47 protein-coding genes (1 of these 47 running past the window's edge) are annotated in these 57,671 nt (G+C 67.3%); 21 read left to right on the top strand and 26 right to left on the bottom strand.

All coding sequences use genetic code 11. The annotated features are described in order from the left end of the window. The 5 genes from ASG51_RS07975 to coxB form a co-directional block, all read right to left on the bottom strand. Positions 1-485: the 5' portion of a cytochrome c oxidase assembly protein gene (locus ASG51_RS07975; RefSeq protein ID WP_056380089.1), read on the bottom strand. It extends 130 nt beyond the left edge of the window; the window shows 485 of its 615 coding nt (coding positions 1-485); the start codon lies at positions 483-485; its stop codon lies off the left edge, out of view. Positions 486-513: 28 nt separating this feature from the next. Further along, on the bottom strand, positions 514-687 hold the full coding sequence (locus tag ASG51_RS24585; protein WP_056217313.1) for a hypothetical protein: 174 nt from the start codon (positions 685-687) through the stop codon (positions 514-516). Next, positions 684-1,634, bottom strand: a complete 951-nt coding sequence (locus tag ASG51_RS07965; protein WP_056217316.1) for a heme o synthase — start codon at positions 1,632-1,634, stop codon at positions 684-686. The genes ASG51_RS24585 and ASG51_RS07965 overlap by 4 nt, the downstream gene beginning before the upstream one ends. Positions 1,635-1,811: 177 nt before the next feature. Beyond that, positions 1,812-3,443: a cytochrome c oxidase subunit I gene (gene ctaD, locus ASG51_RS07960; protein WP_056350335.1), complete on the bottom strand. Its 1,632-nt coding sequence runs from the start codon at positions 3,441-3,443 to the stop codon at positions 1,812-1,814. 89 nt (positions 3,444-3,532) lie between these two features. Further along, a complete protein-coding gene (coxB, locus tag ASG51_RS07955; RefSeq protein WP_055954876.1) occupies positions 3,533-4,372 on the bottom strand; it encodes a cytochrome c oxidase subunit II in 840 nt (279 codons plus the stop codon). Positions 4,373-4,686: 314 nt separating this feature from the next. Here coxB and ASG51_RS07950 point away from each other — a divergent pair, with 314 nt between their 5' ends. The 6 genes from ASG51_RS07950 to ASG51_RS07925 all read left to right on the top strand — a co-directional run bounded on the left by ASG51_RS07950 (position 4,687) and on the right by ASG51_RS07925 (position 11,855). Continuing rightward, positions 4,687-5,595 carry a LysR family transcriptional regulator gene (locus ASG51_RS07950; protein ID WP_056380118.1) on the top strand — a complete coding sequence of 303 codons (909 nt, stop codon included), beginning with the start codon at positions 4,687-4,689 and terminating at the stop codon, positions 5,593-5,595. A 167-nt stretch (positions 5,596-5,762) separates the two neighbouring features. Beyond that, the gene (locus tag ASG51_RS07945) at positions 5,763-6,236 is read left to right on the top strand and encodes a formate dehydrogenase subunit gamma (RefSeq protein WP_056380087.1); all 474 of its coding nucleotides are present in this window, start codon (positions 5,763-5,765) and stop codon (positions 6,234-6,236) included. Beyond that, positions 6,233-7,792, top strand: coding sequence for a formate dehydrogenase beta subunit (locus tag ASG51_RS07940; RefSeq protein WP_056350331.1), 1,560 nt, complete (start codon positions 6,233-6,235; stop codon positions 7,790-7,792). Before ASG51_RS07945 ends, ASG51_RS07940 begins: the two co-directional genes overlap by 4 nt. Positions 7,793-7,805: 13 nt before the next feature. Continuing rightward, positions 7,806-10,667: a formate dehydrogenase subunit alpha gene (fdhF, locus tag ASG51_RS07935; RefSeq protein WP_056380085.1), complete on the top strand. Its 2,862-nt coding sequence runs from the start codon at positions 7,806-7,808 to the stop codon at positions 10,665-10,667. Then, positions 10,654-11,523, top strand: a complete 870-nt coding sequence (gene fdhD / locus ASG51_RS07930; protein ID WP_056380083.1) for a formate dehydrogenase accessory sulfurtransferase FdhD — start codon at positions 10,654-10,656, stop codon at positions 11,521-11,523. Before fdhF ends, fdhD begins: the two co-directional genes overlap by 14 nt. A 41-nt stretch (positions 11,524-11,564) precedes the next feature. After that, positions 11,565-11,855 (top strand): formate dehydrogenase subunit delta, encoded by a 291-nt coding sequence (locus ASG51_RS07925; RefSeq protein ID WP_056380080.1) that lies wholly within the window; start codon positions 11,565-11,567, stop codon positions 11,853-11,855. Between the two features lie 70 nt (positions 11,856-11,925). On the opposite strand, the gene ASG51_RS07920 is transcribed toward ASG51_RS07925, so the two are convergent. Next, positions 11,926-12,840 (bottom strand): hypothetical protein, encoded by a 915-nt coding sequence (locus ASG51_RS07920; protein WP_056380079.1) that lies wholly within the window; start codon positions 12,838-12,840, stop codon positions 11,926-11,928. 700 nt (positions 12,841-13,540) lie between these two features. Between ASG51_RS07920 and gltB the strand changes: the two genes are divergently transcribed. The 5 genes from gltB (at position 13,541) to ASG51_RS07895 (ending at position 24,161) form a co-directional block, all read left to right on the top strand. Further along, positions 13,541-18,178, top strand: a complete 4,638-nt coding sequence (gene gltB, locus ASG51_RS07915) for a glutamate synthase large subunit (RefSeq protein ID WP_244480091.1) — start codon at positions 13,541-13,543, stop codon at positions 18,176-18,178. A 197-nt stretch (positions 18,179-18,375) separates the two neighbouring features. Then, positions 18,376-19,806: a glutamate synthase subunit beta gene (locus ASG51_RS07910; RefSeq protein WP_056380075.1), complete on the top strand. Its 1,431-nt coding sequence runs from the start codon at positions 18,376-18,378 to the stop codon at positions 19,804-19,806. A 115-nt stretch (positions 19,807-19,921) separates the two neighbouring features. Continuing rightward, positions 19,922-22,225: an FdhF/YdeP family oxidoreductase gene (locus ASG51_RS07905; RefSeq protein WP_056380115.1), complete on the top strand. Its 2,304-nt coding sequence runs from the start codon at positions 19,922-19,924 to the stop codon at positions 22,223-22,225. Positions 22,226-22,290: 65 nt separating this feature from the next. Beyond that, positions 22,291-22,596 (top strand): RNA polymerase sigma factor region1.1 domain-containing protein, encoded by a 306-nt coding sequence (locus ASG51_RS07900; RefSeq protein ID WP_056380073.1) that lies wholly within the window; start codon positions 22,291-22,293, stop codon positions 22,594-22,596. 182 nt (positions 22,597-22,778) lie between these two features. After that, on the top strand, positions 22,779-24,161 hold the full coding sequence (locus ASG51_RS07895) for a 3-deoxy-7-phosphoheptulonate synthase class II (protein WP_056380071.1): 1,383 nt from the start codon (positions 22,779-22,781) through the stop codon (positions 24,159-24,161). Positions 24,162-24,219: 58 nt separating this feature from the next. Here ASG51_RS07895 and ASG51_RS07890 read toward each other — a convergent pair whose 3' ends face one another. Continuing rightward, entirely contained in the window at positions 24,220-25,287 is a 1,068-nt protein-coding gene (locus tag ASG51_RS07890; protein ID WP_056380069.1) for an HD domain-containing phosphohydrolase, read from the bottom strand. Between the two features lie 993 nt (positions 25,288-26,280). Between ASG51_RS07890 and ASG51_RS07885 the strand changes: the two genes are divergently transcribed. Genes ASG51_RS07885 through ASG51_RS07875 form a run of 3 tightly spaced genes read left to right on the top strand, consistent with a single transcriptional unit; the run spans position 26,281 to position 29,526 of the window. After that, complete coding sequence (locus tag ASG51_RS07885) at positions 26,281-27,363, top strand: glycosyltransferase family 4 protein (protein WP_056380067.1); 1,083 nt, start codon at positions 26,281-26,283, stop codon at positions 27,361-27,363. After that, a complete protein-coding gene (locus ASG51_RS07880) occupies positions 27,356-28,468 on the top strand; it encodes a glycosyltransferase (RefSeq protein WP_056380065.1) in 1,113 nt (370 codons plus the stop codon). The genes ASG51_RS07885 and ASG51_RS07880 overlap by 8 nt, the downstream gene beginning before the upstream one ends. Continuing rightward, positions 28,465-29,526, top strand: a complete 1,062-nt coding sequence (locus tag ASG51_RS07875; protein ID WP_056380063.1) for a glycosyl transferase — start codon at positions 28,465-28,467, stop codon at positions 29,524-29,526. The genes ASG51_RS07880 and ASG51_RS07875 overlap by 4 nt, the downstream gene beginning before the upstream one ends. A 12-nt stretch (positions 29,527-29,538) precedes the next feature. Here the strand turns inward: ASG51_RS07875 and ASG51_RS07870 are convergent, their stop codons facing one another. From ASG51_RS07870 to ASG51_RS07830, 9 genes are all read right to left on the bottom strand, one after another. After that, positions 29,539-30,390 (bottom strand): galactosyltransferase-related protein, encoded by an 852-nt coding sequence (locus tag ASG51_RS07870; protein WP_056380113.1) that lies wholly within the window; start codon positions 30,388-30,390, stop codon positions 29,539-29,541. After that, positions 30,390-31,136 (bottom strand): PIG-L deacetylase family protein, encoded by a 747-nt coding sequence (locus ASG51_RS07865; RefSeq protein ID WP_056380061.1) that lies wholly within the window; start codon positions 31,134-31,136, stop codon positions 30,390-30,392. The genes ASG51_RS07870 and ASG51_RS07865 overlap by 1 nt, the downstream gene beginning before the upstream one ends. A gap of 92 nt (positions 31,137-31,228) precedes the next feature. After that, positions 31,229-32,122 carry a polysaccharide deacetylase family protein gene (locus ASG51_RS07860; protein ID WP_056269517.1) on the bottom strand — a complete coding sequence of 298 codons (894 nt, stop codon included), beginning with the start codon at positions 32,120-32,122 and terminating at the stop codon, positions 31,229-31,231. 31 nt (positions 32,123-32,153) lie between these two features. Then, positions 32,154-33,647, bottom strand: a complete 1,494-nt coding sequence (locus ASG51_RS07855) for an amidase (RefSeq protein WP_056269970.1) — start codon at positions 33,645-33,647, stop codon at positions 32,154-32,156. 39 nt (positions 33,648-33,686) lie between these two features. Further along, entirely contained in the window at positions 33,687-34,706 is a 1,020-nt protein-coding gene (locus ASG51_RS07850; RefSeq protein ID WP_056380111.1) for an oligopeptide/dipeptide ABC transporter ATP-binding protein, read from the bottom strand. Positions 34,707-34,717: 11 nt separating this feature from the next. After that, positions 34,718-35,701, bottom strand: coding sequence for an ABC transporter ATP-binding protein (locus ASG51_RS07845; protein WP_056217362.1), 984 nt, complete (start codon positions 35,699-35,701; stop codon positions 34,718-34,720). Between the two features lie 24 nt (positions 35,702-35,725). Then, a complete protein-coding gene (locus ASG51_RS07840) occupies positions 35,726-36,688 on the bottom strand; it encodes an ABC transporter permease (RefSeq protein WP_056217367.1) in 963 nt (320 codons plus the stop codon). Beyond that, positions 36,685-37,665, bottom strand: a complete 981-nt coding sequence (locus ASG51_RS07835) for an ABC transporter permease (protein ID WP_056217371.1) — start codon at positions 37,663-37,665, stop codon at positions 36,685-36,687. The genes ASG51_RS07840 and ASG51_RS07835 overlap by 4 nt, the downstream gene beginning before the upstream one ends. A gap of 292 nt (positions 37,666-37,957) precedes the next feature. Beyond that, on the bottom strand, positions 37,958-39,514 hold the full coding sequence (locus tag ASG51_RS07830) for an ABC transporter substrate-binding protein (protein WP_244480090.1): 1,557 nt from the start codon (positions 39,512-39,514) through the stop codon (positions 37,958-37,960). Between the two features lie 454 nt (positions 39,515-39,968). Here ASG51_RS07830 and ASG51_RS07825 point away from each other — a divergent pair, with 454 nt between their 5' ends. Both ASG51_RS07825 and ASG51_RS07820 read left to right on the top strand, forming a co-directional pair. Next, the gene (locus ASG51_RS07825) at positions 39,969-40,220 is read left to right on the top strand and encodes a hypothetical protein (RefSeq protein WP_056350306.1); all 252 of its coding nucleotides are present in this window, start codon (positions 39,969-39,971) and stop codon (positions 40,218-40,220) included. A 17-nt stretch (positions 40,221-40,237) separates the two neighbouring features. Further along, complete coding sequence (locus ASG51_RS07820) at positions 40,238-41,023, top strand: endonuclease/exonuclease/phosphatase family protein (RefSeq protein WP_056380057.1); 786 nt, start codon at positions 40,238-40,240, stop codon at positions 41,021-41,023. Here the strand turns inward: ASG51_RS07820 and ASG51_RS07815 are convergent. Beyond that, positions 40,990-43,221 carry a VTT domain-containing protein gene (locus ASG51_RS07815; protein WP_156389619.1) on the bottom strand — a complete coding sequence of 744 codons (2,232 nt, stop codon included), beginning with the start codon at positions 43,219-43,221 and terminating at the stop codon, positions 40,990-40,992. The two genes, ASG51_RS07820 and ASG51_RS07815, sit on opposite strands and share 34 nt — an antisense overlap. Before the next feature lie 837 nt (positions 43,222-44,058). Here ASG51_RS07815 and ASG51_RS07805 point away from each other — a divergent pair. The 3 genes from ASG51_RS07805 (at position 44,059) to ASG51_RS07795 (ending at position 47,387) form a co-directional block, all read left to right on the top strand. Next, positions 44,059-44,313 carry a hypothetical protein gene (locus ASG51_RS07805; RefSeq protein ID WP_056217382.1) on the top strand — a complete coding sequence of 85 codons (255 nt, stop codon included), beginning with the start codon at positions 44,059-44,061 and terminating at the stop codon, positions 44,311-44,313. A 466-nt stretch (positions 44,314-44,779) separates the two neighbouring features. Further along, the gene (locus ASG51_RS07800) at positions 44,780-46,504 is read left to right on the top strand and encodes an EAL domain-containing protein (protein ID WP_056217384.1); all 1,725 of its coding nucleotides are present in this window, start codon (positions 44,780-44,782) and stop codon (positions 46,502-46,504) included. 43 nt (positions 46,505-46,547) lie between these two features. After that, entirely contained in the window at positions 46,548-47,387 is an 840-nt protein-coding gene (locus ASG51_RS07795) for a BLUF domain-containing protein (protein WP_056380054.1), read from the top strand. Between the two features lie 268 nt (positions 47,388-47,655). Here the strand turns inward: ASG51_RS07795 and ASG51_RS25330 are convergent, their stop codons facing one another. Further along, positions 47,656-47,787: a hypothetical protein gene (locus ASG51_RS25330; protein WP_274534738.1), complete on the bottom strand. Its 132-nt coding sequence runs from the start codon at positions 47,785-47,787 to the stop codon at positions 47,656-47,658. Further along, positions 47,787-48,077: a hypothetical protein gene (locus ASG51_RS07790; protein ID WP_056380052.1), complete on the bottom strand. Its 291-nt coding sequence runs from the start codon at positions 48,075-48,077 to the stop codon at positions 47,787-47,789. The genes ASG51_RS25330 and ASG51_RS07790 overlap by 1 nt, the downstream gene beginning before the upstream one ends. A gap of 137 nt (positions 48,078-48,214) precedes the next feature. On the opposite strand from ASG51_RS07790, the gene ASG51_RS07785 reads away from it, so the two are divergent. Both ASG51_RS07785 and ASG51_RS07780 read left to right on the top strand, forming a co-directional pair. Beyond that, positions 48,215-49,048: a DUF6502 family protein gene (locus ASG51_RS07785; protein ID WP_056269487.1), complete on the top strand. Its 834-nt coding sequence runs from the start codon at positions 48,215-48,217 to the stop codon at positions 49,046-49,048. 11 nt (positions 49,049-49,059) lie between these two features. Further along, positions 49,060-50,346 carry a DUF5666 domain-containing protein gene (locus tag ASG51_RS07780; protein WP_056380051.1) on the top strand — a complete coding sequence of 429 codons (1,287 nt, stop codon included), beginning with the start codon at positions 49,060-49,062 and terminating at the stop codon, positions 50,344-50,346. 39 nt (positions 50,347-50,385) lie between these two features. Here the strand turns inward: ASG51_RS07780 and ASG51_RS07775 are convergent, their stop codons facing one another. The 7 genes from ASG51_RS07775 to ASG51_RS07745 form a co-directional block, all read right to left on the bottom strand. Beyond that, positions 50,386-51,090: a phosphorylase gene (locus tag ASG51_RS07775; protein WP_056380050.1), complete on the bottom strand. Its 705-nt coding sequence runs from the start codon at positions 51,088-51,090 to the stop codon at positions 50,386-50,388. Between the two features lie 52 nt (positions 51,091-51,142). Next, positions 51,143-53,140 carry a squalene--hopene cyclase gene (gene shc, locus ASG51_RS07770; RefSeq protein WP_056217401.1) on the bottom strand — a complete coding sequence of 666 codons (1,998 nt, stop codon included), beginning with the start codon at positions 53,138-53,140 and terminating at the stop codon, positions 51,143-51,145. A 39-nt stretch (positions 53,141-53,179) separates the two neighbouring features. After that, positions 53,180-54,484 carry a hydroxysqualene dehydroxylase HpnE gene (gene hpnE, locus ASG51_RS07765; protein ID WP_056217404.1) on the bottom strand — a complete coding sequence of 435 codons (1,305 nt, stop codon included), beginning with the start codon at positions 54,482-54,484 and terminating at the stop codon, positions 53,180-53,182. After that, on the bottom strand, positions 54,484-55,338 hold the full coding sequence (hpnD, locus tag ASG51_RS07760; protein ID WP_056380048.1) for a presqualene diphosphate synthase HpnD: 855 nt from the start codon (positions 55,336-55,338) through the stop codon (positions 54,484-54,486). Before hpnD ends, hpnE begins: the two co-directional genes overlap by 1 nt. Next, positions 55,335-56,246, bottom strand: a complete 912-nt coding sequence (gene hpnC, locus ASG51_RS07755; RefSeq protein ID WP_056380045.1) for a squalene synthase HpnC — start codon at positions 56,244-56,246, stop codon at positions 55,335-55,337. The genes hpnD and hpnC overlap by 4 nt, the downstream gene beginning before the upstream one ends. After that, positions 56,246-57,268 carry a hopanoid-associated sugar epimerase gene (gene hpnA, locus ASG51_RS07750; protein WP_056217413.1) on the bottom strand — a complete coding sequence of 341 codons (1,023 nt, stop codon included), beginning with the start codon at positions 57,266-57,268 and terminating at the stop codon, positions 56,246-56,248. Before hpnA ends, hpnC begins: the two co-directional genes overlap by 1 nt. Positions 57,269-57,430: 162 nt before the next feature. Next, positions 57,431-57,671, bottom strand: a 241-nt coding sequence (locus tag ASG51_RS07745; protein ID WP_277996200.1) for a transketolase C-terminal domain-containing protein, incomplete at its 5' end; no start/stop codon positions are given.

The raw sequence follows: 57,671 nt of genomic DNA, 5'->3' as shown, positions 1-57,671 counted from the left end.
ACCTCGGGGTCGATGTAGAACACCACCGGGAAATCCATCGTCTCGCCTGGCTGCAGGGTCTGCTCGTTGAAGCAGAAGCACTGCACCTTGACGAAGAAGCTGCCCATCAGACCCGGCTGAACGTTGAAGGTCGCTATGCCGGTGGAAGGCGTGCTGCCGGTGTTCTTCACGCGGAAAAAGACGGTCTTGGTCTCGCCGAGCCGGGCCTCAACCTTCGGCGACTCGGCCTGGAAGCGCCAGGGCAGGGCCGACGACACATTGGTGTCGAAGTGGACCACCATGCTGTCGTCGATCGCCGCAGCGGTCGGGGCCCGGCCCGTACGCGGCGTCCCGTCGTAGCCGGTCGCCTTGCAGAACATGTCGTAGAGCGGCACCGACGCGAAGGCGAGGCCGATCATCCCGAAGGCGAGGCCTGCGCAGGCCAAGGCCGTCACGCCGGCCTTGCGGCCGGTTTCACGCGGTGGCGCATGTCTGGGGTCGGCCATCAGAAGCGTACTCCGTTGTCCGGCGCGATCAGATCGGACGGTTAAGGACCTGCGGCCCGAGCTTCGCGATCGTGAGCACATAAAAGATGGTCACCAGGGCGAACAGGACCGCCGCGATGGCGATGGAGCGCTTGCGCCGGCGCTGCGACTCCTCGGGCGTCAGCGGGCGGGGCGTCCCCGGCGGGCCGGGGCGATCGCTCACAGGTTCACCGCGCGGAAAAGGCCGAGGCTCTGCTCGGCGAGCAAGGCCGCAAACATCAGGAAGAGGTGCAGAATCGAGAACCCGAACATGCCCATCGCCGCCTTGCGCTCCGGCTCGCCCTCACGATTGCGAAACACGTGGACGCTGAAGGCCAGCATCCCGAGACCGCCCAGCAACGCAGTGACCGCGTAGAGCCACCCACCGAAACCAAGGGCGACGGGCGCGAGGCCCAGGGGGAAGAGCAGGATCGAGTAGGCGATGATCTGGCGACGAGTTGAATCCGGCCCGGCAACGTTCGGCATCATCGGGATGCCCGCTTTGGCATAGTCGGCGGACTTGATGAGGGCCAGGGCCCAGAAATGCGGGGGCGTCCAGATGAAAATGATCATGAACAACACCAACGACTCGACGCCGACGGTTCCGGTGACGGCCGCTTGGCCGACCATCGGGGGGAGGGCGCCGGCGGCGCCGCCGATGACGATGTTCTGCGGCGTCGCGCGCTTGAGCCACATCGAATAGACGACGGCGTAGAAGACGATCGTGAAGGCGAGGAGTCCGGCGGCCAGCCAGTTGGAGGCAAGGCCAAGGACGAGCACCGAGCCCACCGACAGGACGATGCCGAAGGCCAGCGCCTCATCCGGGCGGATACGACCATCCGGGATCGGACGCTTGGCGGTCCGGGTCATCACGGCGTCGATGTCGGCATCCCACCACATGTTCAGGCAGCCTGAGGCGCCTGCGCCTACGGCGATCATCAGTAGCGAGATGGAGCCGACGACCGGTTGAATATGGACGTTCGAGACCAGCATGCCGACGAGGGCGGTGAAGATGACCAGTACCATCACCCGCGGCTTCAGCAGGGCGAAGAAGTCCGACACCTCGCCGCCGACCGGCGACAGAACTTGCGGCTCGGCGCCAGCGGATAGGCTGTTCGACAGGCTCGTCATGGGGTCCCGATACGGTTTTGTGTTTGGTGGGGCTTCGGATCGCGCCGCTTGGCGCCGCCCTTTGCGGGAGGCCTCGGGCAAACACGCAGAGCGAACTCCGAGAGCTTGACCGGGGCCTCCTGGAAAGAGCGAGGACCGCTCGCGCGGTCCTCGCAATCCTCGAAGCTTAAAGCAGCTTCAGTGGTGGCCCGGCTCGTCGATGATCCGGGGCAGGGTCTCGAACTGATGGAAGGGCGGGGGAGAGGACAGGGTCCACTCCAGTGTCGTCGCACCCTCACCCCACGGATTATCTGCGGCGCGCCGGCTGGAGCGGAAGGCCAGGACGACGCCGATGAAGAACACCACCATGCCGAGAGCGAAGATGTGTCCACCCCAGGTGGAGACCTTGTGCCAGCCTGCGAAGGCCTCCGGGTAGTCGGCGTAGCGGCGCGGCATGCCGGCGAGGCCGAGGAAGTGCATCGGGAAGAACAGGACGTTCGCCCCGATGAAGGCGAGCCAGAAGTGCAGCTTGCCGGCCCATTCGGGGATGATGTGACCGGTCATCTTCGGGAACCAGTAGTAGACGCCGGCGAAGATGATGAACACCGCACCGAGCGAGAGCACGTAGTGGAAGTGCGCCACGACGTAGTAGGTGTCGTGCAGGTACTTATCGACCGCTGAGTTCGCGAGGACCACGCCGGTGACGCCGCCGACCGTGAACAGGAAGATGAAGCCGACCGCCCAGTGCATGGCAGCGGTGAAGCGGATCGAACCACCCCACATCGTCGCGATCCAGGAGAAGATTTTCACCCCCGTGGGCACCGCGATGACCATCGTAGCGAAGACGAAGTAGGACTGCGTCTGAAGCGACAGGCCGACGGTGTACATGTGGTGCGCCCACACGACGAAGCCGACGACGCCGATGGCAACCATGGCGTAGGCCATGGCAAGGTAGCCGAAGACGGGCTTGCGCGAGAAGGTCGAGATGATGTGCGAGACGATGCCGAAGGCCGGCAGGATCATGATGTAGACTTCGGGGTGACCGAAGAACCAGAACAGGTGCTGGTAGAGCACCGGATCGCCGCCGCCGGCCGGGTCGAAGAAGGTCGTGCCGAAGTTGCGGTCGGTAAGGAGCATCGTGATCGCACCGGCGAGCACCGGCAGCGACAGGAGGAGTAGGAACGCGGTCACGAGCATCGACCAGGCGAACAGTGGCATCTTGTGCAGGGTCATGCCCGGCGCGCGCATGTTCAGGATGGTGGTGATGAAGTTGATTGCGCCGAGGATCGAGCCGGCGCCGGAAAGGTGAAGGGCGAAGATCGCGAAATCCACGGCCGGTCCCGGGTGGCCGGAGCTCGACAGGGGCGGGTAGACGGTCCAGCCGGTGCCGGCGCCGGAGGAGCCGGGGGCGCCTTCCACGAACAGCGAACAGACGAGGCTGAAGAAGCCCGCGACCGTGAGCCAGAACGAGACATTGTTCATGCGCGGGAACGCCATGTCGGGCGCGCCGATCATGAGGGGTACGAACCAGTTGCCGAAGCCGCCGATCAGGGCGGGCATCACCATGAAGAACACCATGATGAGGCCGTGGCCGGTCACGAACACGTTGTAGGTGCCGGGATTGGCGAAGTACTGGAGGCCGGGCTCTTCCATCTCCATGCGGATGCCGAAGGAGAGGAACGCACCCATGATGCCCGCGCAGAATGCGAACAACAGGTAGAGGGTGCCGATGTCCTTATGGTTCGTCGACAGGAACCAGCGGGAGAAGAAAGAGGGCATGTGGTGGTCGTGGGCGTCGTGATGCCCCGTATGTGCAGCGGCGTTCGCCATGGATGCAGACCTTAGTCCAGGTTTCTCGTGATCATCTCGATGGGTGGATCCGGGCGCCGCTCGAGGGCCCGGGTCCGGGATCCGCGCCCCTACCGGGCGTCGGCGAACTTCGACGGGTCGTCGATGCGGGCGAACTTGGTCTTACCCTCGGCGAGCCATTTGGCGTAGGCTTCCTCGCTCACGACCTGAACCGTGATCGGCATATAGGCATGTCGGGCGCCGCAGAGCTCGGAGCACTGGCCGTGGTAGGTGCCCTCACGCTCCGCCTTGAACCAGAACTGGTTCAGGCGGCCCGGAACGGCGTCGATCTTGAAGCCGAAGGACGGCATCGCCCAGGAGTGCATCACGTCGGCGGCGGTGACCTGGATCTTCACGATCTTGTTCACCGGTACGACCATGTCGTTGTCGGTGCCCAGCAGCTTGGGCTGCTTGTCCTCGTCGAGGTTGGCATCAAAGGTGAAGCCGCCCCCGTTTTCCACAGCCGGGTACTCGTAGGACCAGTACCACGCATGGCCGATGACCTTCACGAGGACGTCGGCCTTGGGATCGGAGAGCTGCGTGCGCAGCAGGCGGAACGACGGGATCGCGACGGCGACCAGGATCAGCACAGGGACGATGGTCCAGGCCACCTCGATCATGGTGTTGTGCGTGGTCTTCGAAGGCGTCGGGTTCGCCTTCTCGCTGAAGCGGAAGACGCAATAGAGGATCAGGCCGAGCACGAACAGCGAGATGCCGAACGACAGCCAATGCATGCCGTGCTCGAACGAGTGGATATCCCGGGCGTTCTCGGTGACGGCGACCTGACGGTCCATCTGCCACGGCACGGGCTGGCCGATGCCGGCCGCGAGAGCCGATGACGAAGAAACGAGGAACGCGCCGAGCGCGGCAAGCCCCCATGATGACCGGTGTTGCGCCTGCGTCGTCCGCATGTGCCTCTCGTGGCTCCCCGTGATTGTGATCGTCGATGCCGCGCGTCTTGCTGGCTTTGTTCTAAATCGCAAGTGCATTTCGCGGATCGCGGGCCGTTTGCGGGTAAGAACCCACGTCGGGCCGATTGGCGTGTCAGACCACAAGGGCGTGAGGCGCGCAACCGCAACAGCGTCGCATCAGACCGCTCGAAGGTCTCGACTCAAGCTGTTCACCGTCTATCGAAATGTCGCAGCCTCGGTAACGTGTCCTCCGGTATTCATCATGCCAGGTGAGGAAGCGTCGCCCGGCTTCGAGGCCGGCTGTGGGGTCGCGCGTGATTGAACGACTGGAATTCATCCTGGCTCTCGCCCGCGAGCGTCACTTCGGCCGGGCTGCCCAGGTCTGCAACGTCTCTCAGCAGACCCTCTCGGCCGGCGTGAAGCAGTTGGAAGAACGGCTCGGTGTGCTTCTCGTGCAACGGGGCTCGCGTTTCCAGGGGTTCACTCCGGAAGGCGAGCGCGTTCTCGAATGGGCGCGCCGCATCGTCGGGGATGCGCGGGCGATGCGAGAGGAGGTTGCGAGTCTGCGGCGCGGTCTTTCGGGAACGCTTCGACTCGCGACAATCCCGACGGCGACTCCGATCGTCGCTGCGCTCACGACGCCGTTCCGGGCGCGCCACCCGAACGTCCGCTTTTCTGTTCAATCGACGACCTCCGGGGAAATCGGGCGCCTGATCGCCGATCTCGAGATCGATGCCGGCATCACCTATCTCGAGAACGAGCCCCTCGGCCGATTGACCGCCGTGCCGCTCTATCGGGAGCGCTACCGCCTGCTGACCGCGATCGACGGGGTGTTCGGCGAACGGGAATCGGTGACGTGGGACGAGGTGGCGAGCCTGCCTCTGTGTCTGTTGACCCCGGATATGCAGAACCGGCGGATCATCGACCGGCAGCTTCTCAACGCGGGAACGGAATCCGCACCGCTTCTCGAGTCCAACTCGATGATCGTTCTCCTGACCCACGTTCGCACAGCCAAATGGGCGAGCATCATGCCGGCGGTTCTCGCCGACACGTTCCGTCTGAATGACCGCGTCAGAGCCGTGCCGATCATCGATCCGGATCTCAGCCACGTCGTCGGTCTCGTGGTGCCGGAACGCGAACCGATGACGCCCCTCTGCGCGGGGCTGATCGTGGAAGCGCGGGCCGTTGCTTCGTCCATTACCCAAATGATCGACGCGCTGTGAGAAAAGCTTGACGACGCGGCAAGAGGGACCAAGGTTGCGATGCCTTTTCGCGTCGCAGCATTCGTTTTCGACAAAAATCCGTTGTCGATCCACCGATCAGTGCGATTGATCGGGGGTTGGCGATATACCACCTTGGAACGAGAACAATCTCAGTCCGGGTAGGAATAATGGTGCCGAACGAACCCTGGAACGAGCCGCGGGCCGCCAGGATCATCGCCGAACATATTAACCTGGAGGGGGCGACGCTCCCGATCCTCCATGCGCTGCAGGAGACCTTCGGCTACGTCGACGAAGGTGCTGTGCCGCTGATCGCCGACGCGCTGAACCTGTCGCGTGCCGAGGTGCATGGATGCATCACCTTCTATCACGATTTCCGTCGCGCGCCGGCGGGGCGCCACCAGGTGAAACTCTGCCGCGCCGAGGCCTGTCAGGCCATGGGCTCGGACGCGCTGCACGCCCAGATCCTGTCGCGTTTCGGGGTCGACTGGCACGGGACGACCGCCGACGGCCAGGTCACGGTCGAGCCTGTCTACTGCCTCGGTCTCTGCGCAAACGGTCCCGGAGCCCTCGTGGACGACGAGCCTCTGGCCCGGCTCACCGCCGATTCCCTCGAAGCCGCCCTGACGGAGATGACATCGTGAGCATCACGATCACCGTTCCGCGCGATGCCGTGGCCCTCGGGCTCGGCGCCAATCGCGTGGCCCGCGCGCTGTTCGCCGGCGCCGAGCGCCGTGGCCTGGACATCACGATCGTCCGCACCGGGTCCCGGGGCCTCCTGTGGCTCGAGCCGATGATCGAGGTCGCAACGCCGGGGGGCCGTATCGCTTATGGACCGGTGACACCCGCCGACATCGACAGCCTCCTCGATGCGGGCCTCGTCGAGGGCGGTGCCCATCCCCTCCGCCTCGGGCGACCGGAGGAGATCCCCTATCTCGCGCGTCAGCATCGGCTCACCTTTCAACGCTGCGGCGTGGTCGATCCGGTCTCGGTCGAGGATTACCGAGCGCATGGCGGCTACCGGGGCCTCGAAGCCGCTTTGAGGCTCGACGCGGCCGGCATCGTCGCGGAAGTGCGTGAATCCGGTCTTCGTGGCCGCGGCGGCGCCGGGTTCCCTGCCGGGATCAAGTGGAACACGGTGATGCTCGCTCAGGCAGAGCAGAAATACGTGGTCTGCAATGCGGATGAGGGGGATTCTGGAACCTTCGCCGATCGCATGATGATGGAGGGCGACCCCTTCAACCTCATCGAGGGTATGACCATCGCGGGTCTGGCCACGGATGCCACCCGCGGCTACATTTACCTGCGCTCCGAGTATCCTCAGGCCTTCGCGACCCTTAAGGAGGCGATCGCCAACGGCATCAGGGCCGGCGTCCTCGGCGAGAACGTACTGAACTCCGGCAAGGCCTTTCATCTGGAAGTTCGCCTCGGCGCCGGCGCCTACATCTGCGGCGAGGAAACGTCCCTGCTTGAGAGCCTTGAGGGCCGCCGCGGCATCGTGCGCGCCAAGCCGCCGATTCCGGCCCTGAAGGGATTTCTCGGCCAGCCGACGCTCGTCAACAACGTGATGACCTTCACGGCCGTGCCCTACATCCTACAGCATGGCGCCAAGGCCTATGCCGAGTACGGCATGGGTCGCTCGCTCGGTACCCTCGCGATCCAGCTCGCCGGCAACATCAAGCACGGCGGACTGATCGAGTACGGCTTCGGCATCACATTGCGCGAGATCATCGAGGATTTTGGCGGCGGCACGCAGAGCGGGCGTCCGGTTCGCGCTGTCCAGGTGGGTGGCCCTCTGGGCGCCTACTTCCCCGACCACCTCCTCGACACGCCGCTCGATTACGAAGCGATGGCGGCCAACAAGGGTCTCGTCGGCCACGGCGGTATCGTCGTCTTCGACGACACCGTCGACATGGCCAAGCAGGCGCGCTTCGCGTTCGAGTTCTGCGCCGTGGAATCCTGTGGCAAGTGCACACCTTGTCGCATTGGCGCAACCCGCGGCGTCGAGACCATGGACAAGGTCATCGCCGGGATCCGGCCGACCGAAAATCTCGCCGTGGTCGCCGACCTCTGCGACGTGATGACCGACGGTTCGCTGTGCGCCATGGGCGGTCTGACGCCGATGCCCGTCATGAGCGCCATCACCCACTTCCCCGAAGATTTCCAGCAGCGCGGACCGATGTCCGTCGCAGCTGAATAAGGAGGCGCGATCGATGGCCCTCATCAAAGAGATCGACTACGGCACCCCGATCCGCGTGAGCGAGCAGACCGTCACGCTCACCATCGACGGCATGAACGTGACGGTGCCCGCGGGCACGTCGGTGATGGCCGCCGCCATGCATGCCGGCACGCAGATCCCCAAGCTCTGCGCCACAGACTCGCTGGAGGCTTTCGGTTCCTGCCGTCTCTGCCTCGTTGAGATCGAGGGACGTCGCGGCACGCCCGCTTCCTGCACGACGCCTGCCGAGAACGGCATGGTCGTCTCGACCCAGACGGACAAGCTCGCGAAGCTCCGCAAGGGCGTGATGGAGCTCTACATCTCCGATCACCCCCTCGACTGCCTGACCTGCGCCGCCAACGGCGACTGCGAGTTGCAGGACATGGCGGGCGCGGTGGGCCTGCGCGACGTACGCTACGGCTATGACGGCGCCAATCACGTCAAGCCGACCTCCGAGCAGTACCTACCGAAGGACGCGTCGAACCCGTACTTCACCTACGATCCGTCGAAGTGCATCGTCTGCAATCGCTGCGTCCGCGCCTGCGAGGAGACGCAGGGGACCTTCGCGCTGACCATCTCCGGTCGAGGCTTCGAGAGCCGCGTCGCTGCCGGCCCGACCGACTTCTTCAACTCCGAATGCGTGTCGTGCGGCGCCTGCGTCCAGGCCTGCCCGACCGCGACCCTGCAGGAAAAGTCGATCATCGAGTACGGTCAGCCGGACCATTCGGAGATCACCACCTGTGCCTATTGTGGCGTCGGCTGCTCGTTCAAGGCCGAGATGCAAGGCACCCGGATCGTCCGCATGGTGCCCTACAAGGGTGGCAAGGCTAATGAGGGCCATTCCTGCGTGAAGGGCCGGTTCGCTTACGGCTACGCCACCCACAAGGACCGCATCACCAAACCGATGATCCGCGACAAGATCACGGACCCCTGGCAGGAAGTCTCCTGGGAGGTCGCGATCGACCGAGCAGCGTCCGAGTTCAAGCGCATCCAGGCCAAGTATGGCAAGGATTCGGTCGGCGGCATCACGTCGTCCCGGTGCACCAACGAGGAGGCTTACCTCGTCCAGAAGCTCGTGCGCGCTGCCTTCGGCAACAACAACGTCGACACCTGCGCCCGCGTCTGCCACTCGCCGACCGGCTACGGGCTGATGTCGACGCTCGGCACCTCGGCCGGCACGCAGGACTTCGCGTCCGTGGCACATTCCGACGTGATCCTGGTCATCGGCGCGAACCCAACGGATGGCCACCCCGTCTTCGCGTCCCGCATGAAGAAGCGCCTGCGCGAAGGCGCGAAGCTCATCGTCGCCGATCCGCGCAAGATCGACCTCGTGAAGTCGCCCCACATCCAGGCCGACCATCATCTGCCGTTGAAGCCGGGTTCGAACGTCGCCTTCATCAATTCGATGGCGCATGTCATCGTCACGGAAGGCCTCGTCGACGAAGCTTATGTCCGCGAGCGTTGTGACCTCGGCGACTTCGAAGCCTGGGCGCGCTTCGTTGCCGACGAGCGCCATTCACCCGAGGCGCAGGCGACCTACACGGGCATCGATCCGACCGAGCTGCGTGCCGCTGCGCGGCTCTACGCCAAGGGCGGTGCCGCCGGCATCTATTACGGCCTCGGTGTTACCGAGCACAGCCAGGGCTCGACCATGGTCATGGGCATGGCCAACCTCGCTATGGCCACCGGCAACATTGGCATGCTGGGTGCCGGCGTGAACCCGCTGCGCGGCCAGAACAACGTCCAGGGCTCCTGCGACATGGGCTCCTTCCCGCACGAGCTGCCTGGCTACCGCCACGTCTCCGACGACGCCACCCGCGAGACCTTCGAGTCGCTCTGGGGCGTGTCGTTGGACCAGAACCCGGGCCTACGCATCACCAATATGCTCGACGAGGCCGTCGATGGTGCTTTCAAGGGCATGTACATTCAGGGCGAGGACATCGCCCAATCGGATCCTGATACGCACCACGTGACCGCCGGGCTGATGGCGATGGAATGCATCGTCATCCAGGACATCTTCCTCAACGAGACAGCGAAGTACGCCCACGTCTTCCTACCCGGCGCTTCTTTCCTCGAGAAAGACGGCACCTTCACCAATGCCGAGCGCCGCATCTCCCGCGTGCGCAAGGTGATGCCGCCTCTCTCCGGCGTCGGCGACTGGGAGGGCACGATGCTGCTGTCCAACGCCCTCGGCTATCCCATGAACTACAGCCATCCAAGCGAGATCATGGATGAGATCGCATCCCTGACGCCAAGTTTCTCCGGCGTGAGCTTCGCCAAGCTCGACGAACTCGGCTCGATCCAGTGGCCGTGCAACGAGGCCGCCCCGAAGGGCACGCCGATGATGCACGTGGACCGCTTCGTGCGCGGTCTCGGAAAGTTCATGATCACCGAGTACGTGCCCACCGAGGAGCGTACGGGCCCGCGCTTCCCGCTCATCCTGACCACGGGCCGCATCCTCTCGCAGTACAATGTCGGCGCGCAGACCCGTCGTACGGAGAACTCGCGCTGGCACGAGGAAGACGTGCTCGAGATCCACCCCTTCGACGCGGAGGTGCGCGGGATCGTCGACGGAGACCTCGTTGCGCTGGAAAGTCGCTCCGGCGACATTGCCCTGAAGGCCATCGTGTCCGAGCGCATGCAGCCCGGCGTGGTGTATACGACCTTCCACCACGCCAAGACCGGCGCCAACGTGATCACCACCGACTACTCGGACTGGGCCACCAACTGCCCCGAGTACAAGGTCACGGCGGTGCAGATCCGGCGGACGAACCGCCCCTCCGACTGGCAGGCGCGGTTCTTCGAGGAGGATTTCTCGTTGACCCGGATTGCGACACAGTTGAATGCGGCCGAGTGACCAGACCAGCCTGACGGCGAACGAGGATCATCCGGCGGTCGAGACCGCTCGGCGCGTCCCGACCCTGGTCGTCGCCTACGATGACCAGGAGCCACGGAGCGGCACCCGGCCCCTTGCGGTCGAGATGCCGGTCAACCTGATCTACGGCGCGGTGCCTTACGCCGTGATGATGACAACGCCGGCGGATCTCGTGGACTTCGCCTACGGGTTCAGCTTGACGGAGGGCATCATCGCCACCGCCGACGAGATCCGGTCGGTTCAGGTCGAGGCGGATACGACGGCGGGCGGCATGCGCCTTCTCGTCGATCTCGTGCCGGGGCGCCTGCGGGAACACCTCGCGCGTAAGCGCGCCATGTCGGGGCGTACCGGCTGCGGCGTCTGCGGAATCGACGATCTCGCGTCACTGCCGAAGACCGACGCGCCTCTGCACGGCGCCAGCCGGGTCACCATCGCGGCGATCCAGCGGGCCCTGATGGCCATGGGCGACGCGCAAGTGTTGAACGCCGAGACGCGGGCGGTCCATGCCGCGGCCTGGGCGAATCTCGATGGAAGCTTAGGGGCGCTGCGCGAGGATGTCGGGCGGCACAACGGCCTCGACAAGCTGATCGGCGCCTTGATCCGGCGCAAGACCAACCCGGCCGATGGATTCGTCGTCATCACCAGCCGCTGCTCCTTCGAGATGGTCGAGAAGTCGGCGAGCCTCGGCGCGACGGTGCTGGTGGCAATCTCTGCCCCGACTTCGCTGGCGATCGACCGGGCGCGTCTTCACGGCATGACGCTCTGCGCCATCGCCCGCTCAGATACCCTGACGGTCTTCACTGGACGCGAACGTCTCGACTTGCCCGCGCAGCCCTGACGCCACGCGATTCCCGCTCCCTCAACAGAGTTTTCGTACCGATGAGCGCCCTGACGTCCGACGAAAAACTTGTCCGCATGGCCAATCAGATCGCCACCTTCTTCCGGTCCTATCCGGACGAGGAGGCCGTGGCCGGCATTCACAAACACATCGTGGCGTTCTGGACGCCGAAGATGCGCAGAGCCCTCGAGGTTTGTGGACTCGATCCGGAGAGTGGCCTCGATCCCCTCGCGCTCAGGGCCCTTCAGGACACCCCGGCTGCCGATAGCCCCGTTCGTGCCGCCACCCGCGACCCGCATTTGCAGGGTGCAGGGGCCAGCGACGCCGGCTGATCCAATTCCGGAATCGTCAAACGCGAAGGACCACGCGGTCCTTCGCGTCTCATTACCGGCAGCGCTGACTTCAGTCCTTCTCCGGTTCCTTCGTGGTACCTGGCACGATCGTCGCGCCACCGATCACCCGGACCGGTCGCTTGGCGTCCGCCGGCACGTCCTTCCAGTTCTGCGCCATCGGCTTCGGCACCGGAGGCGGCTGCACCGAGGCCGGCGTCATGGCGGCGGCCGGTCCATCGACCTTCGGAGATGAGACCGCGGCGGTTACGGCGGCGGGGGCAGCGTCGGCCTTTGATCCGGCAGGGGGCACATCGGACAGCTTCGGCGCCCCGGGTGTGACAACAGGCGAACCCGCTTTGACCGTTGGGGTGAGGCGGACGACTTTTCGAGGTGTCTCGGACTTCGGCTTTGCGTCTGCCCCGCGAGCATCGGGGTTCAGGCCCATGGGATTCCGATCGGCAGGTCCGGGCGGCGCCGGCGGAACGGTCCGCGATCCGGCTTCCGATCGATTCGCAAGGTCCGGGAGGCCCGCCGGAGCGGGGCGCGCACGGCGAGCCTGATCCTGCGGGAAGGGGATGTCCGCGGGCGGTATGATTCTTTCGGCTTGCCGGATCGGCTGACGGATCGCCTCGTCGTCTTCGGTCCAGCCATAGCCGGGTGCACGGCGCACGATCCGCGGAGGTGCGTCGGGCGCTATGTCCAGCCGATGGCGTCCAATGATTCGACCGTCGCGCGCATCGACGAAGAGCCGGAGGCGATCACCATAAGGATTCGATGCCTCGACGATATACGCCTGCCCATCGAAGCGTGGACGCGTGACGTCGGTGAATCCGCGGTCATTCAGCCGCCACACGACGGCACGGGGCGGTAGAAGGAGGTCAGGCTCGTAGGCGTATTGCGCCTGGGCAGCGAGCGCGGCTGAAAGCGTCATGACACCGGCCAGGATGCCGGCCGACAAGGCGCGGGATGAGGGGGATGCACGCATGGGCTTCCTGCGAGACGAAAACATCGCTGTGAGATCCAGAGAGATGTCGGTGCGGAGGCCTGCTGTTGTCGCAGGTCCTCCGCTCCAAGGTCCGCCGGGATTCGAGACAATCCCCGCACGCCGCTTGTGCTCGGCACGCCGTGTAAACAGGCCGAATGGGGCGAGATTGCGAGGCTGCCACCGTGGGTTCGGGGTAAACGGATCTGGCTCGTTCCGATCACCCGTGGGCCTGCGGCGAGAAAGCTCGCGGCGGGAGGGAACCATGCGCCGGAAAACCGCAGTGAGTCACCGGACACGCCCTTGCTGGAGCGGTTAAAATCTGTCACTTTCCACCGGTAGGACAGTAACGCTGTCCCATTCCCGGCAGGGTATCTGTCCGGATGGCTGTGAGGATCTCGCTCAGGTGACGTTGCCGGCGACCAAACGAGATTCGAAGCCGGTCGCCATCGCGGCGATCCGGGCCCGCACGGCTTGAAACCAAGCCGGCGTCGAGCCCGCGAGTTGCGGGCGCTTCCTGACCGAAGAACCCGCCTAGAGCCGACGCTGTCGAGAGACAAACCCGGAAGCCCCTCGGGCTCTGGGCATGAAACATGCTCGCTTGCGGGCAGGTCGGAGGCGAGAGATGGTGGACGTGGTCGCATCTTCTGAGTTCGGGGCGCTGCAGGCGTCGGTTCCCGCCACCCGCGAGGGGACCGCGCCGCTGATCGTGCGCGACCGGGCTCTGCCGAAAGTTCAGGGGCTTTACGACCCGGCTCGCGAGAGCGACGCCTGCGGCGTGGGCTTCGTCGCCGACATGCACGACCGGCGGACGCATGCCATCGTCCAGCAAGGCCTCCAAATCCTGAAGAACCTTGATCATCGGGGTGCCGTAGGCGCCGATCCGAAGATGGGCGACGGGTGCGGTATACTGGTTCAGATTCCGCACGCATTCTTCAAGGCTGAGGTCGAGGCACTCGGTATCACCTTACCCGAGCCCGGACATTACGGGGTCGGCCAGTTCTTCATGCCGAAGGATTCCGAGGCCCGTCGCCTCGTCGAGGAGATCGTCGAGAAGGCCCTGGCCGACGAGGGACTGCCCTTCCTCGGCTGGCGCGATGTGCCGGTCGATCCGAGCGACCTCGGCGTGACGGTCAAGGAGACAGAGCCCTGCCACCGGCAGATCTTCATCGGCCGTCCTGCCACGGTGTCGGACGAGGACGCTTTCGAACGTCGACTGTTCACCGCTCGCAAGGTGATTTCGAACAAGGTCTATGGCCTGAAGGACGAGCGCGCGAACACCTACTATCCCGTGTCCCTCTCGACCCGTACCATCGTCTACAAGGGCATGGTTCTGGTCGATCAGCTCGGCGAATACTATCGCGACCTGCAGGACGAGCGCTTCGTTTCGGGCCTCGCTCTGGTGCACCAGCGCTTCGCCACCAACACCTTCCCGACCTGGCGCCTGTCGCACCCCTACCGGATGGTCGCCCATAACGGCGAGATCAACACACTGCGCGGCAACGTCAATTGGATGGCGGCACGCCAGGCGAGCGTCGATTCGGAGCTGTTCGGCAACGATATCTCGAAGCTCTGGCCGATCTCCTATGAGGGCCAGTCCGACACCGCGTGCTTCGACAACGCCCTCGAATTCCTCGTCCAGGGTGGGTATTCGCTGGCCCACGCGATGATGATGCTCATCCCGGAAGCCTGGGCCGGCAATCCGCTGATGAGCGAGGAACGCCGTGCATTCTACGAGTATCACGCCGCCCTGATGGAGCCGTGGGACGGTCCGGCTGCCGTCTGCTTCACCGATGGCCGCCAAATCGGCGCGACCCTCGATCGCAACGGCCTTCGACCTGCGCGCTACCTCGTCACCGACGACGGCCTCGTGGTGCTGGCGTCCGAGATGGGCGTGCTCCCGATCCCGGATGAGAAGATCGTCGAATCCTGGCGCCTGCAGCCCGGGCGGATGCTGCTCATCGACCTGGAGAAGGGCCGCATCGTCTCCGATGAGGAGATCAAGAGCGAGCTCGCCGCCGCGCATCCCTACGCCGAGTGGGTCAAGAACACCCAAATCGTCCTTGAGGACCTGAAGCCCGTGATCCCGCGGGCCTCGCGTTCGGACGTGTCGCTTCTCGATCGCCAGCAGGCCTTCGGCTACAGCCAGGAAGACCTCAAGCTTCTCATGGCGCCCATGGCGGTCACCGGCCAGGAGGCCGTCGGCTCCATGGGCACCGATACGCCGCTCTCGGCGCTGTCCGACAAGCCGAAGTCGCTCTATTCCTATTTTAAGCAGAACTTCGCGCAGGTGACGAACCCGCCGATCGACCCGATCCGCGAGGAAGCGGTGATGAGCCTCGTCTCGTTCATCGGCCCGCGCCCGAACCTGCTCGACATGGAGGGCGCCTCCCGCAAGAAGCGCCTTGAGGTTCGCCAGCCGATCCTGACCAACGGCGACCTCGAGAAGATCCGCTCGATTTCCCATTTCGAGGACCGGTTCGACACCAAGACCCTGGACATGACCTTCCCGGCCGAAACCGGTGCGGCGGCCATGGAGGGCGCGGTCGATCGCCTGTGCGATCGGGCCGAGGTCGCGGTGCGCGGCGGCTACAACATCATCATCCTGTCGGACCGGGGCGTCGGGCCGGATCGCATCGCGATTCCGGCACTCCTCGCGACTGCCGCCGTGCACAATTACTTGATCCGCAAGGGACTGCGTACTTCCGTCGGCCTCGTGGTCGAGTCGGGGGAGCCACGCGAGGTACATCACTTCGCTTGCCTCGCCGGTTACGGCGCCGAGGCGATCAACCCCTATCTAGCCTTCGAGACGTTGATCGCGATGAAGGACGAGTTCCCGCCGGACCTGACGCCGGACGAGATCGTCTACCGCTACATCAAGTCGATCGATAAGGGCCTGCTCAAGGTCATGTCCAAGATGGGCATCTCGACCTATCAGTCCTATTGCGGTGCGCAGATCTTTGACGCGATCGGTCTGAATTCCGCTTTCGTCGAGCGGGACTTCTTCGGAACCGCGACGACGATCGAGGGCATCGGTATGGCCGAGGTTGCACAGGAGACCGCGCGGCGTCACGCCGATGCTTTCGGCGACTCCCCGATCTATCGGACTGCCCTCGATGTCGGTGGTGAATACGCCTATCGCCTGCGCGGTGAGAGCCACACCTGGACGCCCGATTCGGTCGCGACGCTGCAGCATGCCGTGCGCCTCGGCCTGCCGGAGCGCTACCGGGAATATGCGCGGCTGGTGAACGAGCAGGAGAACCAGCTTAAGACGATCCGCGGGCTGTTCCGCATCAAGCAGGCGGCCGAGATCGGCCGGGCGCCGGTCGACATCAATCAGGTCGAGCCCGCGGCCGATATCGTCAAGCGGTTCGCCACAGGCGCCATGTCCTACGGCTCGATCTCGAAGGAGGCGCATGAGACATTGGCAATCGCGGTGAACTCGTTCGGCGGTCGCTCGAATTCGGGCGAGGGCGGCGAGGAGGTCGAGCGCTTCAAGCCGATGGCGGACGGGCGCTCGCGCCGCTCGGCCATCAAGCAGGTCGCTTCCGGGCGCTTTGGCGTCACGACGGAATATCTCGTCAATTCCGACATGATGCAGATCAAGGTTGCACAGGGTGCCAAGCCGGGCGAGGGCGGCCAGCTGCCCGGCCACAAGGTCGATGCCAAGATTGCCAAGGTCCGCTACGCCACCCCCGGCGTCGGCCTGATCTCGCCGCCTCCGCATCACGACATCTATTCGATCGAGGATCTGGCGCAGTTGATCTTCGACCTGAAGAATGTGAATCCCGAGGCCGACGTCTCGGTGAAGCTCGTCTCCGAGGTCGGCGTCGGAACAGTCGCGACCGGCGTCGCCAAGGCGCGCGCCGATCACATCACGATCTCGGGCTTCGACGGCGGCACTGGTGCGGCCCCGCTGACCTCGATCAAGCACGCGGGCGGCCCCTGGGAAACGGGTCTGGCCGAGACCCAGCAGACCCTGGTGCTGAGCCACCTGCGCGGGCGCGTCGTCCTTCAGGCCGACGGTGGCATCCGCACGGGCCGCGACGTCTTGGTCGCGGCCCTGCTCGGGGCCGACCAGTTCGGTTTCTCGACCGCGCCGCTGATCGCGGCCGGCTGCATCATGATGCGCAAGTGCCACCTGAACACCTGCCCGGTGGGAGTGGCAACGCAGGATCCCGTTCTGCGCAAGCGCTTCAAGGGGACGCCCGAACACGTGATCAACTACTTTTTCTTCGTGGCCGAGGAGTTGCGGGAGTTGATGGCGTCCATGGGCTTCACCAAGATCGAGGACCTTATCGGACGGGCCGACCTCCTCGAAACGCTGGAGGTGATCAATCACTGGAAGGCGCGCGGTCTCGACTTCTCGAAGCTGTTCCACCGCCCGGAAGTGCCCGAGCACGTCGCGATCCGGCACACGGAAAAGCAGAAGCATCCGATCGATACGGTGCTCGACCGACGCCTGATCGCCGGCGCGCAATCGGCCCTTGACGGCGGAGAGCCTGTAGTGGTGCGGGAGGAGATCAAGAACTCGGATCGTACGGCCGGCGCCATGCTTTCCGGAGTCGTGGCCAAGCGGTACGGCCACGAGGGTCTGCCCGACGACACCATCCGGTTGGAGCTGTCCGGAACGGCCGGCCAGAGCTTCGGCGCCTGGCTCGCGGCGGGTGTCACGTTGGTACTCACCGGCCACGCCAACGATTACGTCGGCAAGGGCCTGTCCGGTGGCAAGCTGATCATCCGCCCCTCCGACGCCCTGCGGGCGCCGGGCTCGCACACCATCATGGCCGGCAACACGGTCCTTTACGGGGCGATCGCGGGCGAGGCCTACATTCGCGGTTCGGCCGGTGAGCGCTTCGCCGTCCGCAATTCGGGTGCCATCGCGGTGGTCGAGGGCATGGGCGACCACGGCTGCGAGTACATGACCGGCGGCGTGGTGGTGTCGATCGGCGAAACCGGACGCAACTTCGCGGCGGGCATGTCGGGTGGCATTGCCTACGTCCTTGACGAGGACGGCTCGTTCTCGGCCCGTTGCAACCTGTCTATGGTCGATCTCGAACCCGTCGAGGAGGAGGACGACCTCATGCGTCGATTCCACCAGGACGGCGACCTGGAAACGAAGGGCCGTGTCGACATCCTGGCCGATATGTCGGGCCATGACGAGGAACGCCTGTCTCAACTCATCACCAATCACCTGAAGTACACGGGCTCCCCGCGTGCCAAGGCGATCCTCGATGATTGGGCCGGCTACCGCACCAAGTTCGTCAAGGTGATGCCGGTGGAGTACCGGCGAGCCCTGCGCGAAATGGAAATGGCGCGGATGCCGGTGGCGGCCGAGTAGGCGCTGCACGACCGAAATTCTATTGAGACGGTTCCCGGTTCGTTGACGAACTGGGAGCCGCACGGGTCAGCACCTTGAGATGGCTGACGCATGAGGCGGGGCGGTGAGAGGCCGATCTGCCGGGTGAAAGCGGAATAGGCCGTCGAGGCCGCCTTCCGCGCGACGGATCAGACAGACTCGCGAAAGACGGTCAGACGATGGGCAAGGTCACGGGTTTCCTCGAATTCGACCGGCAGGAGCAGAAGTATCAGCTCGCCGCCGATCGCGTGCGCCACTTCCGCGAGTTCACGCTGCCGCTCGACGAGCACGATCTCAAGAAGCAGGCGGCTCGTTGCATGGATTGCGGCATCCCGTTCTGCCACGGGCCGACGGGTTGCCCGGTTCATAATCAGATCCCGGACTGGAACGAGCTCGTCTACCAGTCCGACTGGGAAGAAGCGGCACGCAACCTCCATTCAACCAACAACTTTCCAGAATTTACCGGCAGGATCTGCCCAGCGCCCTGCGAGGAGGCGTGCACGCTGAACCTCGAGAATCAGCCGGTGGCGATAAAGACCATCGAGCAGGCGATCGCGGACCGCGCCTGGAACAACGGATGGGTCAAGCCTGAGCCTGCCGATCATCATACCGGAAAGAAAGTCGCGATCATCGGCTCCGGCCCTGCAGGGCTCGCAGCTGCGCAGCAACTCGCCCGTGTCGGGCACGAGGTCCACGTCTTCGAGCGCGAGCCCAAGGCCGGTGGCCTGCTCCGCTACGGCATCCCCGACTTCAAGATGGAGAAGCGCCACATCGACCGGCGCGTGAAGCAGATGGAGGGTGAGGGCGTTCACTTCCATTACGGCGTCAATGTTGGAATTAACAAGCAGCTCGACGAACTCACCGCTGAATTCGACGCAGTGCTGTTCGCCGCTGGTGCCGAGGACCCGCGTGATCCGCAGTTGCCCGGCCAGGATTTGGAGGGCGTCCACTACGCAATGCCATTCCTGGTGCAGTCCAACCGCCGCGTCGGTGCCGAGCCGATGCCGGGGAACGGCGAGGCTCCCATCCTCGCCACCGCCAAGAACGTCGTCGTCATCGGTGGTGGCGACACCGCTTCGGATTGCGTCGGCACCTCGTTCCGTCAGGGCGCCTTGTCGGTGACGCAGCTCGATATCCGGCCTCGCCCACCGGAGCGCGAGGACAAGCTCTCGGTCTGGCCGTACTGGCCGACCAAGATGCGGACCTCTTCCAGCCAGGCCGAGGGCGCCGAGCGCGAGTTCCAGGCCGCGACGCTCCGGTTGGAGGGCAAGAAGGGCAAGCTCACCGGCGTCGTCTGCACCCGCGTTGATGAGAAGCGTCAGCCGATCCCGGGCGGTGAGTTCACGCTACCCGCCGACCTCGTGTTCCTGGCGATCGGCTTTGCCGGCTCGGTCCGGAAGGGCCTGCTGGAAGAGTCCGGCGTCGTCATGGACAAGCGTGGGAACGTGACGGCGAACGAGCTCGACTACCGGACGTCGAACGAGAAGATCTACACAGCGGGCGATATGCGCCGCGGTCAGTCCCTTGTGGTCTGGGCCATCCGCGAGGGGCGTCAGGCGGCGCGTTCCATCGACGAGGCCCTGATGGGCGCGAGCATCCTGCCGCGCTGAAGATGATGTCGGACTGGATTGCGACGTCTCGCCGTCGCAGTCCGGAACACGCCGGGTCTACGCATCATTGCTGTCCTGACACCCAAGATGTCGGGATACGCGCATGACCGAACCGATGGCCGAACCCAAGATCGAACCTTATGACGGGCCTGCGGGAGGCTGGGGTTCTGCGGGCTCCCTCGCGGAGATCCTGACGCGGGAACAGATCCCAGTCTCCGGCGCGGCGCTGCTGATGAAGCAGAACAAGCCGGACGGCTTCATGTGCGTCTCGTGTGCCTGGTCGAAGCCGGCCAAGCCCAACACCTTTGAGTACTGTGAGAACGGGGCAAAGGCCACGGTCTGGGAGCAGACCGCCAAGCGGATCGGACCCGACTTCTTCCAGCGCCACACCGTGAAGGAACTGCTGAGCTGGACGGACTACGCCCTTGAGGAACAGGGACGCCTGACCCATCCGCTCCGCTATGACCCCGGCAGCGACAGGTACGTGACGGTGTCGTGGGAAGAGGCTTTCGCGGAGATCGGACGCGAGCTGCGCGCCCTCGATCCGAACGCCGCGGTCTACTACACCTCTGGCCGGGCTTCGCTAGAGACCTCATACATGTACGCGCTTATGGCGCGAATGCATGGCACCAACAACCTGCCCGACTCTTCGAATATGTGCCATGAGCCGACCTCGGTCGGACTCAAATCATCGATCGGATCGCCGGTCGGGACCACGATCCTGGAAGATTTCGAATCGACCGATCTGATCCTGTTCTTCGGACAGAACGTCGGTTCGAATGCCCCTCGCATGCTCCACCCTCTCCAAGAGGCACGAAAGCGGCGCGTTCCGATCGTCACATTCAACCCGCTGCGGGAGCGCGGCCTGGAGCGCTTCACGAACCCGCAATCGCCGACCGAGATGCTGACGCGCAGCTCCACCGAAATCTCGACGCAGTACCATCAGGTGAAGGCGGGCGGAGACCTCGCGGCGATCACCGGCATGTGCAAGGTCTTGATTGCCGCCGACCGCGAGGCGATGGAGGTCGGCCGCCCGCGTATCCTCGACGTCGATTTCATCGCTGAGCACACCCACGGCTTCCGGGAGTTCGTCGCATTCTGCGATTCGCAGTCATGGGCGGACATCGAGACGCGCTCGGGGCTCACCCGCGAGGCGCTGGAGGCGGCGGCGACGGTCTATGGGCGGGCCCGTTCAGTCGTTGCGGTCTACGGCATGGGCCTGACCCAGCACCGCCGTGGGACCGAGGGCGTACAGATGCTCGTGAATCTCATGCTTCTGCGCGGCAATGTCGGTCGCCCCGGGGCCGGGCTCTGTCCGGTCCGTGGGCATTCCAACGTCCAGGGTCAGCGCACCGTCGGCATCACGGAGAAGCCGGAGCTGGCACCCCTCGACAAACTCAAGGAACTCTACGACTTCGAGCCGCCGCGGGAAAAGGGTTGCAACACCGTCGAGACCTGCGAGGGTATCATTGCCGGTGAGGTGAAGGCCTTCATCGGTCTTGGCGGCAACTTCATCCGCGCCGTGCCCGATACCGTCCGGATGGAGAAAGCTTGGCGCGCGCTGCGCCTGTCGGTGCAAATCTCGACCAAACTGAATCGCTCGCACCTAGTTCATGGTGCCGTGTCCTACATCTTGCCCTGCCTCGGCCGGATCGAGGTCGACGAGCAGGCCAGCGGCCCACAGGCGGTCTCGATGGAGGATTCGACCTCCTGCTTCCACGGATCCCGCGGACAAACCAAGCCGGTCAGCGATCAGGTGCGCTCCGAGCCGTGGATCGTTGCTGAGATGGCGAAGGCATTGCTGCCGCCGAACCCGAGGGTTGATTGGGACGGTTGGGTCGGTGACTACGCCAGGGTTCGGGATGCGATCGAAGCGACCTATCCAGATGTCTTCCAGGACCTGAACGGCCGGATGTTTCAGCCCGGAGGTCTCCACAAGCCCGTCGCGGCGCGTGATCGCAAGTGGGAGACCGAAACCGGCAAGGCCAACTTCACCGTTCCGGGCGGCCTGGAGGCCGACCCTGACATGCGCAGCAACCGCCGCGACGTGCTCGACCTGATCACCCTTCGCTCGAACGATCAGTTTAACACGACGATCTACGGCTATGACGACCGCTTCCGTGGTGTGAAGGGCACTCGGATGGTGCTGTTCATGAACGAAAAAGACATCGAGCGCTTCGGACTCGCCGACGGCGAGATGGTGGATCTTTCGGCCGACGCCGATGATGAGTTCCTGCGCGAGGTCAACGGCCTGCGGGTGATCAAGTACGGCATCCCGGAGGGTAACGTCGGTGGCTATTACCCGGAGCTCAACGCCCTCATTCCACTCTGGCACTACGACCAGCAGGCTAAAACGCCGGCCGCCAAGGCGATCCCGGTGCGGATTCGGAAAGGGGCGCCGATCGCTGTCGCGGATTGACGCGAAGTTGACTTTCCGCCGCTGGTCCCCTCGACGACCGGCGCCACAGACCCATAATCGACGGCATGGACCGCTCCGACGACGCCCATGACCGCCGCCAGACCATCATCGACCGGATGCTCGCTCAGGCGTTGGATTCGGTTTCGAATGAGCGGAGCCCGAGTCATGACGGACTGCCGAAGGACATGCGGGCAGTGGTCGATGTGCTCCTGGCCAAGGCCGAGGCACTGCGCCAGCGTCGCCTGACCTATGCCGACTTGGAGGCTGCGTTGCCGCCGCGGGATGTCACGGCGGAAGACCTGGAAGCGATCTTCTGGATCCTGTCCGAGCACGGAATCGCCATCGAAGACGGCGATTCGGGTGTAGACTGATTGGACGTGATTTAAATCGAAATCGGCGATTGCTCTTTTTAATCCAGACTCGCGCGCGTTGGGTGAATAGCAGCTACGGCTCGGCATCTCTCGCCTCTGCCGAAGAACCGCTTTATAAGCCGCGCTTCTCCGCGGGGCCCTCCGCCGCGCGGAGCCGACCGAAAGGCGGAACGGAGACGATTATGGCCGAGCGTTGGACACCGAAGACCTGGCGAAACCTGCCGATCCAACAGGTACCTGCCTATCCGGATGCCACCGCCCTGGAATCGGTCGAGTTACAGCTCGCAAGCTTCCCCCCCCTGGTGTTTGCAGGTGAGGCGCGGAAGCTTAAGTCGGCCTTGGCTCGAGTCTCGACTGGCGAGGCGTTCCTGCTCCAAGGGGGAGATTGCGCCGAGAGCTTCGACGAGCATTCGGCCGATAACATCCGCGACTTCTTCCGGGTATTCCTGCAGATGGCTCTCGTACTCACCTTCGCGGGCGGCTCGCCCGTGGTGAAGGTGGGGCGGATCGCCGGTCAATTCGCGAAGCCTCGTTCCTCACCGACTGAGACGATGAACGGCGTGACCCTGCCGAGCTACCGTGGCGACATCGTCAATGGTCTGACTTTCACGGAGGAGGCCCGCGTGCCCGACCCGCGCCGTCAGCTCGAAGCGTATCGCCAATCGGCGGCAACGCTCAACCTGCTGCGTGCCTTCGCGACTGGTGGCTATGCCAATTTGGAGAACTCGCACCGGTGGATGCTCGGCTTCGTGAAGGATTCTCCGCAATCCTCGCGCTACGCCGATTGCGCTGAGCGGATGACCGAGACCCTCGACTTCATGCGGGCCATCGGCATCAATCCGGAGACGCACCAAGAGGTTCGCACTACGGATTTCTACACCAGCCACGAAGCCTTGCTCCTGGGCTACGAAGAGGCACTTACCCGTGTCGATTCGACGAGCGGCGACTGGTACGCCACGTCAGGCCACATGCTCTGGATCGGTGACCGGACCCGGCAGCCGGATCACGCGCACATTGAATATGCGCGCGGCATTAAGAATCCGATCGGCCTCAAGTGTGGTCCGTCGATGACGGCCGAGGGTTTGCTCCAACTCGTGGATCAGCTGAACCCGGCCAACGAGGCTGGGCGCCTGACGCTGATCTGTCGCTTCGGAGCAGATAAGGTCGGAGACCACCTTCCCGGCCTAATCCGGGCTATCGCGCGCGAGGGCCGCAAGGTGGTGTGGGTCTGCGATCCGATGCATGGCAACACCATTTCGGCCGGAGGTTTCAAGACGCGTCCATTCGAACGGGTGATGCAGGAAATCGAGGGCTTTTTCGGCGTCCACCGTGCCGAAGGGACCATCGCTGGCGGCATCCACCTCGAGATGACTGGCAAGGATGTGACCGAGTGTACCGGCGGTGCCCGTGCGTTGACGGCTGAAGACCTGCGCGATCGCTATCACACCTACTGCGATCCACGCCTGAACGCCGAGCAGGCCTTGGAAGTGGCGTTCCTCACCGCGGAACTCGTGAAGCGAGAACGCTCGGCGATCGAACGTCCTCGCCTCGACGCTGCCGAGTAGCGCTCCGCTCGCCGGGCGACGTCGGAAGAGCCTTGCAGCTCGTTCCGACGTTGCGTTCTCAGGATTGGGAACCCGGGTCCAGCATCGCGTTCCCAAAATGCTGCACCAGACTCGTCTCGAGTTTTCCGGTCATCCCTGAGAGGATCGCCAGTGCGTCACGCGGCGGCATCGGCTTCTTATAAGAGCGGCTTTCCGTCAGAGCTGCGTAAATGTCGCAGATGGTCAGCAATCGGACGGTGTCGCTGATCTCCGATCCAACAAGACCATCCGGATAGCCGGATCCGTCCAGCATCTCATGATGATGGCGGACGGCGCCGAGGGTAGCCGCGTCACACCCGCTCTCGCGTAGGATGTCGTAACCGATCACCGGATGACGGCGCATGATAACCATCTCGTCGGCATCGAGGCGCCCGGGCTTGTTCAGAATCTCCAGCGGGATTTGCGCCTTGCCGACATCGTGCAGAAGGGCGGCCCGCACGAAATGTTCGCGATCCTCGGTGCGAAAGCCGAGATGCAACACGAACTGAGCCGCAACACCGGCAACGAGGAGACAGTGCTGGTACGTGGCATCGTCATGCGTCCAGACGGTCTCCAGCCAACGTGTTAGGCCGCCTTCCTTCACTGCAGCGAGGATTGGATCCAGCCCGGCATCGACCTGCGCCAGAGAGATTGGGCCGCCCCCACGGACGCCGTCGAAAAGGCCGCTCAGAATTTCCTTGGCGCGTGACACATTCTGAAGGACAGGCTGTATGCAGAGATCCGGCTCCGCTGTCTTCATCTCCGCCTGAAGTGCCTGCACGACGAGGTGCGGCGCGGTATAAGCGGGAAAGCAGATCGTTGCGCCGAGGTTGCGAGCCTGACGCAGATCGGTGTCGGTTGTCGATCGAAGGAGACAGATGACCGGTATATCGGTCGCCTTGCCGTGGTGCAGAAAACTACGGAGACGGCTCATCGACTCGCGTCGGCTCAAGGTCAGATCGGATACGATTGCGCGCGGCTGGACGTTCGACGGATGATCGTCGCCCGCAGCGATGACCTCGCAAGGTCCGATCGTTCTGATGAGTTTTTCCAAGGCCGCGCTCCGATCTGGACGATCAGTGAGCAGGTAAATGGCTCCTTGCGCCATGACGTGCGGGCTTCCTCCAGCGACCTTGATTGCGTATCCCGATGGCGAATGGGATATTAGTGATATAGTTTGCCTTCGAGAGGCTTCTTTTTGCTGATCGTGTATTCGACAGCTTTTTAAACACGATATCAATGTTGTTTGGGTCAGTGCAATCTGTGACACCCGCGCCGGAAATGCTCCGCACTTGTAAATTGTCATATGATACGATTTAACAGCAATAGCACGGTACGATAATGATCCGTAAGTGTTCTCAAGCCGTAAATTGCTGACGAGAAACGATGCGTGGACAGATCAATTCGATAGTCGAGCGGCGCGGAGGGCATGAGCGGAGGCTTAACAACCTTAGGTTCGATAAGCATACTTTCGCGCAGGGTTTTTTCAGGCGTCATTATTCCATCAAGTCGTCATTAAGCTATCTTCTCAGTTTCAAAGGTGATCAATTTTTATTTCTATGTTGTGTTACAAAACATTTAATTGAAAATCTCAATCGTGCTAAATTGAGTAAAACTCTGAACTTAAAAATTTAAACTTTTTTATTTAAATATAATCCAAGTATTTACATTGAAACTTAAAGATTTGATACCTTCAAAGATCCCTATAAGATTTCGTTTTATTCGTAGTTATATACGAATGCCCGCACAATTCCAACTGACAGAATTTAATTGATACATCGAAGGATCTTGCACGCGCATCGACGGTCTGTGTTCCTCGCCTGGGCTCAGATGACGCACTATTGGCACCTTTATTTATAAGAAGCGGCCGAACGGGCCGCACAGGAAGCGACACAGTCCCCGGAAATCCGGTCATTAAATCCGCTGCCGCCCGTCCGGTAACGTGGTGGTGCACCAAATACGAATCTCCCCGTTGTTCACGCTACGTTGGGGTTCGTCATGGCCATGTATCCCGAGCTCGCATCCCCGTGGTGCGGGAACCTAGGGCGTGGATGATGCCAATCCGACGCTTCGGCTCCTCGAACATCGTGTCCTGCATCCTGTGAAGATCGCCATCATCGCGCATCTGAAATTCCCGATCGCACAGCCGTTCTCGGGAGGGTTGGAGATGCACACGCATCTACTTGCGTCAGCACTCCAGGCCCGTGGCCACGATGTCACGCTCTATGCTTCGGAAGGGTCGCGGGGCGATTTCCGGCTGGTTGCCATCTGCCCTTCCACCGGATGCGCGTTCGATGATGTTTCGGAGGCGCGGATCGATGCCGCGGAACATTCTGCCTATGCCAGGATCATGGATGCGGTCGTGTCCGGTGGGTACGATATCGTCCACAACAACAGCCTCCACTTCCTCCCCCTGCTTCGCGCCGGTGAACTTTCCGTTCCGATGGTGACAGCCCTGCATACGCCGCCCTTCGAGCCTTTCGTCCGTGGCGTGCGGGCACGGGCGCGGGATATGACTTTCGCGGCCGTTTCTCCGTCCCTCGCTCGAGAATGGCATGACCTGATCGGCAATCCGCAAGTCATCGGCAATGGCATCGATCTCACGGCTTTTGCCTATGCAGCGAAGCCGGCGGGCGAGCCGCACGCGATTTGGATGGGTCGGCTCGTTCCCGAGAAGGGGCCGCATCTGGCCATCGACGCGGCACGCGCCGCCGGCCTGCCCCTGAAGTTTGCTGGACCACGCTCCAATCCAGCCTATTGGGACAATGAAATTGCTCCACGCTTGGGCGACGACGTGACCTACCTCGGGCATCTCGGACACGACGCGCTCGCGGCTCAGGTCGCGAAAGCCCATGTGGCTCTCTGTACGCCGCGGTGGGAAGAGCCGTTCGGGCTTGTGCTCGCCGAATTCTTGGCCTGCGGGACACCCGTGGCTGCCTTCCGGCGTGGCGCGATCCCGGACATCCTCGATGCCTTCTGCGGGGTCCTGGCCGCGGCGGACGATGTCGCCGATCTCGGTCGGGCTGTGACGCAGGCCATCACTCTCTCCCGAGCCGATTGCCGCCGTCGGGCGGAGCAATTGTTCGATGCCGACACCATGACCGATCAGTACGAGGCCCTCTACGCACTCGAGCTCCAGCGAGTGACCAGCACTGCGATCACTGCCCGTGCCAGCAATGCCTGAGCAGGATCTTTCCCTCGGGCGCGCTGTCGTTTGTGTGCCTGCCCGGAACGAGGCGAATGCGCTGCCGCGTCTGATACGGTCTCTCGATCGGCAGTACGGCACCGGGGATGGCGCGTGTCTGCGCGTCGTGGTTCTCGCCAACAACTGCACCGATGACACCGTTGCGATGTTGCACGGATTGGAACGAAACGCCGAGATTCCGCACCTCGCCCTACGGATTCTCGAGGCGACGATTGCGTCACCCCATGCCCATGTCGGCACCGCGCGGCGTCGTGCCCTCGATGCCGGCGCTGCTTGGTTGGAGCAGGAAGGCGTGACCGACGGCGTCCTCCTTAGTACCGATGCGGACGCGGTTGCGCCCGCGGACTGGGTGATGGCAAATCAGCGAGCGTTGCGAAACGCCGAGGTCGTGGGTGGACGCCTCGTGCTTCACGGCGAGACCCCGGCGGCTGACCCCCGTCTTGCCGCGCTCCATGCGCGGATCGAGGAATACTGGGTGGCTGTGCGGCACCTCGAGGAGGTCTTCGACCCGCCCGCCCACGATCCGGCCCCCCGCCATGGCGATCATGTCGCCGCCAGCCTTGCCCTGCGCGCCGACCTCTATCGTCACGTGGGTGGGTTGCCGATGCTCCCCTGCGGCGAAGACAATGCCTTGGTTGCGCGGGTGCGCTGGCATGGCGGGCGCGTCAGGCATTGCCCCGGGGTATCGATCGCAGTCTCCGATCGGAGAACCGGCCGGGTGACGGGCGGAATGGCGACCGAGATGCTCCGCCGAACCCGTGTCGTGCAGGGGCTTGAAACCTATAGCCTTCCCTCGGCGGCTCACTGGCGCGCTCTGATCGCGCGACGCCATAGGCTGGCGCGATGCTTCACGGACCCCGCCGGACCCGCCGCGGCCCTGCGCGCCCTCGGCATGACCGAAGCCGATCTTGCCACCATCGGCTGGGAGACCTGCCCGAACGGGATCGCACTGGTCGAGCGGATCGAGGCGCGCCTGGGGGAGGGCATCCCCGAAGCGGTCCCGGTTCCTCTCGATGAGGCCCTGGCGGGCCTTCAAGCGATGCTGGTCGACTCACAACCCGCTCGTGCCGCACAGGTCGCATGAGCCGGCGTCCTGTCGGCTATTACGTTCACCACCAGGGCGCCGGTCATTGGCAGCGTGCCTGCCTGATCGCACGGGCGCTCGATCGCCCAATGACGCTGATCGGAACGTTTTCCGATCTCGACACCGCCACCGCAACGGGATCGCTCCTCGATCTGCCCGACGATCGGGTTGGCCGCGAGTTCGACGGGAGGGACGGATCGGCCGAGCGGCCGCATGGCCTGCATTACGCGCCCGTCGGTGCCGACAACGTACGCGCACGAATGGGCCGGCTCGCAGCGTGGATCGCCTCCGCAGATCCTGCGCTGGTCGTCGTTGACGTGTCCGTGGAAATTGCGCTGTTCGCACGCCTGATGTCCGTGCCGACCTTGGTCGTCCGGCTCGCCGGCACGCGCACGGATACCCCGCATCTCGAGGCCTTCCGCAGCGCTGAGCGTCTGCTCGCGTTCTTCCCGCCGGAACTCGACTCGGCCGAGATGCCGGAATGGGTTCGCGCCAAGACGTTCTACGCCGGATTGCTCTCCGATGAGCCTGCATCGAACCGAGTGACGGATGCGAATGGATCGATCCTCGTCATCTATGGGCGCGGCGGGACCGGCGGTCGGCGCGCGGATCTCGCTGCGGCCGCGACGGCCGTACCGGATCGGCATTGGCACGTTCTCGGCCCCGTCGACGGGGCGGGGCTGCCTATGCCGGCAAACCTGCACCTGCACGGTTGGGTCGCCGATCCGGCCCCCTACATCGCCCGAGCGGACCTAGTGGTCGGCGGCGGCGGCGACGGGGTTGTCTCGGCGGTCTCGGCGGCGGGAAAGCGCTTCATCTGCCTTCCCGAACCGCGCGCTTTCGACGAGCAGATCGAGAAGTCCCGCGCCCTCGCCGCGATGGGCGCGGCACTGCATTGCGCGTTCTGGCCCGAGCCTGCGGCGTGGCCGGAGATCATCGCGGCCGCGGAACGGCTCGATCCGCAGGTGATCGGCGGCCTGTCGCGTCCGGGCGTGATCGACCGCACCGGTGCCTTCATCGGCGACCTCGCGGATCGCCTCGACGCTCGGCGCCGTTAGGCGCCGAGCCCGTCAGAAGGGACGGTCCGCGGGAAGCCGCGTGGCGGCGATCTCGTCGGCGCCGGGTTGGCGCAGAACGACGAGGTCGTCGCGCCACTGCGTGTCGATGAGTCCGCGCTCGGCGAAGGCATCGAGCCATCCGTCCATCGGCCAGATGCCGTGTCGCGCCCGAAAGCGCTGCGCGTTCCGAACGATGTCGGCGAAGTGCTGCAGCGGCGGATCACAGGCGACATGGTGCTGGTGAAAGGCTTGCCCGCCTGCGCTGAACAGCACCGGGATCCCGAGGGCATCGGCGCGGAAGGCGAGGTCGGTATCCTCCGCGCCGTACCCGTCGAAGCCCTCGTCGAAGCCGCCGAGGCGGTCGAAGGTGGTGGCCCTGACGCCGAAAGCGAGCGACCAGAACAATCCGGGGTTGTCACTGCGCGCCAATCCCTGTTCGGGAAAGCGGCGGACGGGATGGGGATGTCCTGCGGCCCGAAGCCCGGCTTCGGTCCAGCCGTCCGTGACGGCTCCGGCCGGTAAGTATCGGATTTCGCAGCAGATGAGGCCTTCGGCCTCCGCCAGATCGGCGCTGAGGCGCGGTACAAGATCGGCCGAGGGAATGCAGTCCACATCGAGGAAGACCAGCCGTCCGGTCTCGGCCGCGCGACGTCCGGCATTTCGGGCGCGGGCCAGCGGCAGACCGGGGCTGTCGAGGACGATGCGGCGGATCGGGAAGCCGTAATCCGGTAGGGGGGCGGGCTCGGGACCCATTTCGACGATGACGCAGGCCTGCGGATGCGGACCCCGCGCGACGCCCTCGAGCAGGCGGGCGAGATGGGCGTCGCGACCCTTGTTCAGGGTGATAAGGGTGGTGTCGGCGATCACGGGGTGGGCGCGTCCATGGCGACGAAGATCTCGTAGGGGCCGGTGAAGCGATCGACCATGGCCGGCTCCAGGCGAAAGCCCGTCGGGTCGTCGGAGATGAGGTCGGTGGTTTGGGAGCGGTGGGCGCCGATCGCGGCGGTCTTCGCGACGCGGTGAGTACCGATGTCGAGGCGCAGGCCGGTCGGGGCGGGGCCGACCTCGGTACCCTCGGGCAGGGTCCAACCCCAGACGGGATAAGCGAAAATTCGGATCGGGCCGAGATGAGCCTGCGCGAGGCGGACGATGGCGGCGGCGGCCTGGTGGTCGCAGTGGGGATCGTGGCCCCAGGTGACGCAGACGGCTCCGGCATCGGCCTCATGGGCGATGGCGGCGATCCGGGCGGCGGCGGTCTCGGCGGTTGGGCCGGCGCTCGGGACGCCGGCATCGGGCAGGCGGAGGAAGGTCACGGCCTCCGGCGGGACGCCCAGTATACCAACGGCGTATACCGTCTCCGTTTCGCGCAGGTCACGCAGTTTTGCCGGCGGATAGAGTGTCGAGTGCGTGTGCGAGCCACAGCCGTCACTGACGATGACGACGCGGACCTCGCGACCCCGCGCCCGGGCCTCGGCCATGAGGCCGCCGCAGCCGAGGCTCTCGTCGTCGGGGTGAGGCGCCACCACGACGACGCCCTTGCCGCCGGTCAGGGCGTCGAGGTCGGCGACCGGCAGGCGTTCGGCGGCGGCGAGGAAAGCGTCGGCATGCATGAGTGGACTCGGGGCAGGCGTCGGGGACGCGAGCGGCCTGTCTAAACGGTCCAGTCTGATCGATGTCTGAACGGTCGGCCGACGCCGATCCGCTACCGGGCGGTACCGCTCTCCGCCGCGAAGGCCGCGATGCCGCCGGCAGTGGTCAGCCAGATCTCATCGCGGCGGGCGGCGATATGGGCGAGGGCGCGGCGCAGGGGGCGGAGGCGATGCGGCTGGCCGACGATGTAGGGATGCAGCGCGATGCCCATGACCAGGGGGGCGGTGCGCGCCTGCTCCAGCATCTCGTCGAAGGCCTCCACGAGGGCGTCGGCGAATTGCTGGCCGGTTTCCTTGCGGGCGACGATGGCGGGGATGTCGTTGAGCTCCTGGGGGTAGGGCACCGCCAGGATGCGGCCGCCGTCGCGGGTGGAAAACCAGGTGGGCTGGTCGTCGTGGCACCAGTCGAGGAGATAGCTGTAGCCCGCTTCCGCCAGGAGGTCCGGCGTCCGATGGCTCTGCGAGATCCAGGGCCCGAGCCAGCCCTTCGGCGGCTTGCCTTCCTGGGCGGTCAGGACAGCGGTGGCCTCGGCAATGAGGGCGCGCTCCTCGGCCTCCTCCCGGTCGCCCTGGCGCTCGGCGTTGGTGCGTCCGTGGCCGACGATCTCGTCGCCGCGCGCCCGGAAGGCTTCGATCAGGCCGGGACAATCGGCGTAGAGGCGGCTGTTGACGAGGACGCTCGCGGGCATCTCCAGCGCGTCGAGGGTGTCCTTGATCCGCCAGGCGCCGACGCGGTTGCCCCAGTCGCGCCAGGCGTAGTTGAGCACGTCCGGCTGCGGACCGCCGGGGGCCAGTTCCGCGCCGAGGCCCCGGCCGAAATCGAAGCCCTCGAGGTTGAGCGCGAGATAGACCGCGAGGCGCTTGCCCCCGGGCCAGTCGTAGACCGGCCTGTCGGGCAGGGCGCTGTAGGCGTAGCGGCCGTGATGCGGCGCGGGCGTGTCGGTCATCGGGGGTCTCGAAGGAGGAGCGCGAAGGAAATCAGGAGGGATTCAGCAGGGCGGGCCTGCGCCGGGTCACCCATCGGGTCGCGGCATCGTAGGCGGCACCGAGCTGGAGGCAGGCGCGCTCGCCGTTGTTGGGGCCGACGATCTGGATGCCGGAGGGGCGCCCGGCGGGGTCGAAGCCGGCCGGCACGTTGAGGGCGGGCAGGCCGCTCATGGTGACGGGGATCGTCGCCTCCATCCAGCGATGGTAGGTGTCCATGGTTCGGCCGCCGACGGACTTGGGCCAGCGCTCCTCGACGTCGAACGGGAACACCTGGGTCGAGGGCATCAGCAGGAAGTCGTAGCGCTCCTGGAACCGCCGCACGGCCTCGTACCACGCGGTGCGGCCCTCCTGCGCGGCGGTGACCTGATCGGCCGAGAGCGCCAGGCCGCGCTCGACCTCCCAGACCGCCTCCGGCTTGAGCAGCGCCCGATAGGCCGGCTCGTCGTAGAGGGGGCGCAGGTTGGAGGCGGTCATCCAGGCGCGCAGGGTGAGCCAGTCACGCCAGACCTTGGCCATGTCGAAGCGCGGACGATCCCATTCGACCTTGGCGCCGAGGGACTCGAAGGCGGCGAGCGCGCTGCGGTCGAGGTCGAGCACGCCGGGTTCGAAGGGCAGGTAGCCGCCGAAATCGTCGAACCACGCGATGCGGGCGTTTGTGAAGTCCCGCTTCAGGTCCTCGGCGAAGATCGCCGGGTCCTGCGTGTTCGCGAAGGGCACCCGCGCGTCGTAGCCGGCCTGGACCGAGAGCAGCAGGCCGATGTCGGCGGGCGAGCGCCCGATGCCGCCCGAGACGCCGAGGCCGGGGGTGAAGGCGTCCTTGGTCTCGATGGGGATGCGGCCGTAGCCCGTGCGCAGGCCGAACAGATTGTTGAAGGCGGGGGGATTGCGCAGGGAGCCGGCATGGTCGCTGCCGTCGGCGACGGGCTGCATGTGGAGTGCCACCGCCACCGCCGCGCCCCCGCTGGAGCCCCCGGAGGTCTTGGTTGGATCGTAGGCGTTGCGGGTGGCGCCGTAGACCGGGTTGAAGGTCTGCGAGCCGAGGCCGAATTCCGGCATGTTGGTCCGGCCGGTGAAGATCGCGCCGGCCCTGCGCAGGCGCTTCACCATGATCGAATCGGCCGCCGCGATCCGGTCCCGGAAGATCGGCGACCCTTGCGTGAAGGGCAGGCCCTTCACCGCGTCGATGTCCTTCACCGCGTGGGGAAACCCGTGCAGCGGCCCGAGAAATTCGCCGCGCGCGGCCTGGGCATCGCGCTCCCCGGCGGCGGCGATCAGCTCCGCCCGGTCGCGCAGGGCCACGATGGCGTTGACGGTCGGGTTCACCCGGTCGATCTGGTCGAGACAGGCGGTCATGACCTCGACGCAGGAGACGCGCCGGGCGCGGATCGCGGCCGCGAGGTCGACGGCGCCGAGGCCGAGGATATCGTCGTCCGAAGCCGTGCCGGAGGCCGGTTCGGTGGCGGCGATGGAGGGGGCTGTGCTCATGATCTGGCTCTGGAACGCGCCCGCATGGACCACCGGCTCTCAGGCCGGCAGCCGCCGCTCCTGGAAGGCGTGGCAGGCCACACCCTCGACCAGGGCCGGGACCTCGATGCGACAGCGCTCGTTCGCGAAGGGGCAGCGCGGGTTGAAGGCGCAGCCCGAGGGGGGATCGATGGGGTTCGGGATCTCGCCGGAGACGGGGATGCGCTTGCGCCCGGTGAGCCCGATATCCGGTACCGCGTCGAGCAGCATGCGCGTGTAGGGATGTTTCGGAGCACGGAAGAGTTCCCGTCCGTCTGCGATCTCGACCACGCGCCCCAGATACATCACGCCGATCCGGTTCGCCATGTGGCGCACGACGGCGAGGTTGTGGCTGATGAACAGGTAGGTGAGTCCGAGGCGGTCCTGCAGGTCGCGCATCAGGTTGAGGATCTGGGCCTGGACCGAGACGTCGAGGGCCGAGGTCGGCTCGTCGCCCACCAGGAACTCCGCCTCGGAGGCCAGCGCCCGCGCGATCGCGATGCGCTGGCGCTGGCCTCCGGAGAATTCGTGCGGATACTTCACCCCGTCGTCGGGATGCAGGCCGACGAGGCCGAGGAGGTCCCCGACGCGGCGCCCGATCGCGACCTCGCCCTGCAGCAGGTTGAAGGCCCGGATCGGCTCGGCGACGATCTTTCGGACCCGCCAGCGCGGATTCATCGAGGCGTAGGGGTCCTGGAAGATCATCTGGATGCGGCGGCGCAGGCGCCGACGGGCGGTGGCCTCGCGCGGATCGGTCATCGAGACGCCGGTGATGCGGACGTCCCCGGCGCTCGGCGGCAGCAGGCCCACCACCATGCGGGCCACCGTCGACTTGCCCGAGCCGGATTCGCCGACGAGCGCGAAGGTCTCGCCGCGCCGGATCTCGAAGCTGACGCCGTCGACGGCGCGGAGGATCTGCCTGGGCTGGCGCTCGATGACCCGGGCGAGCCAGGGACGGGACACGTCGAAGGTGCGGCGCAGGCCCTCGATGGCGACGTAGGGGGCCTCCGGGGCGCGGGCGCCCGTCCGGGGCGGGGGCATGACGGGCGCGTTCATGCGGCGGAGGCCTCCGACCGGTCGTAGAGGTGGCAGGCGACCCGATGGGCGCCGACCGGGATCGGGTCCGGCCGCTCCACGCGGCAGCGCCCGAAGACGGAGGGACAGCGGGGGTTGAAGGCGCAGCCCGGCGGAATGTCGGACAGGCGCGGCATCGATCCGGGGATCTGGGCGAGGCGGTCGGTCTCCTGGGCCAGGGTCGGAATCGCTCCCATCAGGCCCTTGGCGTAGGGGTGGAGCGGGTTCTGCACCACGTCGCGCACGGGGCCGATCTCGGCGATCCGGCCGGAATACATCACCGCCACCCGGTCGGCCGCCTCCGCGATCACGCCCATGTCGTGGGTCACCAGCATGACGGCGGTGCCCCGCTCGCTGCCGAGGCGCTTGAGGAGCGCGATGATCTGGGCCTGGACCGAGACGTCGAGGGCCGTGGTCGGCTCGTCGGCGATGATGAGCTCCGGTTCGGCGGCGAGCGCCAGGGCGATCACCACGCGCTGGCGCATCCCGCCGGAGAACTCGTGCGGGTAGCCGTCGATCCGCCGCTCCGGGGCCGGGATGCCGACCTCGGCCAGGAGGTCGATGGCGCGCGTCCGCGCCGCCTTCTCGGACAGGTCGGTGTGGGTGCGGATGGTCTCCACGATCTGCCGGCCGACCCGGTAGAGCGGGTTCAGGCTGGTGAGCGGGTCCTGGAAGATCATGCCGATGCGCCGGCCCCGGATGCGCCGCAGGGCCTCCGGCGGCAGGTTGTCGATGCGCTCCCCCTTGAGCAGGACCTGACCGCCGACGATGCCGCCGGGCGGGTCGATGAGACCGATGACGGCCGAGCCGGTGACAGACTTGCCGGCTCCGGACTCGCCGACGACGCCGAGGATCTCGCCCCGCGCGATGTCGAAGGAGACGTCGTCGATGGCCGTGAGGGTGCCGCGCCGGCCCGCGAAGGCGACGCGCAGGTTGCGGACCGAGAGGACGGGCTCTGTCATGGCAGCTGTGTCATGCCGGCGCGATCACTGGAGTTTCGGGTTCAGGGCGTCGCGCAGCCAGTCGCCCAGCAGGTTGATCGCCAGGACGAGCCCAGCGAGCGCCAGGCCCGGGAAGGCGACGATCCACCACTCGCCGGAGAACAGGAAGCGGTTGCCGGTGCGGATCAGGGTGCCGAGGGAGGGCATCGAATCGGGCAGGCCGGTGCCCAGGAAGGACAGGGTCGCCTCGGTGATGATGGCGAGTGCGAGGTTGATGGTGGCGATGACGAAGACCGGGCCGAGGACGTTGGGCAAGACGTGCCGCACCATGATCACCGGCGAGGACAGACCGATCAGCCGTCCGGCCTGGACGTAGTCCTTGTTCTTCTCCACCAGCACCGAGGAGCGGACGGTGCGGGCGTACTGCACCCAGAACGACAGCCCGATCGACAGCACGATGAGCCCGATGGCGGCGTTCGTGTCCATCTGGCTGCCGACGGCGGCCTTGGCGACGCCGTCCACCACCAGGGCGATGAGGATGGCCGGGAAGGTGAGCTGCACGTCGGCGATGCGCATGATGAGGGTGTCGACGAAGCCGCCGAAATAGCCCGCCACCAGCCCGAGCACGATGCCGAGGAATCCGGAGACGACGACGCCGAGCAGCCCGACGATGAGGGAGAGGCGGAGGCCGTAGAACACCGCCGAGAGCACGTCGCGGCCCTGGTCGTCGGTGCCGAGGGTGAAGGGCGCGACGCCGTCGGCGTACCAGAGCGGGGGCAGGTTCGAGTTGATCAGCTCGAGCTGGGCCGGATCGTACGGGTTCTGCGGCGAGATCACGGGGGCGGCGAGCGCCAGGAGGACCAGGACGAGGGTGACCGCGAAGGCCCCCATCGCCAGCTTCGAGCGGCGGAAGCTGGCATAGACGTCGGACTCGCGGAAGCGGGCCAGCGCCGAGCGCTTCACCGGTGCCGGCGGGAGGAGGGGGGTGTCCTGCACGGAGGCGCTCATGAGGCCCGTCCCGTGGACAGCCGCAGGCGGGGATCGACGATGGTGTAGAGCACGTCCACCACGAGGTTGATGACGACGAAGATGGCGGCGACCAGCAGCAGGTAGGCCGCCATGATGGGGATATCGACGTTCTGCACCGCCTGGACGAAGAGCAGGCCCATGCCGGGCCACTGGAACACCGTCTCGGTGATGATCGAGAAGGCGATGACCGAGCCGAGCTGCAGCCCCGCGATGGTGATGACCGGCACCAGGGTGTTCTTCAGGGCGTGACCGAGGTGGATCGAGCGGGTGGTGAGCCCCCGCGCCCGGGCGAAGCGGATGTAGTCGGTGCGCAGCACCTCCAGCATCTCGGCCCGCACCAGCCGCATGATCAGGGTCATCTGGAACAGCCCCAGGGTGACCGAGGGCAGGATCAGGGCGCGCAGGCCCGAGGCGGTGAGGAACCCGGTCGTCCACCAGCCCAGCCGCACGGTGTCGCCGCGCCCGAACGAGGGCAGCCAGCCCAGCGTCACCGAGAACAGGAAGATCAGCAGGATGCCGATGAGGAAGGTCGGCAGGCTGATGCCGATGAGCGAGATGGCCAGAAAGACCTTGGCGAGCCAGGTGTCCCGCCGCAGGGCGCAGTAGACCCCCATGAGGATGCCGACGGTGAGGGCGAACAGCGTGGCACAGAGCGCGAGTTCGAGGGTGGCGGGCATGCGCTCGGCCAGCAGCGCCGAGACCGGCTGGCGGAACTGGTACGAGGTGCCGAACTCGCCCCGGGCGACGTTCCCGGCGTAGCGCAGGAACTGCACCGCCACCGGATCGTCGAGCCCGAGATCCTTCCGGATGGCGACGCGCTCGGCATAGGGCGTGTCGACGCCCACGATCTGGTTCACCGGGTCGCCGGCGAAGCGGAACATCGAGAACGCGATCAGGCCGACGGCGAACAGCACCGCGACCGACTGGAGCAGGCGCTGGAGGATGAAGGCGATCATGGGCGGGCGATCCGATCGTGCACATCGCCAAGGCCGGCGCGCCGAGCGATCGCAGACCGAAGCGCGACGTCATTCCGGGGCGCCGCAGGCGAGCCCGGAATCCAGGACCGCCGACGGTGTGACGTCCTGCACCACCTTCGTTTCTGGATTCCGGGCTCCGCTGCGCGGCCCCGGAATGACGGGGTGCTCCACGCGCCATCCCGGCGGACACGCCAGCGGATGCGATCGCCCTGTCCCCGCCGGGCGGAGACGCGGGTCGGTGCCAGATCCTGAAACAGATCGGTCATGGGTGTCACGGCTGCTTCGAGACCCAGTACAGCATCAGCATGTTGTCCGGCCGCTGGACCAGGGTGACCTTCTTGGAGACGCCCCAGGCGAGGGCCTGCTGGTGCAGGGGGATGAAGCCCCAATCGGCCTGGATGGTGTCGAACCCCTCCTTGATCTCGGCGTTGCGCTTGGTCTGGTCGCTCTCGGCCTCGACGGAATCGGCGAGCGCGTCGACCTTCGGGTTGCAGTAATTGCCGAGGTTCCAGTTGCCGCGTCCGGGCTTGGAGCCGTTTCGGCAGCCGGCGATCTCGAACAGGATGTTGTGCGAATCCTGGGAGGAGGGGGTCCAGCCGACGAGGTAGAACGAGGTGTCGTAGGCCGGCGCCAGGACCTTGGCGAAGTACTTGGCCTTGGGCTGCGCGTTGAGGTTCACCTTCACGCCGACCCGGGCCAGCATCGAGACCACGGCCTGACAGATCGCCTCGTCGTTGACGTAGCGGTCGTTCGGGCAATCCATGCCCAACGAGAAGCCGTCCGGATAGCCGGCCTCGGTGAGGAGCTGCTTGGCGCGCTTCGGGTCGTAGTCCGGCCGCTTGAACTCGGAGGCGCGGGGGAACAGCACCGGCGCGATCAGCAGGGCGGAGGGCACGGCCTGGCCGCGCATGACGCGCTTGGCGATCGTCTCCTCGTCGATGGCCCGGTAGAAGGCCTCGCGCACGCGCACGTCCTTGAACGGGTTCTTGCCCTTGACGTTCGAGTCCTTCAGCTCGTCGCGGGACTGGTCCATGCCGAGGAAGATCGTGCGCAGCTCCGGCCCGGCCATCACCGTGGCGGTGCCGCTCCCGTTGACGCGCTGGGCGTCCTGCAGGGGCACGGGGTCGATCCAGTCGACCTCGCCGGAGATCAGGGCGGCGACGCGGGTGGCGTCGTTCTGGATGGTGGTGAAGACCGCCTCGTCGAGGTTCGACTCCACCTTGCCCCAGTAGTTCGGGTTCTTCTTGAACACCGTGCGCACGCCGGGCTGGTGCTCGGTGATGATGAACGGCCCGGTGCCGTTCTCGTGCAGGGCGGCGTAGCTGGTGGAGGTGGCGCTCGGCAGGGTCGGCGCGACGGCGCCGTTCTTCTCGGCCCAGGACTTCGACATGATGTACCAGGTCGAGAACTGGTACAGGGCGATGGGGTTGGGGCTCTTCAACTTCATGTCGACGGTGTGGTCGTCGATCTTCACCCACTCGGCGTCGGACGGCACGTTGGTGGTGAAGTTCGAGCCCGGCGCCCGCACGCGGGTGGCCGAGAAGATCACGTCGTCGGCGGTGAAGTCCGAGCCGTCATGGAACTTCACGCCCTTGCGCAGGTGGAAGCGCCAGCGCGTCGGCTCCGGATTCTCCCAGGATTCCGCCAGCATGGGCGCGAGCTTCAGGTCCTTGTCGCGCGTGATGAGCGAGTCGAAGACCGCCCCATGCATGCCGATGGTGAAGCTTTCCTTCAGGGAGTAGGGGTCGAGGGACTTGATGTCGCCCTGGAAGGCGAAGCGGAAGACGTTCGCCGCGGCGGCCGGGGCGGTGGCGGACAGGCCCAGCACGGCGGCGAGGGCGGTGGCCGAGACGAACGCTTTGACCGTGGACTTCAACAAGGCACCCATCCTCTTCGAGTCTGCTTCCCACGCGACTGCCGACACCTTGGCATGGATCGGGCCAAGCCCGAACCGGGTTCTCCGCGCCGTCCACGCCGAAGCCGCGGACCCGCCACCGCCCATCGACCGGGCCATTTCATGCCCAAAAATCGGTCAATAGCCACGAATCGGTCAAGTCCCAACCCAACGTGGTCGAAACGCAGCGGCGGGTGCATTCGGATGACACGGCCCGGATGCTCGTGTCGGGCCCGGGGGACGCTCCCCGAGCGCGGGCGCCGCTCCATATAATTTACTATCAGGCACTCGACGGAGCCGGCCCGCCGGTGCCTGGGCTCGGCGCGGGGCGTGCACCACGCCCGGTTCGTGCTGGGCCGATCGTCACCGAGGACCCAGGGAGTTCGACATGGCCGATCTCGACCACACGCTGCAGCGCTTCCAAGGCCTCCTGCTGGCCGAACAGCCCGTCGCGATCGGCGAGGCCGAGGACGCGATCTGGGCGTATCTCTCCCAGGCCCAGGGCCTGTCCGCCCAGGTCGAGGCCCTGGAGCGGCTGCAGGAGGCGGTGAGGCCGTGGGACAGCCACTCGCCGTTCCTGCCGCAATTGCGGGCCGCCCTCGACCGGCATCGCACCCGCCTGGCCGAGCCCTCGGCCTGACGGAGGTCGCCCCGCCCTTGCGCCTCCTCAGCTACAACATCCGCCACGGCCGCGGCACCGACGGGCGCGTCGACCTGGAGCGCGTGGCCCGTGCCATCCGGTCGAGCCACGCCGACATCGTCGCGCTGCAGGAGGTCGATCTCGGCCGTGCCCGGACCGGCGGCGTCGACCAGGCCCAGGCCCTCGCCCGGCAGCTCGGCCTCCGGGCTCATTTCCACGCCGCGCTCCAGGTCGAGACGGAGCGTTACGGCGACGCGATCCTCACGCGGCATCCCTCCCGCCTCATCAGGGCCGGGGGCCTGCCGGGGCTCGCCGGTCGGCCCGGTCTCGAGCCGAGGGGCGCCCTGTGGGTGGAGGTCGCGTGCGACGGACACCGCCTTCAGGTCCTCAACACCCATCTCGGCCTCGTCGCGGCGGAGCAGAAAGGGCAGCTGGCGGCGCTGCTCGGTCCCGACTGGCTCGCGGCGGCATCGGCGGCGGGACCGGTGGTCCTGGCGGGCGACTTCAACGCGACGCCGTGGTCGCGAGCCTACCGTCAACTGACCGCGCGGCTCAGCGACGCCCGCGCAATCGCGCGCAGCCGGGCGGGGCGCGCGACCTTCCCCAGCCGCTATCCGGTGCTGCGCCTCGACCACGTCTTCGTCGGCCCCGGCCTCCGGGTGGACCACGTGGCGGTGCTGCGCGACGGTGACGCGCGTCGCGCGTCCGATCATCTCCCGCTCCTGGCCACGCTGGATTTCGCCGCGCCGCCGCGGGCGGTGCGGCGGCCTCAGGACACGCCGGCCGCCGCCCCCGAGGCCTGAGTCGCGGGGGCCTCTGCGGGTTGCTCGCCCCGCCGGACCTGATCCAGGGCGCCGGTCCGGCGCCAGGGCCGCCAGGCGTCGCGCACGCTCGCGGGGTCGCCGAGATGCCAAGACTCCACCACGCGCGCCAGGGCGCCGCGGGGTGAGGGCACCACCGGGCAGAGCCGGCGGGGCGCCACCAGGGCGGGGTCGTCGAGCACTGCGCGCAGGGAGCCGCGCCGGCGCACGGCCTCCTCGAAGATATCGCGCGGGCAGCCCGCATGGTGCGCGAGCAGGCCGTCCCGCAGCCGCAGGATGGCGGATCGCAGGAGGGGCGCGTCCTCGGCCGGCAGGACCTCGAGGGCGAGGTCGCACTCGCTGTCGTAGCCGAGGGAGCGGTTGTTGAGATTGGTCGACCCGACACGCACCAGGCGATCGTCGAAGATGCCGACCTTGGAATGCACGAGGATCGGGCGTCCCTCCGGCGTATGCGGCGCCAGGATGCGGAGGCGGTCGTGGCGGTCGGCCGCCCGAAGCTTGTGGATCAGTCCCCGCCGGGCGCTGTCCATGGTCAGCCGGTCGAAGGCGTTCGGGCTGCGCTCGGCCACCACGATGATGATTTCCGGTCCCTCGGCCTCGCCGAGGCGCTCCATCAGCGCGTCGCCGATCAGGGGCGATGTGAGGTACTGGTTCTCCAGGTAGATGACGCGGGCGGCGCCCCGGATGGCGGCAGCGTACAACGCGGCGTTCTCTTGCAAAGCCACGCGCTTCCGGCCGGCGGGCCGGGTGCGCGACAGGGCGACCGACATGTCCCTGAGGAGCGGGGTCACGGTGGCCGGCCAGGGCGTGCCGTCCCGCGCGGGCGGGGGCATCAGCCGCTCGCCGGTTGCATCGAGCCAGCGTTGGCGCGCAAGGTCCCCCAGGGCGGCCGCCGCCGGACCGTCGACCGCCATCATGATGTCGTGGCGCGGCGGATAGGCCTCGCCGTTCGGGAGGCGCCGGCGCGGATCGCCGTCCCGGTGGGCCGGCGTGTCCCAGCGATTGGCCTCGAAGTCGCCGCCGCCGCAAAAGGCCATCGCATCGTCGACGACGAGGATCTTCTGGTGCTGGCAGGCGCCGAAGGGCAGCGTCGCATCGACCCGGTACGTGATGCCGGGACCGAGCAGGGCGCGGACCGCCGCGGGCGTCAGGTCCCGTCCGGCCGAGAGCGGCCACGGCATGTCCCAGATCAGAAGATGGATCGCGAGGTCCGGCCGGCAGGTGCGCAGGCTCTGGAGGAGGTCCGCCAGGGTTTCCCCCTCCGGGGCATGGCTCCCATCCGGCGCGAGGCGCAGGCGCGGGTCGAAACTCCAGCCGATCAGCAGGACGGAGTGGCGCGCCGCCAGCATGGCGCTGCGGGCGGCCGCGAAATACGCGGCGCCGTCATGAAGCACGGCGACCCGATGGGCCTGCTCGATGCGCCAGCAGGTCTGGCCCGGCCGCAGCCAGCGCCCCTCGGGGCGGGGTGGCCCCGGCGCGGGGGGGCCGGGCGCCCGGGAGGCTCGCGAAGCCGGATGCAGTCCGCGCGCGGCGAGCTTCGCCTGCACCCGGCGACGCGTCACCGCGACGGCGGCGAGGGTCGCGGCCAGGCCGAGCCCCAGTGGAATCCAGTGGGCGGCCGAGTCGGCCGCCGTCCGGCCGATCACGCCGAGATAAACGCAGAGAATCGTCCCGGGGATCATGCCGAGGAGGGTCGAGACGAGGAAGTCCCGCATGCGGACGCGCGTCAGGCCGAGGATGTAGTTCTGCGCATTGAAGGGCACGAAGGGACTGACCCGCATCAGGGTCAGCAACTGCCATCCGCCGTCGCCCACCGCCTCCATCGTGGCAACCATCGCGGGACGCCGGGCGATGACGCGCTCGACGCGCTGCCTCAGGACGGATCGCGCCGCGAAAAACGCCAGGACCGAGCCGATCGTCGCCGCTGCGAGGACGATCGGCAGGGACCACCATCCAAAGGCCAGTGCGCCGGCGATCGTCAGCGGCGTGCCCGGGATCACCAGCAGCGTGGCCAGGATGAAGAGGGCCGCGAAGGCGACGGGACCGAGGGGGCCGAGTCCTGCCGTCCAGGCGCCGAAGGCCTGGAGCCAGTCCTGAACCGGCAGGAGGAACCAGACGGCAGCCGTTGCCGCCAGACCGAGCAGGATGAGAAGCCAGGAGCGCATAACGGTTGATGTCAAACGGCCGCGCTCGCGTCACGCCGAAAATCGATGAACGCTCCGCTTCTCCGGCTTCGTCTCACCGCGTCTCCCGTTCCCCCGGCTGTTCCGGCACGGTCACACAGAATGCTTCGCGCGTCGAAGCGATGCGCTGCAGCATCCACCTTTGCACCCTCGCGGCGCATCCGCTATCGCTCGCGCACCCCGCCCACCGGCTGGCCGGACGATCAGGCCATGCGCCGCGAGCCCGGCGATGGGGCGCGACAACGCAGGATTCAAAAGCCATTCCCCAGGATGCCGAGATCACCTTCCGCGGCCGTGGGCGCGGCGTCCTCTGCGACGGGGGACTTCGGCTCGTGGTCTGCCCGCTCTGCTCCCAGGCGAACACCCCGCGCGGGGCAGAGGCCGGCCGATGCGCCTGGTGCGCCTACGTCCCCTCCCTCGACGACGTGGAGCCTGCGCGCGCGAAGGATCCGTCGCACGCCGACGATTAGGCCCGGGGGCGCGGTGCATCCGCCCGCCTCGATCGGGCGCCGATCGGCCGCCTCGGCCAGCGTCACCCAGCAGCGCTGAGCGCTCCGCATCGCCGCCAGGGTCTCGTGGCTTTGGGGGAGGCCGTCGCCTGCGACGCGGTCGAGACACATGGGAAGTCAGCGAGCGAGCCCCCAGTCACCCGAGTGATCCCGCCGATCCCGTCGGCCTCTCGAATGTGCACGTGGGTCGTGCGCTTCAGGAACTCGGGCGCCGAGGCGTGATTGAACACAAGGGTGGGACGCGGAAGCTCCGCAATCGTCAGCCTCTGAAATCGATGGCGGAATTTAATCCGAAGTCCCTGTACCTGGGAACGCTGGCCACGGCATGACCATGAAACTCCAGCCCGTTCAGATCGCGACGGGCAGCAATGACCGCGAGAGCCGGTTGGTTTTCGAGGATGGGATTCTCGTCGCCGTGCTCGTCCAGCTCTCCAGCGAGCATGACTCCGAGGCGGGACATTGGTTTCTGGAGGCGGGCTTCGGGTGCGTGGAGGATCCGCATGCGCCGATCTTCGCGGATCTCGACGAAGCGCAGGCTTGGATTGCCCGGCAATTGTCGGAGGGCCGATCCTTCGGCTGAGACGGCCCGCGTTCGCGCGTCGTCTCGATCACACCGCGTTGCGGATCGCGACGGAAAGGTGTTCGTGCGTGGCGATCCTCCATGGCGTTGATGTGTGTGAATGTGTGGTCCGCAATCGTCGGACATGGTTCCCCCGTCGCGCCGTCTTCGGATCGACCGGGTCTCGCCGATGCCTTGCCCCCCGATCGTGTCGGCGAGACCATTCGAACGCTGAAGCACAGAGAACGATAAAGTGTAGAATCGTTACCTTCAGACAGGTGACGATAGTTTGTAATGCTCGCTTCCATCGCCGCTGATCCTGCGGGATCGGGTGGGGTCTGGACGGCGTAGTGCTGTACGACAGCCTCCTTCATCGGCGATGATTTTCGGATCTGAAAATCCGTGGTGCAAGAACCTATAATTTACTTTCAGGGCTCTATTCTCTCCGTGCTGGCGCACCCCGGATGCGCACCGGAGCGGCGACGTGATGCAGGCAGTCCAGGTTCTGGCGAGACCGGAGACGATTCCAGGGCCGGCTGAGGCCGCCCTCGGTCTGGCGCCGTATCTCGACGTGGTGCGACAGGGGTTCATCGTGTTCGAGCGGGGCCGGCTGGTCCTCTGCACCGGGCCGGCGCGGGAGCTTGTGGGTGGGTTCGGCCTGCCCGATCGTCCCAGTCTCCGTCAGGCCCTGCACACCCTCTGCCGCCTCCTGCCCCTCCGCAGGAACGCCTTGTTCGCCCAGGTGCGGCGCGCCCTGGAGCGCTGCGAGGGCCTTGCCTTCGAGATCCTGCGCGCGGGGTTGACGCTCGAGATCGGCATCCAGCCCTTCGGCCCCTCCCGCGGGGCCTGCCAGGGTTGGACCATCACCGTCGAAGACGTCACCCTGCGCCGCGCCGCCGAGATTGCCGCCAGCGAGCGGGCGCGCCTCGACCCCCTGACCGGCCTGCCGAACCGCCTCCACCTGCGCGAACGCCTTGAGGATGCGCTCGTCCAGGTGGAGACCTCCGACGGCACCTGCGCAGTGCTTCTGGTGGACCTGGACCGGTTCAAGCCCGTCAACGACACCCTGGGTCACGCCATCGGCGATGCGCTCCTCGCCAAGGTCGCCGACCGCCTCAGTGCCACGCTCCGTCCCAGCGACACGGTCGCCCGCATCGGGGGAGACGAGTTCGTCGTGGTTCAGCACGGCGTGACGGACCTCGAGGAGACACGCGTCCTGGCGCGCCGCATCGTCGACCTGATCGGCCGCACCTACATGATCGAGGGGCAACTGCTCACCATCGGCGCCAGCGTCGGCGTGGCCGTGGCGCCCCGCGACGGGACCGACGCGGATCGTCTCCTGAAATGCGCCGATCTCGCCCTCTACCGGGCGAAGCTCGATGGGCGCGGGGCCTTCCGCTTCTTCGAGGCCGAGATGGACGCGCGCATGCAGGCGCGGCGTCGCCTCGAACTCGACATCCGCCAGGCCCTCGGCCGGCGCGAATTCTCTCTCCATTACCAGCCGCAGCTGAATCTCGAGAACGATCGCGTGACCGGCTGCGAGGCGCTGCTGCGCTGGCATCACCCGGAGCGCGGCATGGTCCCCCCGGGGGAGTTCATTCCCCTCGCCGAGGAGATCGGGCTGATCGTCCCGATCGGCGAATGGGTCATCCGCCAGGCCTGCCGCGATGCCGTGACGTGGCCCGCGGCGATCACCGTCGCGGTGAACGTGTCGCCCGCGCAGTTCAAGGGCGATCGTCTCGTCGAGGTCATCGTCTCCGCACTGGCAGGTTCCGGACTCCCCGCGAGCCGCCTGGAGATCGAGATCACCGAGGGCGTGCTGCTCCAGGAGAACGAGCGCACCCTGCGGACCCTGCACCGGCTGCGGGCCCTCGGCATCCGCGTCTCCATGGACGATTTCGGGACCGGGTACTCCTCCCTGAGCTACCTGCGCTCGTTCCCCTTCGACAAGATCAAGATCGATCGCTCCTTCGTGGCCGACATCACCCAGAAGCCGGACGGAGACGCGGTGATCCGCGCGATCGCGGGTCTCGGGCGCAGTCTCGGCATGACCACCGTCGCCGAGGGCGTCGAGACCGAGGACCAGATGCGCCGCATCCGCGCCGAGGGCTGCACCGACGTCCAGGGCTACCTGGTGAGCCGTCCAATTCCGGCCGAGGCGCTCCTGGCCCTCTTCACCGACCTCGGTCCGCACGGCCTCGCCCAGGCGTGAGGCGGCCGCCCCCGACCCTGTTCCCCCTTTCCGGAGATCGGAAATGAGCGACCTCTACCGTCTCGTCTATGCCAGCAAGAACCTGCTTCAGGTGCCCGACGCCGAAGCGAGCCACGCGGTGGCGCAGATCCTCGAGACCTCGCAGCGGAACAACGCCGAGGTCGGCGTGACCGGCGCCCTGATGTTCAACGGCGGCGCCTTCGCGCAGGTGCTGGAAGGCCCGCGCCAGGGGGTGGAGCGGACCTTCGAGCGGATCCAGCGCGATCAGCGGCACGGCGACGTCACGGTTCTCGAATGCGGGCCGACCGAGGCGCGGGGCTTCGCGAACTGGTCCATGGCCTTCGTTGGTCAGGCCGAGACCGGACAGACGCTGTGGAGCGATCTCGCCCGCGAGAGCGGGTTCGACCTGTCCCGCCTCGATGGCGACGCCGTGTTCCGGATGCTCCACGGTCTGGTGATCGAGGAGGAGGGCATTCCCGCCTCCGCGCCGGTGCCCGTCGATCCGGGCACCGCGGACGCCCCCGCGGCGGCTCCGGCGCCCGACAGGACCGGTCTCGACGTCGACCGTCTCCGCGCGGAGGTGGCCGACCTGCGTCCGGTCAACCCGCCCGGACCAGCCGGCCATCCCGCCGCGTCCGATCACGCCGCGCTGGTGGTGCTGCGGGAGGCGTTGGCTCAGGAGCGGCGCCGGACCACGGCGTTGCGCGAGGAGATCGACGACCTGCGCATCGCGCGGGCACAGGACAGCGCCGCGGTCGAGGCCCTCCGCCAGGAGCGCGACATCTGGGTGGAGCGCGCCCGCTGCCTGGCCTCGGCCCTGTGCCGCGAGGCCGAGGCGGTCCGCAGGTCGCCCGTCGTCGCGGCGTCCGTCCGAGCCGCGTGACGGGGCCGGGACGCAGGTCGAGCGGGTCAGGCGCGTCGATGCGCTTCCGCCGGCCTGCCACCCGGCCGGCCGATCAGCGCGCGCCACCAGGCGGAGAAGGTTCGCGCGTCGGCGAGCCGTGTCCGAAGAGGCCGGCGACGGGGTAGGCAGGCCTGCAGCGACGGGCTCAGGCGGGGATCGGCGCGATACATCGGGCGTGCTGCGATTCGTCTGTGATGGCGGTGGCCGGAAGGGGGTGTCGGGATCGGGGCGCCGATGACCGTGAGCCTCAGCCCTGGAGGCCGAGGATCAGCAGGACGACGGTGGCGACCGCCGGAACGGCGCAGAGGAGCAGGTCGACGATCAGGCGCGGTTGTCGAGGATCCGACCGGCTGGGGGAACGGCGCGCGACGCCGGACATCAGTTCGCCCTAGAAAGGTCGGACGCCGCAACCATCCGACGGGGCGCAGCGAGGCGGGTGGCGGCGACCCGCGGCATCTCCGTCGCCGCCGTCACGTCCTTTGCCGCCGATAGCGTCCGCTGGCCCGCGGATCCGAGGACGAGGGTGCCCAGAGCCACGACCGCCAGGACGGCCAAGCCGCGCGCGAGGGGGGCCAGCGGCCGGGCCGCCGGACCTGCGGAGCGCATCGGCGCGCCCGCCCGCAGCGGCGGCAAGGCGTCCGTGGGATAAAGGGGCCTCAACTCGGCCATGGCGGAACTCCGACCTGAACTCACGACCTCGTTTTTACGTGGGTAAATTTCCCACGTCAATCAGAGTCGATGGAGATCGGGTGTCGGGACGCACGCCGTGGGATTGTCTCCCACAGCCCGGCGGCTATGGTGTGCGCATGGCCGATCCGACCGAGACACCTTCCGAGGGGGCGAACCTCCACGCCCCCGTCGCGCGTCTGCTCCGGCCGCTCGTGCGCCTCTTCGTGGCACGGGGCATCACCTTTCCGGCGCTCACCACGCTCCTGCGCGAACTCTACGTGAACGTCGCCGAGTACGACTTCGCGCTGCCGGGCAAGGAGCAGACCGACAGTCGGGTCAGCCTGCTGACCGGGATTCACCGCAAGGAGGTCAGCCGCCTGCGCGGCGCCGGCGCCCCCGTCAGCGCCGTGCCGTCCTCCGTGTCGCGGACCAGCCGGATCATCGCGCGCTGGCTCGCCGATCCCGCCTTTACGGACCCGGACGGCCAACCCCGGCCCCTGACGCGGGCGAGCGACGGGAAGGGCCCGTCCTTCGAGGATCTCGTCGCGGCCGTGACCCGCGATCTGCGCCCCCGCGCCGTTCTCGACGAGTGGCTCGACCGGGGACTCGTGGTCGCCGATGCCGACGGGCACATCGTCCTCGCGGAGGCGGCCTACGTGCCGAAGGGCGGTGGGGAGTCGCAGCTCTATTACTTCGGCCGCAACCTGCACGACCACATCGCCGCGAGCGTCGCCAACATCACTGCGCCGACCCCGCGCTTCCTCGAGCGCGCGGTTCATTACGACGGCCTGTCGAAGGAGCTGGCCGATCGCCTCGAGGCCCGCGCCCGCGAGATCGCCATGGAGGCGCTGCAGCAGGCCAACCGCGAGGCCCACGCGGCCTGTGAGACCGATGCCGGCGGCGCCCATCGCTGGAATTTCGGCGTCTACGTCTATGCCGAGGATGCGCCGGCCGCGGCGGCGAAGGCGTGAGGACAGCGTCCATGCGCGCACCGAACCGCCGCGACGCCCTGCGCCTGCTCGCCGCGGCGCCCCTCGCGCTGGCGGCCCGCGCCGACCCGCTCCCACCGATCCGCGACCAGGGCATCGGCGGCACCGGCGCACGCCCGAGCCACCCGCCGGGTGACGGATCGGAGTCGGAGGGCGACCGCGGCCTGGGCGGCACGGGCGTGATCGGAACGATCCGCAAGTTCGGATCGATCATCGTCAACGACCTGCGCATCACCTATCCGCAGGACGTCCCCGTGCGGATCGACGGGCGACCGGCGGCTTTGAGCGACCTTCGGATCGGGCACGTGGTCCGCGTCGTCGCTCTCGAGACCGGCGGCATCCTCGCTACCCGCCGCATCGACGTCACGAGCGAGGTCGTCGGACCGGTCGAGGCCCTCCGGAAGGGCGGACTGACCGTCCTCGGCCAACGGGTCGCCCTGCCGACGACCCAGCGTGACGGATGGAGGGTCGGCGACCGCGTCGCGGTGAGCGGCCTGCGGCGCCCCGACGGCGTCGTCGTCGCCAGTCTGGTGGAACGGCGATCGGAGGGACCCGCGCGGGTGGCCGGTCCGGTCCGACGGGGGCCGGATGGCAGCCCGGCGATCGGCGATCTCCGCCTCGTCGGCGTCGATGCCGGGCAGATCGGACGGCGCGCCATCGTCACGGGCGTTCCGGCGGGGTCGAGCCTTACGGTGACGGGGTTCGAGGAATCGCGCGCCCTGTTCGTTCCGGGCCTGCGCCGCGTCTCCATCGAGGCCTATGTCGGCCGAAATGCCCGGGGTCTCCAGATCGGGTCCGGCCTCGACATCGCCGGTCGGCCCGATCCCGGATTGCCCCGCCGCGGCAGCGTCCGTGCGGTCGTCACCGCCGAGCCGGCCCGTGACGGCCGCCTTGCCGTCGAGAGCCTGCGCATCGACACGCGCGGCACCGAGCGCCCCGGCCCTCAGACGGGTTCCGATCGGGGATCGCTCCCGAGATCCGAGGGCCGTGGTTTCGAGGGGCGCGGCCTCGACGGACGTGGCCTCGACGGACGCATGCCCGGGAGCCAGTCCGGCGGCCCACCGCGCTTCGATATCGATACCCGCTTGCCGTCGGGCGGCGAGCATGCACGCCCCGGGGGTGGGTTCGGGGGTGGACCGGGCGGCATCGAGCGCCCCGGCGGGTTTGAGCGCCCCGGCGGCTTCGGACGTGGTCCGGGGGGAGGGCCCGGGGGGCCGGAAGGGCCGGGCGGCTTCGGCGGTGGCCCCGGACGTGGTCCGGGCGGGCCGGGCGGACGCTGAATCGTCGCCGTCGTGGCGCGCTCTGCGAGAGGCGCGGTGTCAGGCGGCCGGGACGCCGAGGGCCGTTCCGAGGCGGGCCCGGCACCGGGTGAGGCTCTGGAAGGCGCGGCCCGAATCGCGCGCCAGGCGGATCAGGGCGGGGATCTGGCCGGGCTGGCGCGCGATGGCGGCCAACACCGCGCGGATGTCGGGCTCGCCATCGGGCTTGAGCGCCTGCGCGGCGAAGGCCGGGATCGCGCGGTCGGCCGGATCGCAGACGATGCGCAGGGCCGCGAAGGGCAGCCCGTGCCGCGCGGCATAGGCCGCCGCGACGTGAGATTCCATGTCGACGCCGGCGCACCCGGTGGCGGTGCGCAGGGCGGCCTTCGCGGACACGTCGATCACGGCGGCATCGACGCCGGCCAGCACGGCTTCGCGGACGGTCGAGCCCGATCCCGCCAGCGCGCGCATCCAGGCCGCGGCGATGGCCGGATCGGCCGGGTAGCGCTGCGTCGGCGTGACGATGGCGGTGGCGATCAGCACGTCGCCGGGCACCAAGTCCGGATCGAGACCGCCGGCGATGCCGAGACTGACCACGGCGCGGCATCCCGGCTCGTGCCGCGCGGCCAGGAGGGCGCGCAGGCGTTCCGGATCGCCCCCCGCCCCGATTGCGCGAACGCCGGCGCCGGAGGCGAGGCGCGCCTCCTTGGCGAGGCCGGTCACGGCCAGGACGGGGAGGGCACCGGACGTTGCGATCGCGCTCATGCCGTTGCGCGATCGACCGCGAACCGGAGTCTTCGACACAGACGTCTTCGCATCACATGCCGAAGGCGACCGTCCGGGTGTTGCTGCGCTGGAGGTTGCGGTAGCGCGCCATGGCCCAGAGGGGGAAGAACTTCGGGTAGCCGTGGTACCGCAGGTAGAACACCCGCGGGAAGCCGGTCGCGGTGTAGCGCTCCTCGGACCAGAAACCGTCGGCGCCCTGGGTGCGGGTCAGATAGTTGATCCCGCGAGTCACCGCCGGATCGTCGGCCTCGCCGGCCGCCATCAGGGCCAGCAGCGACCAGGCCGTCTGCGAGGCGGTGGAGTAGCCGGGCTCGAAGGCCGGATCGATCTTGTAGGACGAGGCGTCCTCGCCCCAGCCGCCATCGGGGTTCTGGATGCGGATCAGCCAAGCGACGGCCCTGCGGATCTCCGGAGAGGCCGGATCGACGCCGGCCGCGTTCAGGGCGCACAGCACCGACCAGGTGCCGTAGATGAAGTTCATGCCCCAGCGGCCGTACCAGGAGCCGTCCTCCTCCTGGTCGTTCAGGAGGTAGGTGACGCCGCGGTCGAGGGCCTTGGAACTCTCCCGGGTCTCGCCGAGCTGCGCCAGCATCGAGACGACCCGGGCCGTGACGTCGGCCGTGGGCGGATCCAGCAGGGCGCCGTGGTCGGAGAACGGGATGTGATTCAGGTAATGGTGGTTGTTGTCGGCGTCGAAGGCGGCCCAGCCGCCGTCGCTCGACTGCAGGCCCTCGACCCACTCGCGGGCCCGGGCGATGGCGTTGCCGTAATCCGGCACGTCGGCGACGAGGCCGTGCTGGTGCATGGCGCGATCCATCGCCATCACCACCACGGCGGTATCGTCGAGGTCCGGGAAGTGCGGGTTGGCGTACTGGAAGGCCCAGCCGCCGGGGCGGACGTTCGGCCGGCCAGCGGCCCAGTCGCCCTTGATGTCGAGGACTTGGAGCGGCTTCAGCCAGTCGAGGCCGCGCCGGGCCTGATGCTCCGCGTCGGGGCCCCCGGCCTCGAGGAGGGCATGGCCGGCCAGCGCCGTGTCCCAGACCGGGGACAGGCAGGGCTGCACGTAGGCCTCGTGCTCCTTGACGACCACGAGCTTCTCGATCGCCTCGCAGGCGATCCGCACCTGGGGATGGTCGGCCGGGTAGCCGAGCACATCGTACATCAGCACGGTGTTGACCATGGCGGGGAAGATCGCCCCGAGGCCGTCGTCGCCGTTGAGGCGCTCGCTGACCCAGGCCACGGCCTTGTCCGTGGCGCGCGCCCGCGGCGTCTTCGGAAAGTAATCCTGAGAGACCTGCAACATCCGGTCGATGGCACCGAAGATCGGCGTCCAGGGCCAGGTCGCGTGGGGGCTGCCGGGCCAGGTGCGCACGGTCTGCGGCGGGGCGACGAACAGCTCCGGGATGCCGATCCCGCGGGGATTGCGGGCGAGCGGCTTCCTCGCCTGGATCACCAGCATCGGCACGATCACGCAGCGCGCCCAGTACGAGACCTTGTCGAGGTGGAAGGGGAACCACTTCGGCAGATGCATGATCTCGACCGGCATCACCGGCACCGCGCGCCACGGGACCTCGCCGAAGAGGGCCAGGAGGAAGCGGGTGAAGACGTTCGAATTGGCGGCGCCACCGCGGGACAGGATCGCCTCGCGCGCCCGGCGCATGTGCGGGGCTTCGATCGAATCGCCGCTCATCTTCAGGGCGAAATAGGCCTTCACGCTGGCGCTCATGTCGAACGGGCCGTCATGGACCAGGGCCCAGCCGCCGTGCTTGCCCTGCGTGCGGCGCAGGTAGTTGCCGATCTTGGTCTCCAGCTCCGGCGCGATCTCGGTGGCGCGGAACTGGTGGAACATGATGTATTCGGACGGGATCGTCGCGTCGGCCTCGAGCTCGAAGCACAGGTGGCCGTCGGCATGCGACAGCGCCGTCAGCGCCTGGGTCGCGCGCACGACTCCCCGCTCGACATCCTCGAGGGAGATCTCCTGAGTCTTCGGGCGCTGCAGCGCCTCGACCTTCCTGAATGCGTCCCGCATCGTCCTCGCCTCACCGGCCGCGCAGGCGGCCGCCTTATCTCACGCCGCGCCGCGCGCTCGTGCCTGTCCGCACGTGCCGGTCCTCCGGGCGAGGGCCGATGCGGCGGTTGTTCCTGAACGGATGGCTCCCTCGATCGTCGATGGCAGACCGGTCGCGGTCCAATCGCCTGCCAGGACGAGATTCTCGTGGGCCGTGACGGCGCCGGAGCGCCGCGCGGCCTCGGCCGGCGTTGCCGCGAAGGTCGCCCGCTTCTCCTTGACGATCTGCCAGCTGGGCAGTTCGGGTGCAAGACCGGTCAAAGTCACGATTTCGGACCAGATCTGACGTCCCAAATCTTCGCGCGGCACATCCAAGAGGCGATCGGCGCCGCTGATGGTCACGGATAGACGATCCGGATAGGCAAAGAGCCACTCCGTCATTCCGTTCACCACGCCGAGCAGTAACGGCGATCCCGGCGGCGGAATCACAGCAAAATGCGCGTTGACGATGGAGCGGTGGCTCTGCGGCGCCGGCAGGCCCGGCAGCAGGTCGCAGGCGACCCAGGGCGGCAGGGCGAGGACCACCGAGTCCTCGGGGGCGAGCGCGATGGTCTCGTCGCTGAAGACGAGGCCGGCGATCCGGCCGTCCCCGAGGGCGAGGCTGCGCAGGCGGTGGCCGAAGCGCAGCTGCGCGCCGCGCCGGGTCAGATAGTCCACCGCCGGATCGACGAAGGCCGCCGAGAGGCCGCCGACGGCGACCAGCGGCCGGCAGGCCTTTCCGCCGGCCCCCAGGGTCTCGCGCAGGATCGTCGCCGCGAGTCCGGTGTCGCTCTCCTTGGGATCGGTGTTGAGGGCGGCCAGCAGCACCGGGTGCCACAGGCGGTCGTAGAGCATGCCCTCGCAGGCCATGCTCTCGCCGATGGTGCCACCCTGGCCCGGCGCCTTGCCGGCCGCGGCCTTCAGGATGCCCAGGGGCGCGAGGTAGTCGCGCGCCGCCGTACCGGGCACCCGGCGCGAGGCCTGCAGGACCCACCATGGCACGCGCCCCGCGTTGGGGCGCAGGGTCCAGCGCTCACCGGTCTTCAGGTCGGCGAAGGGGAAGGCCGCCTCGTCCGGGCCGGACAGGGCGCTCTCCGGCGCACCGATCGTGCGCATGAAGGCGAGCGCCGAGGTGTTGCCCGACAGGAGCAGGTGGTTGCCGTTGTCGATGGTCAGCCCGAGGGTCGGATCGTAGTACGAACGGCAGCGGCCGCCGGCCTGCTTGGCCGCCTCGTGCACGACGACGCGCGCACCGCGCTCCACCAGTGACACGGCGGCGGACAGCCCGGCGAGACCCGCTCCGACGATGTGGACCGTGCCCACCATCAGACGATCCCGTGTCGGAGGACGACGCCGAGGAGCGCGCGCTTGCTCGGCTTGACGCGGGTGCGGGGCTTCTCCCAGCCGCGGGCCAGGACGGCGTCGAGGTACAACCGATAGGCCGCCGCCATGAGGCGCGGCGCCTTGGTTACCTTGCGCGGGCACTTGGCGATGATGTCCCAGGTCGCCCGGTAATGCGCCTCGGCCTCGCGGGCGACGGCGATGCAGACCTCGCCGATGCGCGGATGGTCGATGGCGGCCTGCGGCGTCGGCGCGGTCAGGCCGATGGCGGCCAGCTTCTCGCGCGGCAGGTAGAGGCGGTTGCGTTCCGCATCCTCGTCGATGTCGCGCAGGATGTTGGTGAGCTGCAGGGCACGGCCTTCATGGTAGGCGAGGGCGATGCCCTCCTTCTCGGCGATTCCGAAGATCCGCACCGACAGGCGGCCGACCGCGCTGGCGACCCGGTCGCAATAGAGGTCGAGGGTGGCCTCGTCGGGCGCGACGATGTCCTCGAAGGCATCCATCGCCATGCCGTCGATCACCGCCTGGAAGTCCTCGCGCAGGAGACCATAGCGGCGGATCGGCACGACGAGGTCCTGCACCCGCGGCGCCGGCCGTCCGGCATAGAGGTCGTCGATGTCGGCGCGCCAGCGGTCGAGCTCCGCGGCGCGCACGGGGGCGGGGCCACCGTCGTCGGCGACGTCGTCGACGGCCCGGCAGAGGGCGTAGACGGCGTACATCGCCGCGCGGCGATCCGGCGGCAGCAGGCGCATCGCCGTGTAGAACGACGAGGATTTCGCCGGAAGGGCGTCGACCGGGGGGGACGCGGTTTCGGCGGCGGGAGACAGGGTTGCGCTCATGCCCGGTTCCCTCGCGCGACCTTCGCGGCCTGAGCCTTCAGGGTCCGGCCTCGCAGGGGTCGGCGCGCCAGGGTCGCGGCGATGCCACCGAACGCGGTCAGGGCAAAGGCGGCCTTGCCGTGATGCACCTTCTCGCTCAAGGGATCGCGCGTCATCAGCCCCTTGCACAGCACGACGGCGAGGCGATGGATGGCCGCGATCTCCAGGCTGAGGCGCAGGTCGGCGATGAGGTCGGGCAGCACCGCGCCCTCGTCGAGCAGCCCCATGGTACGCTGCGCCAGCTCGCGGATGACGCCGCGGAGCGCCGGGGAGGCCTTCTCGGCGGCCAGCTCCGAGATCGCGGCACCATGCGAGTCGAGGGTCTCCTGCGGCAGGTAGACCCGATCGATCTTGCGAAAATCCTTCCCGCAATCCTGAAGGTGGTTGATGATCTGCAGGGCTGCGCAGATCGCGTCCGACGGCCCCCAGACGACGCTGCGATCCTCGCCGTGCACGTCGAGCACGTAGCGGCCGACCGGCATGGCCGACAGGCGGCAATAGGCGATCAGCTCGTCCCAGTCGGCGTAGCGGCTCTTGCGCGCGTCGAGGCGAAAGGCGTCGAGGAGTTCGAGGGCGTGCGTCGGCGCGAGCCCGCGGGCGGCGAGTTCCCGGCGCAGGGGTTCGGCGGCCGAATCGGCCGGGCGGGTGCCCGTCAGGTCGTCGGCCAGGGCGTCGAGAAGCTCGATCTTCCGCTCCGACGTCAGGCCCGTATGGTCGGCGACGTCGTCGCCGGCGCGCACGAAATCGTAGAACGCCAGGATCGCGCCGCGATGCTTCGGATGGATCAGGTGCGACGCGACGGGGAAGTTCTCGTCGCGGTAGCCCTTGCCGGTGCGCGCCTCGGTGGCTGTCTGGATCGTCGTGCTCATCACAGGCGTCCTTCCTGGCGGAACCAGGCGATCGCGTCGGACAGGCCCTCGCGGTAGGGCCGGGCGGTATAGCCGAGCTCGGCCCGCGCCTTCGCGTCGGAGAAGAACATCCGGTAGCGGGACATCCGGATGCCGTCGATCGTGGCGAAGGGCGCCTTGCCGGTGAAGCGGGCGATCTGCTCGGAGACGAAGGCGATCGGGTAGACCACCGCCCGCGGCAGGTTCACCGTCGGGGGCCTGCGGCCGACCATGCCGGCAATGTCCGCCAGCATCTGCGACAGGAGCACGTTCTCACCACCGAGGATGTAGCGCTCGCCGATCCGGCCGTGCCGGAGGGCCAGCAGGTGGCCGGCGGCGACGTCGTCCACGTGGGCGAGGTTCAGTCCGGTATCGACGAAGGCCGGCATCCGGCCCAAGGCGGCTTCCAGGATGATGCGGCCGGTCGGGGTCGGCTTGACGTCGCGCGGGCCGATCGGCGTCGAGGGATTGACGATGACCACGGGCAGGCCGTTGCGGGCGGCCATCTCCTCGACCACGCGCTCGGAGACGACCTTGCTGCGCTTGTAGGCGCCGATGGCCGTGGCGGGGGTGAGGGGACGGGTCTCGTCGGCCGAAGCGCCGTCGTCGTGCGGCTTGATGGTGGCGACGCTCGACGTATAGACGACGCGCTCGATGCCGGCCCGCAGGGCCTCCTCCATCAGGATCACGGCGCCGTCGCGGTTGGTGGCGACGATCTCCTCCGGATCCGGAGCCCAGAGGCGATAGTCGGCGGCCGCGTGGACGAGATAGCGCTGGCCCTGGAGAGCCCGTGCCACCGCCGCACGATCGCGCATGTCGCCTTCGACGATCTCGACGTCGGTCCAGGTCAGGTTGGTGCGCGGCGAGGTGGCCCGGACCATGATCCGGACGGGGAAGCCGGCCTTGCGGAAGACGTCGACCAGGGCCGCTCCCAGGAAACCGCTCGCGCCCGTGATGAGAACCGGGCCGGCATCGAACGGGCCGGAAGGGGTCGCCTGTGGCATTTCTCTCGTAAGGGTCTGAGGATCTTGTGCGTGCGCGGAGCCCGAAGCGGACTTCGGACCCGAGGATGGCGCGCTTTTGTCATCGAAACCGGTGTCGGACAAGCGCAACGGGGACACACCCGGGCCGCAAAGCCCGGATGCTCCGTGCGTCCGCCCGGCGGCTCACGCGAGCCGCAGGCGTCCCGACTGTCCGGCCTTCCGCTCGGGGAGGGCGTTCTTGACGGTCTGGAGGATGCCGGCGGCGTCGAGGCCGGCCTCGGCGTACATGGCGTCCGGCGCGTTGTGGTCCTGGTAGGTGTCCGGCAGCGTCAGCGTGCGCACCCGGACCCGGCCCGCATCCAGCGCCCCCCGCTCGGCCAGCAGGTGCAGCACCATGGCGCCGAAGCCCATGGCGCCGAAGCCC

The sequence above is a fragment of the Methylobacterium sp. Leaf465 genome, from assembly GCF_001424705.1.
Classification (GTDB): domain Bacteria; phylum Pseudomonadota; class Alphaproteobacteria; order Rhizobiales; family Beijerinckiaceae; genus Methylobacterium.
The sequence above is the reverse complement of the archived record's forward strand: the minus strand, read 5'-3'. Positions and strand labels throughout refer to the sequence as shown.

Coding starts and splice junctions, on each gene's coding strand:
- coxB (WP_055954876.1), bottom strand. CDS start 4,372: ATGCGGACGACGCAGGCGCAACACCGGTCATCATGGGGGCTTGCCGCG.
- ASG51_RS07785 (WP_056269487.1), top strand. CDS start 48,215: ATGGCCGATCCGACCGAGACACCTTCCGAGGGGGCGAACCTCCACGCC.
- ASG51_RS07910 (WP_056380075.1), top strand. CDS start 18,376: ATGGGCAAGGTCACGGGTTTCCTCGAATTCGACCGGCAGGAGCAGAAG.
- ASG51_RS07945 (WP_056380087.1), top strand. CDS start 5,763: ATGGTGCCGAACGAACCCTGGAACGAGCCGCGGGCCGCCAGGATCATC.
- ASG51_RS07865 (WP_056380061.1), bottom strand. CDS start 31,136: ATGCATGCCGACGCTTTCCTCGCCGCCGCCGAACGCCTGCCGGTCGCC.
- ASG51_RS07895 (WP_056380071.1), top strand. CDS start 22,779: ATGGCCGAGCGTTGGACACCGAAGACCTGGCGAAACCTGCCGATCCAA.
- hpnA (WP_056217413.1), bottom strand. CDS start 57,268: ATGCCACAGGCGACCCCTTCCGGCCCGTTCGATGCCGGCCCGGTTCTC.
- ASG51_RS07920 (WP_056380079.1), bottom strand. CDS start 12,840: ATGCGTGCATCCCCCTCATCCCGCGCCTTGTCGGCCGGCATCCTGGCC.
- ASG51_RS07780 (WP_056380051.1), top strand. CDS start 49,060: ATGCGCGCACCGAACCGCCGCGACGCCCTGCGCCTGCTCGCCGCGGCG.
- ASG51_RS07835 (WP_056217371.1), bottom strand. CDS start 37,665: ATGATCGCCTTCATCCTCCAGCGCCTGCTCCAGTCGGTCGCGGTGCTG.
- ASG51_RS07845 (WP_056217362.1), bottom strand. CDS start 35,701: ATGACAGAGCCCGTCCTCTCGGTCCGCAACCTGCGCGTCGCCTTCGCG.
- ASG51_RS07905 (WP_056380115.1), top strand. CDS start 19,922: ATGGCCGAACCCAAGATCGAACCTTATGACGGGCCTGCGGGAGGCTGG.
- ASG51_RS07880 (WP_056380065.1), top strand. CDS start 27,356: ATGCCTGAGCAGGATCTTTCCCTCGGGCGCGCTGTCGTTTGTGTGCCT.
- ASG51_RS07840 (WP_056217367.1), bottom strand. CDS start 36,688: ATGAGCGCCTCCGTGCAGGACACCCCCCTCCTCCCGCCGGCACCGGTG.
- ASG51_RS07800 (WP_056217384.1), top strand. CDS start 44,780: ATGCAGGCAGTCCAGGTTCTGGCGAGACCGGAGACGATTCCAGGGCCG.
- ASG51_RS07790 (WP_056380052.1), bottom strand. CDS start 48,077: ATGGCCGAGTTGAGGCCCCTTTATCCCACGGACGCCTTGCCGCCGCTG.
- ASG51_RS07890 (WP_056380069.1), bottom strand. CDS start 25,287: ATGGCGCAAGGAGCCATTTACCTGCTCACTGATCGTCCAGATCGGAGC.
- ASG51_RS07795 (WP_056380054.1), top strand. CDS start 46,548: ATGAGCGACCTCTACCGTCTCGTCTATGCCAGCAAGAACCTGCTTCAG.
- ASG51_RS25330 (WP_274534738.1), bottom strand. CDS start 47,787: ATGTCCGGCGTCGCGCGCCGTTCCCCCAGCCGGTCGGATCCTCGACAA.
- ASG51_RS07855 (WP_056269970.1), bottom strand. CDS start 33,647: ATGAGCACAGCCCCCTCCATCGCCGCCACCGAACCGGCCTCCGGCACG.
- ASG51_RS07825 (WP_056350306.1), top strand. CDS start 39,969: ATGGCCGATCTCGACCACACGCTGCAGCGCTTCCAAGGCCTCCTGCTG.
- ASG51_RS07805 (WP_056217382.1), top strand. CDS start 44,059: ATGACCATGAAACTCCAGCCCGTTCAGATCGCGACGGGCAGCAATGAC.
- ASG51_RS07925 (WP_056380080.1), top strand. CDS start 11,565: ATGAGCGCCCTGACGTCCGACGAAAAACTTGTCCGCATGGCCAATCAG.
- ASG51_RS07860 (WP_056269517.1), bottom strand. CDS start 32,122: ATGACCGACACGCCCGCGCCGCATCACGGCCGCTACGCCTACAGCGCC.
- fdhD (WP_056380083.1), top strand. CDS start 10,654: ATGCGGCCGAGTGACCAGACCAGCCTGACGGCGAACGAGGATCATCCG.
- ASG51_RS07965 (WP_056217316.1), bottom strand. CDS start 1,634: ATGACGAGCCTGTCGAACAGCCTATCCGCTGGCGCCGAGCCGCAAGTT.
- ctaD (WP_056350335.1), bottom strand. CDS start 3,443: ATGGCGAACGCCGCTGCACATACGGGGCATCACGACGCCCACGACCAC.
- ASG51_RS07875 (WP_056380063.1), top strand. CDS start 28,465: ATGAGCCGGCGTCCTGTCGGCTATTACGTTCACCACCAGGGCGCCGGT.
- hpnC (WP_056380045.1), bottom strand. CDS start 56,246: ATGAGCACGACGATCCAGACAGCCACCGAGGCGCGCACCGGCAAGGGC.
- hpnD (WP_056380048.1), bottom strand. CDS start 55,338: ATGAGCGCAACCCTGTCTCCCGCCGCCGAAACCGCGTCCCCCCCGGTC.
- ASG51_RS07900 (WP_056380073.1), top strand. CDS start 22,291: ATGGACCGCTCCGACGACGCCCATGACCGCCGCCAGACCATCATCGAC.
- shc (WP_056217401.1), bottom strand. CDS start 53,140: ATGCGGGACGCATTCAGGAAGGTCGAGGCGCTGCAGCGCCCGAAGACT.
- ASG51_RS07850 (WP_056380111.1), bottom strand. CDS start 34,706: ATGCCCCCGCCCCGGACGGGCGCCCGCGCCCCGGAGGCCCCCTACGTC.
- hpnE (WP_056217404.1), bottom strand. CDS start 54,484: ATGGTGGGCACGGTCCACATCGTCGGAGCGGGTCTCGCCGGGCTGTCC.
- fdhF (WP_056380085.1), top strand. CDS start 7,806: ATGGCCCTCATCAAAGAGATCGACTACGGCACCCCGATCCGCGTGAGC.
- ASG51_RS07775 (WP_056380050.1), bottom strand. CDS start 51,090: ATGAGCGCGATCGCAACGTCCGGTGCCCTCCCCGTCCTGGCCGTGACC.